Raw genomic sequence first — 57,295 nt, 5'->3', positions numbered from 1 at the left:
CCCCGTCGTTGTTCAGGTCCAGGGTGGCGAAGTCGGTGGCGCCGCCGGTGTACGGGTCGAGCGACATCAGCCAGGTGGTGACGCCGTCGGCGCAGGGATCTTCGTTGGGCGTCAGGGTGCTGGCGAGCAGCACGCCGGAGGTGGCATAGGGGTTGTTGACCACCATTTCGCCGGTGGCCGGAAGGTCCAGGTACCAGCCGTACTGCGAGACGTTGCCGCTGCTGTCGTACCAGGTGACGGCGTTGTCGCTGACGGTGCGGATGGTCTGGGTGACTGCCGTGCCGCTGTTGTCGAACGAGGTGGTGACTTCGCTCTGGGTGATGGTCTGCTGCTGCAGCTTGCTGCGGCTGAGCGTGGGCGTACTGCCGGCGGCCTCGCCTGCGGTCTGCCGGTCCCAGATGCCGTAGAGGCCCATCACCTGGGTGGTATTGGGGTCGGCGTCGTCGGACTCGATGTACTTGCCGGTGCCGAAGATCACCAGGTAGCCGGTGCCGGAGCTGTGCTTGACCAGGTAGGGGGCGCTGGTGATGGGCTGCACTTGCCCGGCGGTGGTGGTCGCGCTGTACAGCGGCGACCCGCCGAAGCCGACGCGGAAGCTGCTGGCGGTGGTACTGGCGGTGAGGCTGCCGGAGCTGGTCAGGTCGAAGCGCCAGAGGTTGCCGTGGAGATCGCCGGCGTAGACGTAGTCGGTGATCAGGTCTCCGTTGATGTCAGCGGCGCGCGGGGTGGCCAGGCCATTGGCGGTGGTCTTGCCGTCGCTGGCGGTCAGAGCCTTGATCAGGCTGCCGTCCTTGACGTCCATCAGGTAGAGCACGGCCTTGTCGTTGGTGCCGTTGTAGCCGTTGCCCAGGATCACCGCCCAGGTGCCGTTGTGCAGCAGGCTGATGGTCGGCCGCGAGTAGGTGAAGCCCAGCTCGCTGTAATCGCTGTCGCTGTAACTCTTTTCCCAGAGCAGCTTGATATTGGCCGGGTCGGTGATGTCCAGGGCGAACAGCGCGCGGCCGCCGCCGCGCAGGGTACCGACCAGTACGGTGTGCCAGGCGTTGTCGTAGTAGACGTCGGCGGTCACCGGCGAGCCGTCCACGTAGTACTGGTGGGTGGCGCTGGTGTAGTCGCTGTCGCTCAGCTTGTAGAGGTTGCTGATCACCGCACTGGGCACGTAGGCGAAGACTTCCTTGCCGTCGGCATTGAAGGCGTGAAGCATGCCGTCGTTGGCGCCGACATAGAGACGCGTGGGACGTGCGCTCCAGGTGCTCTTGAAGGTGGTGTAGGAGGTGTCGGTGCTGCTGACGGTGGCGTTCATCAGCGAGGCCAGGCGATTGGGCGGGCCGACCAGCACTGGCGAGGAGTCGATGATGTCGCCCAGCACGGTGCTGCGGGTGCGGAACAGTGTGCCTTCGTTGCTGCGGTCACCGCGCAGGTAGGCCACGCGCTTCTCGCCATTGCTGTCGGTGACGCTGGCGAGGGTCTTGTTGAGGGTGGTCTGCTGGGCGCTGCTGAGGTTGCTCCAGGTGAAATCCTTCAGCGTGCCGGCGGTGCTGCCGGCCATCTTCACCGTGCGCGTGGACCAGGCGCTGTTGCCGCTGCCGTAGGTGCTGTCCATCACGTCCTGGGCGCTCCACACCGAGGTCTGGCTGCCGTTGGCGGTGTTCTGCAGGTACTTGATGAGGTCACCGCTCCAGTCGGTGCTGGCGAACTTCGGGGTGTAGCTGTACAGCTCGCTGTCGGCGGTGCTGCTGTCGGCGTTGAGCAGCGGCGAACTCACCAGCGCCGGCGCGGCACCGGAGTCCTCGCGCTGGGAGATGCGGTTGACCACGTTCTGCAGGGCCGAAACCAGGTCGTCGGGCGAGTCGACGCTGAAGAATTCGCCACGGGAATCGATCGCCGCGTGCCACAGGTCGTAGACGTTGTTGGCGCTGCCCGACGAAGCCGCAGGCCAGCTCAGGGTGCCGGCGGCGAGCTTGCTGTAGTCGCCCGAATAGGTGTCGCCGCCCCAGGCCGGGTTGGTCAGGCTGGTGGTCAGGCCCAGGCCGACGAAGTAGCTGACCATGTGCTGCCAGGTGGCCGGGTCGTTCTTCGGGTTCCAGTACTGGGTGGTGGCGTTGCTGTTGCTCTCGGCGATGTAGGTGCTGACGTTGTTGGCGATGTTCGGCTGGGCGTCGGTCGCCCAGTACTTGAACGCCAGGTCGGCGAGGGTATTGGAGGCGCTGTCCTTGTAGGGCGCGCGTGCGCTGTAGGCCTGGCCGTCGGGCAGGGTGCGGCTGGTGCTGTCCCAGTCGCCATGACTGCCAGCGGTGTTCCAGATGCCGTCGGTCAGCGTGATGCTGTAGCTCGCCCGGCAGCTGTACAGCGGCGTTTCACTGCTGCCGATGGAGTAGGCGTAGGGGCTGTACTTGCCGGTGACGCTGAGCAGCGAACCAACGCGGTCGACGGCGTCCAGCAGCGGGGTGCCCTGGTTGAAGTAGATGTCCCCCAGCCATTCGAAGAACTTGGCCCGGTGCGCGCCGGAGAAGGTGCCGAGGCGGTTGTCGTAGTAGCTGGTGCTGGTGTTGCTCAGCCCACGACAGTTGTAGCTCGACAGGTACGAGCTGCTGGTGATGCAGGTATCGCTGGTGCCCAGGGCCTGCCAGCTCAGCCGGGTGTTCTCCGGCAGCGTGACGAAGGCGAGGTTGGCGCCCGATTGAGTCGCCAGCTCGCGGTTGCGATAGAAGCTGTACCAGTTGGCGAAGTTCTGTCGCTCGTCGCCGCCGTTGGCGCCGGAGGTGGAGGACACCGTCACCAGCTTGTAGCAGTTGTCGTCGTTGATGCTGCTGGTGCAACCGCTGAGTGCGGTGTTGTAGACGTAGTAGTACGCCGGCACTGCCGTCTTGGTGCGATCCGGGTAAGTGGTGGTGGTCGTCAGGGTGGTCGTCGCGGTCGACGTCACCGTGTAGGTGGTGGTCTTGCCACTGGTGGTGTAGGAGCAGCTGGCGGTGGAGTAGCTGACGGCGGTGGTGGTACTGGAGGTGCTGCCGTCACTGTTGGTGGTGGTCGAACCGGTGCTGGATTTCGGGTTGGTGATGGTCGCGGTGCAGCTGTTGCTCTTGGCGGTGACGGTATAGGTGCCGCCGCCGGTGAGCGAGGCCGATTTGCCGGTGGAGGTCGTCGAGCCGCTGACGCTGCTCGTGCTGCTGGTGCTGGACGAGGTGCTGCTCGAACTGAAGTCCGAGGAGGGGTTCGCCGCCAGGTAATAGACCTTGTCGGGACTGCTGTAGGAGCTGTAGCCGGTGTAGGTCCAGTAGGTGCTGTCGGTGGTCGCCCGCGCGGTGTCGTATTCCCAGGAAACCTTGTAAGCCGAGCTCAGGTCCAGGCTGCCCTTGGCGCTCTTGAAGCCGTTCACGTAGGCCGCGGTGAAGCTGGTGGTCAGCGGCGTGTAGGTGGTGACGGCATTGCTGTAGAGGACGTTGTAGGGCGCCTGGTAGGTGACGTTGGGGTTGTAGTACAGCGGGTTGAAGGTCGACGACTTGGCGCGCCGGCTGGTGCGGATCTGGTCCGCCGTATAGCCGTTGTAGGTGGCGTTGGTCGTGGGGTTGAGGCCGTCCGGCGCGAAGCTCCAGCGCATGCTGTTGGAGTTGTCGATGGTCACCATGATGTTCGGCGCCACGCCCTCGGTGAGGAACAGTGGTTGCTGGCTCAGGGTCAGTGTCGCGGCATCGGTGGGCAGCGCGGTGGCCAGCAGCAGGCCGCCGAACAGGAACAGCAGGAAGGGCTGGGCGGGACGTCGGCTCACGTCAGGCTCCTCAGTAGTAACGGCGGATGGTGACGGTCTGCAGCACGCTCATCAGGCGCTGCCCGTCGGCGCGGGCGGCGGCGCTCACCCGGTAGTAGTGCGGCCCGCGGCCCTGGGAGCGCTCGTCGGGGTCGGTGATCTGCACGTTGCCGTTGGAGTCAGCCGGGTCGAAGGCGATGTAGGCGGCGTTCCAGCGTGGCACCGGGTCGAAGGTGGAACTGCCGTCCATGCCCAGGTAGGCGATGGAGGTGGCGTCGCTGCTCCACCAGTCGGCACTGGCCTTGGCGTTGGAGGAATACTTGTCGCTGACCAGGATGCACAGGTTGGCGTGCTGCGCGACGCTGGAGGTGCAGTTCGCCGAACCCTGGTCCAGGCTGGTCTGCGCTGCCAGCCGGCGTTCGCCTTCGCGTAGCGCCGACTCGGCAGCGGCCCGCGAATGCTGCTGTTCACTGAGGTTGCCGATGATGCGAGTCTCGGTGGTGGTGCTGCGCATGCTGCTCAGGGCGATCAGGGTACCGAGCAGCAGCATTACCAGGGCGATGACCAGCGTGGCGCCGCGTTGGGTGCGCCGATTGTGATTGGGCTTCATGGCATCAGGTTCCGCAGCATCACGCTGCCTTGGGCGATCTGGTAGACGTAGGCGGTGTTCTCGCTGAGGGTCGCGCCGCTGAGGGTTTTCCAGCGGCTGGCGACGTCGCTGCTCATGCCGCCACGGGTCGACGCGCCCGTGGCAAGCAAGGCCGCGTAGCTGATCGCCTGGCTGTCATCGGTGCTGGTGGGCAAGGTGAACAGGGCAAAGCCCGCCACGCCCTTGATCAGGGCCTGCTCGCTGGCGCCCTGCGCGGTGCAGGTGAGGGTACCGTCGCCCGGCGTGCTGCCCGCGACATAGCTGATGCGCGTGAGCACGCGTGTGCCGCGCGGGACGAAGGCGCCCAGGCAGTCGTACTGGTTGCCATTGGAACCGGCGACTTCCGTGGTGCTGTCGCTGGCGCCCTGGTAGCGCAGGCAGACACCCTTTCCGTCGCTGCTGGCCTGGTAGGTCTGGCCAGCCTTGAATGACGGGCAACCGTTGCTGCTGGCGAGTGCCGGGAAGGCCACCTCCAGGCCGTCCTGGGGCAGGTAACGGTACCCGGTGCGAGCCAGTTGCTGGTCCAGCAGCAGGAGCGTGTAGCGAGCATTTTCCTGGTTGCCCAATTGCCCCTGCTGGAACTGGAAGTGCGCCTTGTTGTTGATGTACAGCTCGGTGGCGCCGAGGATCAGCAGGCTGCCGATGGCCAGGGCGACCATCAGCTCGACCAGGGACAGGCCCGCCTGGCGCGGGGGGAGTCCTTGTGCGGGGAACGTTCGTGCAGACATGCCGGACCTCAGAGTTCGCCGCGCAGGCGGTAGATGCACAGGTTGTTGTCGCATTGCCCGCTGGGGTCCTTCCAGGCCAGCTGGATCAGCACGGCGGAGCTGGCGTCGTTGCTGCACGCGCCGTCGGACTGGCTGGGGCAGATGGTGAAGTTGGCGCTGAGGATCGAACTGGTCACCGGCAGTGTTGCCTGCACCGCTTGCAGCCAGCAGGCAAGATCGGCCTTCGCCACGTCGGAGCCGCCATTGCCGCGCTCGCGGGTGGCGCAATCGCTGCGCGAGGAGGAGCCGAAGGCGCTACCGGCGACCTTGTAATAGGCCGAGCTGCTGCTGAATTTGTGGGTGCTGCTGAGGGCGTCCTTGGGGTTGCTGCGCATCTGCTCCAGCAGTTGCTGGGCGAGCATGATCGCTTCGTTGCGCTGCACCGCATCCTGGGTGTAGCGCAGGCTCTTGCCCTGCAAGGCCGCCATGCCCAGGGCGCCGACGCTGACCAGCAACAGGCTGATCAGCACTTCCAGGAGGCTGAACCCGCCTTGCTGGTGATTCATGAGGAGCACTCCGTGGTGGTGCTGGTGATCTGTCCGCTGCTGGAAATGCTCAACAGACGGCCGCTGCTGCTGCCGCTGCCAGGGCACAAGCGGATAGTCTGCGCGGCGCCACTGAGCGTGCCGGCGGCGCGGAAGGTCAGGCTGTTGGCGCTGCCAGTCGCGGTCACCGCGCTGCCGCCGTTGATGCCCTCGCTGCCATAGCTGCGCAGGGTTTCGCTGCTGGTCGCGACGCTCAGTGCGCCGACCCAGTTACCGTCGCTGGCGCTGACCGTCACGGCGCTGGCACGGGTGATGGCTTCGCTGCGGGCGTACTGCAGCAAGTGGGTCAGCTCCCCGCTGGCGGCATCGACCTTGTTGCGCTGGATCAGGTCGCCGAACATTGGCGCGGCCAGGGTCGAGAGGATGGCCAGGACGGCCAGGGTGACCATCAGTTCGACCAGAGTGAAGCCTGGGCTGGGGGCGTTTGCCGGCATGGCAGGTTCCGACGTTGAGCCGGAAATCCCCGGCGAATGCCGCGCAGGGATACGCGATGCGTGTATGGGGAATTTAGAGGTTGTGTATCAACGCTGAGATAAAGGAGCAGGCGGTCGAAATGCGTGTATGAATGGTCTGTCAGGTGACGACAGGTGCCCCCCCGCACTGGCGTCCGGCAACGGCCGTTTTTGTAGGATCGAGCTTGCTCGCGAGCACGGGTTTGCCTGATGCATGGGCATCAGGCGGTTCGCGAGCAAGCTTGCTCCTACAGAGGGGTATGGGCTCTAGCACTCCCTGGCAGAAAAAAGCCCCGCTGATGCGGGGCTTTTTCGTTCAGTGCGCCGGGACAGGCGCGCCAGCTTCGGCGGGCTTCTTGTCCGGCTTGGCCAGCAAGGTATACACGCAGGGCAGCACGAACAGGGTGAAGAGCGTGCCGACGCTCATGCCGGTAGCGATCACCACGCCGATGTCGAAACGGCTCACCGCGCCGGCGCCGGTGGCGAACAGTAGCGGAGTGACGCCCAGCACCATCGCCGCGGTGGTCATCAGCACCGGGCGCAGGCGGATCGCCGCGGCTTCCTCCACCGCCTCGCGCACCGACAACCCGCGCTCCTGACGCAACTGATTGGCGAACTCGACGATGAGGATGCCGTGCTTGCTGATCAGCCCGATCAGCGTCACCAGTCCCACCTGGGTATAGATGTTCAGGCTCGACAGGCCGAGGAACAGCGGGATCAGCGCCCCGCAGATCGACAGCGGCACGGTGACCATGATCACCAGCGGATCGCGGAAGCTCTCGAACTGCGCCGCCAATACCAGGAAGATCACCGCCAGTGCCAGGGCGAAGGTGATCATCAGCGCGCTGCCTTCCTGCACGAACTGCCGCGAGGCGCCGGCGTAGTCGAAGGAGAAGCCGCGCGGCGATTCTTCCGCGGCGATGCCGCGCACCGTTTCGATGGCCTCGCCCATGCTGACCATCGGCACGCCGGAGATGATTGCCGAGTTGAGCTGCTGGAACTGGTTGAGTTGGCGCGGGCGCGCTCGCTCGTGGAAGGTCACCAGGGTCGACAGCGAGATCAGCTGGCCACTCTGGCTCTTCACGTAGTAGTTGTTCAGCCAGCTAGGGTTGTCACGGTAGGCGCGCTCGACCTGCGCAATCACCTTGTAGCTGCGCCCGTCGATGGTGAAGCGGTTGATCTCGCCTTCACCCAGCAACGCGCCCAGGGACACACCCAGGTCCTGCATGCTGACGCCCATCTGCGCGGCCTTGGCGCGGTCGATATCGACCACCAGTTCGGGCTTGTCGAAGGCCAGGTCGAGGTCGAGGAAGGCGAACTTGCCCGACTCTTCCGCACGCTTCTTCACTCGCTCGGCCACCTGCAGCAGCGATTGGTAGTCGCTGGCGGTGTTGATCACGAACTGGAACGGCAGGCCCTCGCCGGTACCCGGCAGCGACGGCAGGTTGAAGCCGAAGATCTGCAGGCCGGGAATCTTGTCCAGCTCGCCCTGTACCGCGTGCAGCAGCTCCATCTGGCTGCGCTCGCGCTCATCCCAGGGCTTGAGCAGCATGCCGCCGATGCCGGTCTGCACGCCGTTGTAGCCGTTGATCTGGAACGCCGAATAATACTCGGGGAACTTGCGGAAGATGCCCTCGAACTCGGCGGTGTACTTCGACAGGTAGTCGAGGTTCGCCGTCTGCGGCGCGTTGGCCATGATGAAGACGATGCCCTGGTCTTCCTCCGGCGCCAGTTCCTTGTGGGTGAACATCATCAGCAACGGGATGATCGCCAGGACCAGCAGGGCAAAGACGATCACCACCGGCCGGCTGTTCAGCGTGCCGTGCAGGGCGCGCTGGTAGCGCCCTTTGAGGCCTTCGAAGATCAGGTCCAGGCGATGGGCCAGGCCGCTGGGATTCTCGTCGTGGCGCAGCAGGCGCGAGCACATCATCGGTGACAGGGTCAGCGCGACGATGCCGGAAATGATCACCGCGCCGGCCAGGGTGAAGGCGAACTCCTTGAACAGCGCGCCGGTGAGGCCGCTGAGGAAACCGATGGGCGCGTACACGGCGGCCAGGGTGATGGTCATGGTCACCACCGGCACGGCGATCTCCCGCGCGCCCTCGATGGCGCCCTGGAACGGCGACTTGCCCTCCTCGATGTGGCGGTGGATGTTCTCCACCACCACGATGGCGTCGTCCACCACCAGGCCGATGGCGAGCACCATGGCCAGCAGCGTCAGCAGGTTGATCGAGTAGCCCATCATCTGCATGAAGAACAGCACGCCGATCATCGACAGCGGGATGGTCACCACCGGGATGATCACTGAGCGGAACGCGCCGAGGAACAGGAACACCACCACGATGACGATCAGGATCGCCTCGCCCAGGGTCTTCACCACTTCGTCGATGGAGGCCTGGATGAAGCGCGTGGCGTCGTAGGCGATGGACACTTGCAGGCCGGGCGGCAGCTGCTCTTCCAGCTCCGGCATCTTGGCGCGGACTTCCTTGATCACGTCCAGCGGGTTGGAGCTGGGCGTGCCCTTGATGCCGATGTACACCGAGGGGATACCGTTGAACGAGCTGACCGCGTCGTAGCTCGCTGCGCCCAGTTCGATGCGCGCCACGTCACCCATCAGCACGCGTCGATCACCCGCCGTCTTTAGCGGGATGGCGGCGAAGGCTTCCGGGGATTTCAGGTCGGTGGTGGCGTTCACCGAGGTGACCACCAGCTCGCCCTTCACCTCGCCGGCGGCGGAGAGGAAGTTGTATTCGCGCACCGCGCTGGCCACGTCCCCGGCAGTGACACCGTAGGCCGCCATCTTCACCGGGTCCAGCCACAGGCGCATGGCGAACACCTGGTTGCCGAGGATCTCGGCCTCGGAGATGCCCGGCAGGGTGGCGAGCTTGGGCTGGATCACCCGCGACAGGTAGTCAGTGATCTGCGGGTTGTTCATCTGCTCGCTGAAGAAGCTGATGTACATCAGCGCCGAGGCGTCGGCGGCTTCCTTGTCGAGGACCGGGTCCTCGGCATCCGGCGGCAGTTGGGTCTTCACTTCGCCGATCTTCGACAGCAGCTCGGTCACCAGGCGATCGGTGTTGGCGCCGATGTGCGCGTAGATCGAGATCACCGAGTAATTCTGCCGGCTCACCGAGGTCATGTAGTCGATGCCTTCGGCGCTGGCGAGACTCTGTTGCAGCGGCTGGGTGATGTAGCCCTGGATGGTTTCGGCGTTGGCGCCGGCATAGAAGGTGGTGACGGTGATCAGCGCGTTTTCCATCTGCGGGTATTCGCGGATCACCAGCTTGCTGAAGGCCTGCATGCCGAGCAGGACGATCAGCAGACTGACCACGGTCGCCAGCACGGGGCGACGGATAAAGGGATCGGTGAAGCCCATAAGCTCAATCCTTTGTGTTCGGATTTGCTGCGCGTCGGCCATGCGGCGTTGGAGTGGTACGTCGAAATGCTCATTGGCTGAAGCATTCGCCGTCTCTTCGCCTTGCCTGGCTCCAGCTCGCTAAATCCGGGGTAGAGCAGTTGTATCTGGTTACCCTCGGCCAAAGGCGAGGGTACTGTTATGCGATTACTGCGGGTCCTTGACGATGGCGACGGCGGTGCCGTTGTCCAGCTTGAGCTGGCCGGAGGTCACGACCTCTTCGCCGGCCTTCAGGCCCTCAAGGATCACCACGCTGCCTTCGCGGCGCTCGCCGGTCTTCACGAAGCGGCGTTCGACTTCCAGCTTCCTCTGCGACGATTCCGTGACCTGGGTCTGGCTGGTGCTCGCCACGTCGGCGTCCTTGTCATCCGCTTTCTTCTTCTGCGGCACCACCACGTACACCGAGTTGCCGTACAGGGTGAAGGCCACCGCGGTCTCCGGGACGATCACGCGCGGCGCGCTGTCGGGTAGCTGCACTTCCAGGTTGGCGAACATGCCCGGCAGCAGCTTGCCGTCGGGGTTGGCCATGCTGGCGCGGACCAGCAGGTTGCGCGTCTGGTTGTCCACGCGCGGGCTGATGGCGTCGATCTGCGCGTCGAAGCTCTGGCCCGGATAGGCCGCCACGCGCACCACCACTTTTTGCCCGCGCTTGAGCAATGGGAAGTCCTGTTCGGGCAGGAAGAAGTCCACCTGCAGGGTCGAGAGGTCCTGCAGGGTGACGATCTCGGTGCCGGGGGACACGTAGTCGCCGACGTCCACCTGGCGGATGCCGATGGTGCCGGAGAAGGGCGCGAGGATGCGCTTCTTGTCCAGGCTCGCCTTGAGCTGGGCGACGGTGGCGGTGGAGCGGTTCAGCTGGGCGGCGAGGCGATCGTACTCGCTCTTGGAGATCGCCTGGCGTCCCACCAGGCTCTTGCCGCGTTCGTATTCGACCTGGGCCAGCCCGAGGTCGGCCTCGGCGGTGCGCAGGGTGGCCTGCTCGACGTCGGATTCGAGCTGCACCACCGGCTGGCCGATCTTGACCTTTTCGCCGGAGACGAACTGCACCGCGCTCACCGTGCCGGAGACTTCGGCGGTCAGGGTCACACCCTGGATGGCGCGCAAGGTGCCGATGGCTGCCAGGCGGCTCTGCCAGTCGCGTTGTTCGGCCAAGGTTGCGTTCACGCTCACCGGCGGGCGCGGTGCCGAGAACATGGCGATCTGTTTCTTGATGGAGAGGTATTTCGAGCCGGCGAGCACCGCGACGATGACGGCAACTACGCCCAGCATGATCAGCATGCGGCGCAACATCTTCCTGTTCCTTGGTACGTGCCTGGCAGCAATCGGGCGCGATCGCTCGCCCACAATTTACCGGGCGGCCTTCCGTTCGCGCAGATATCGATCAGGCTTTGAAGCCGATACGTGGGACGCCCCATTGCGGGGCGGAATTGCGCACCTTATTCCTAGTTCATGGGAGAGTCAAAGGGCTGCGTTTACAAGACGTTTCCCGCAAAAGTGAAGGGTTTACGAGCAATACGCGCTGAATCGGTGCAGCAAGGATCATGGAGGGAGTCGCCACATCCCTGTGGCGGAAGAGGATCAGGCGCTGAGCTTGCGGGTGACGTCGGCGATCTCGCCGGAAAGACCGTGCAGGTGGCGACTGGCGCCCTGGGTACGCACCACGTTTTCCTCGTTGGTGGCGCCGATAGTGGTGATCTCGGTGAGGTTGCGCGAGATGTCCTCGGCGACCGAGGTCTGTTCCTCGGCGGCGGTGGCGATCTGGCGGTTCATGTCGCGGATCGCTTCCACTGCCAGGGTGATGCTGCGCAGCACTTCGCCGGCCTGGGTGACGCGCTCCACGCCCTGTTCGCTGCGGGTCTGGCCGTTCTCGATGGCGCGCAGGGCGTTCACCGAGCCGGTCTGTACGGTGTCGATGATCTGATGGATCTCGGCGGTGGACTCGGCGGTACGCTGGGCCAGGGTGCGGACCTCATCGGCGACCACGGCGAAACCACGGCCTGCCTCACCGGCGCGGGCGGCCTCGATGGCGGCGTTCAGGGCCAGCAGGTTGGTCTGGTCGGCGATGCCACGGATCACTTCCAGGACCTTGCCGATGCGGCCGCTGTCGCTTTCCAGGCGTCGGATGACTTCGGCAGTGTTGGCGATCTCGTTGCTCATCTCGGTGATGGTGACGATGGTGGTCTTCATCACCTCGCCGCCTTCCTGGGCGTGCTGGTCGGCATCGTCGGCGGCACGCGCGGCGTCGGAAGCGTGGCGCGCGACTTCCTGGGCGGTGGCGGACATCTCGTGCATCGCCGTGGCCACCTGGTCGGTGCGCGAGAACTGCTCGCGGGTACCCTCGGCCATCAGGGTGGCGATGGCGTTCAGCTCGCCGCTCGCGGTGTCCAGTTCGGTGGTGCTGTGCTTGAGGCGGGTGAAGGTTTCGGCGAGGAAATCGCGCAGGGTGTTGGCGGCGCGGGCCAGGCGGCCCAGTTCATCGCGGCGGCTGGCGTCGACGCGCTCGCCGAAGTTGCCTTCGCTGAGCTGGGCGATGTGCTCGATCAGGCGGGCGATCGGACCGATCAGGTTGCGGTTGACCAGCCACAGGCTGAGCAGGCCCAGAACCAGGCCGGAGATCAGCAGGATCAGGCTGCCGCCGATGACGGTGCCGTGGGCGCTGGCAGAAATGTTCTTGGCTTCGTCCTGGGCGTCGCGGTGCAGGCTGTCCACCAGGGCGGCCATCTGGTCGCTGGCGGCACGGTCGATGCCTTTCACGGCGGCGTCACCGGCGCGCGGGTCGCTGCCGGCGGCGAGGTAGGCGTCGCGGCCCTTGCGGTAGGCCTGCCCGAGCTGGCGGTGCTCATCGCGCAGGCGCGTTACCTGGGCCTTGAGCTGCGGGTCGTCGCTGGCGTTCTGTTCCAGGCGGCCGAGCACGTCCTGCACGGCGCGCTCCTGGTCCTCGAACTGGCCCCAGTATTTGTTGAGGTCAGCTGGTTGCTGGCCGCGCAGGAGCACGTTCTTCCATTCCTGAACCTGGACTTTGAAGGCCAGGTTGGCCTGGTCGACCAGTTGCGAGGATTGCAGCGGGCCGTCCAGCAGGCGTTGGTAGGCACCCACGCTGCCGGACAGGAAGTGGAAGCAGGCGAGGGCGATCAGCAGCACAAGCAGCAGGCTGCCGCCCAGCAGCGAAAGGATCTGGGTACGCAAGGAAGTGTTGGGGGACATCGTGGGTACGCCTCTAAGACGCAAGGTGGGAATCGGTCAGTCTTTGCATCGGCCGCGCCCGCACCTTCCGTAGTGCCGGCAGACGAGTGGTAGGGTTGTGCGGCCGCTCTGGTACGGGCGTTCAGGCCAGGTGCAGGTGGTTGTCCCAGAAGGCCGGCGGCAGGTCCAGCGGTGTGCCGGCGATGCGTTCCTGGCGGCAGTCGTAGACACGGCAGCGGCCCTGGCCGGAGGTGACGACGAAGCCGTCCTTCACTGCGCCGACACCGGCGCAGTCGGGCAGGGGCGCGTCCAGGCGCACGGCACCGGAGTCCAGGTCCCAGATGAAGAAGCGGTTGCCGCGCGGAGCGGTCAAGGCGACCAGTCGCAGCTCGTTGTGCACGGCGACGCTGGCGGTGTACTGGGTCATTGCCAGGCGTTGCTCGTCGGCCAGCGGGAACGGCTGGAACGGCTGGCCGGGGCGCTTGATGGCGAGCAGGTCGGCGCGGTCGTGGGCATCGCCCATGTACTGCTGGCCGGCGACGATGGTGCCGTCCTCGGCGATGGCGAGGTGGCGCACGCTGTTCATCTGCTGCGGCAGGGTTTCCTTGGAGATCAGCGAGCCGTCGCGGCGCATCAGCACCAGGCTCGGTTCCATGGCGTCGAGGTTCATCTCCACGCGGCTTTCGGCTTCGGTACGAATGCCGCCGTTGGCCACCACCAGAGTCTCGCCGTCGGGCATCCAGGACACCTGGTGCGGGCCGAGACCGTGGGTGGAGACCTCGCTGGTGTGGCTCAGGCGCTCGCCGTCGAAGCGGTACACGCCGAGCAGGCCGCGCCCGGGATCGGTGGTGTCGTTCTCGGTGGCATAGAGCCACTCGCCGTCCTTGTGCCATACGCCATGGCCGTAGAAATGCCGGTCGGTTTGCGAGTCGAGGGTCTGCAGCAGACGGCCGTCGTTCAGGTCGATCAGGTAGCTCTGCCGGCCCGGCCGACGGGCGACGAACAACACCAGCGGCAGGCTGGGGTGCTGCACCACATCGTGGCAGCGCAGGCCGACTTCGGTGGCGAAAGCGCAGCTGCCGTCCAGCCGATAGCCCACGGCGTAGTGCTTGCCATCCGCGTCGTCACGGGCGGACAGCACCAGGGGCTCCTTGCCCTTGCGTGACAGCGTCCAGCCGCCGAAGGTCAGGGCGCCGAGCAGCAGGCTGCCCAGGCCGATCACGTGACGTCGCAACATGGCGTTCACCTCGTTGGTTCTCGATCAGTCGCCGTCGTTGGCGTTGAAGCCGAGTTGTACGCCCAACGCCTTCGCCAGGTCACCTTCGTGCAGGCGATGGACGACGTTGAGGCTGTCGTACAGGTCGTTCAGCTGCTTGATGCCGGCTTCGTTCTTGAGCAGTTCGCTCAGCGGCTGGTTGATGGCTTTCAGCTTGCCGTGAACGTCGGCGTAGGCGGCGTCGATCTTGCCGGCCAGTTCTTTCTGCTCGGCCGGCAGCAGGGCGCGCAGGCCCTTCTTGTCGGTGCCGTCCCACAGCGCCTGGGCGCCGGTCAGGCTGGAGTCCAGGCTCGCCAGCGACATGTCGCTGCGCCAGCCTTCGGCCTGGAACGGCTGGGGGATGCCCTTGCTCTGGCGACCCAGCGGGGTGCCGAGCTTCTTCTTCAGCATGTCCAGCGCGGTGACCTGCACGCGCAGCAGTTCGGCGATGGCCTCGTGGGCATCGGCGTAGCGGTCGTTGGGGAACTTGGAGAGCTGGGCGAGCATACCGCCGTCCTGCTTCCACTGCGCCAGGATGTTCTCCGCCAAGGCCTGCTGGTGGCTGCCGATGGCTTCCAGCAGCGGGCAGTAGCGCGCCTTGGTCTCGGCGTTGGCCAGGTCGATCTTGGCGTCGTAGAGGATGTATTCGTAGGCGGTCAGACCCTGGACCACGACGCTGGACTTATCCAGGGTCGCCGGGGAAATCGCGTTGCCGCTGCTCAGCAGTTGCTCGACCTGGCGTGCCACGAGGTTCTTCTTGTCCGGCCAGAACTGCACCTGCCAGGAGCGGTTGCCCTCGGCCAGCGGGCCGACCAGCAGCGGCTGCAGTTCGGCCCAGGCTTTCTGCGCGGCCATGAAGTCGGCGCGCGCCTTGCTCAGGTCTTCCTTGCCCTGGCAGTAGGCCAGGGCGCTGGCGGCCAGCGCGCGGTCGGCGTCGACCCAGCGGCTGTAGGTCGGCAGGATCACCTGCTGGGCCAGCGTGGCGCTGGTGGTGGCCTGCGGATCGGTGGGCGAGCAGGCGCCCAGGGCGATGGCGAGGCTGGTGATCAGAAGTCGGGGGCGGAACATGGTGGGCTCGGCTCCTTAGAGTGAGTTCAGGAACGCCAGCAGGGCATCGCGCTGCCCGGCGTCGAAATTCAGTACGCGTTGTTTGGCCGCTTCGGCTTCGCCGCCGTGCCAGAGCACGGCTTCGAGCAGGTTGCGGGCGCGGCCGTCATGCAGGAACTGGGTATGGCCGTTGACCGTTTCGGTCAGGCCGATGCCCCACAGCGGCGCCGTGCGCCAGTCGCGGCCGCTGGCCAGAAATTCCGGGCGATTGTCCGCTAGTCCCTCGCCCATGTCATGCAGCAGCAGGTCGCTGTAGGGGCGGATGAGCTGGTTGGCCAGTTCCGGCTCGGCGGCGTTCGGCCCGGTGGTGAATTTGGGGGTATGGCAGCTGGCGCAACCGGTATCAAAGAACAGGCCCTTGCCGGTGAGCACCTGTGGGTCGTCCACCTTGCGCCGCGCCGGCACCGCGAGGTTGCGGGCGTAGAAGGCGACCTGGTTGAAGATGTGCTGGCTGACTTCCGGCTTGCCGCCGTCGATGGCGTTCAGGCAGTCGGTCTGCGCCTTCGTGCAGTCGTCGCTGGGCAGCAGATCGCTGGTCAGGCCCATGTCACCGGAGAAAGCGTGGGCGTTCTGCTGGGCGACGTTGGGTTGCCCGGCCTTCCAGCCGAAGCGGCCGAGGACGGTCTGCTGCGTGGCATCGTCCCAGACGCGGTTCGGTCGGCCATGCACGCCGTCGCCACCTTTGGCCTGGAGTTCGGCGTTGGCGAGGATGTCCGCCTCGCTGATGGATTCCAGCAGCCCCAGGCCGATCATCGGCGGGGCGATGCGGGCGGAGAACATCGTGTCCTTGTGCATCGGGCCGTAGCCCAGGTCGCTGATGCGCAGTTTCGGCTTGCGCAACTCGACCACAGTGCCGTCCTTGAAGGTCACCGGCACTGCGTCGTACTCGAAGCGCACCTTGCCTTCGGGCGCCACGCCGGGGATCGCCGAGTCCTGGAACTGGCCGCCGTAGACCGGCTCGGGCACCACGCCTAGGCGCTTGATGGTCTCGACGTCGGCGGAACCGGCGGGAATCGACAGGCGCACCAGCATCGACACGGCGTTGACGTCGTTGATCTCTGGTGGATGGCCGCGGCCGTCCTTGATGTGGCAGTTCTGGCAGGCGTTGGTGTTGAACAGCGGGCCGAGGCCGTCGCGCGCGGTGGTGGTGGTCGGCGCGATGACCCAGGGGTTGCGGAAGAAACTGTTGCCCACGGCGAAGTCCAGGCGGCGGCTCGGCGTGAGGTTGGCCGAGGGCATGGAATAGGCGTTGCGGTCGCTCTGTTTCACCGTGGTGGCGCCGCCGGACAGTGCTTCGCCGGGCTCGGCCACGGCGTGCTGGGAGGTCTCCGGCTTGCACGCGGCAAGGGCGAGGGCAGACAGCAGCGGCACGAGGTGCAGGGCGGTACGGCGGTGGAGCATTGGCGGGGTTCCGAAAGCGGCGATATGGCAGCGGGCCATGGTATCAGGGGTGTCAAATGCAAATATGAAAAATTTGTATTTGAGAACGACATCGTTTGCCGTCCGGAAACGACAAAGCCCCGCAGAGCGGGGCTTTGTCTGGGTTTCAAGGTCGCTGCGGCGTGGAGCCGCAGCGCCTTCAACCTATCAGGACAGGTCGATCAGAACTGGTGATCGGCGTTGTCCGGCTTCAGGTCCTGTACGCCGACCGCGGTGGCGGCCTTCTCGATGGCGCCGGTCTGCTTGACCAGCGAAGCGATGGCGTCACGGATCTTCTGCTGATCGTCCTTGTCGTCCGGAGCGATCATCTGGTCGAAGTGCACACCGTCCTTCTCGGCACGGTCGACGATGACCTGCATCTTGGCTTCGGTGTTGGCCAGGTCATTCTTCAGGTCGGTGTCGGCGGCGGCGTCAGCCTTGGCGACCAGGTCGGACAGGCTCGGGCCCTTCACGACGCTGCCGTCGGTGCGCTTGTACTCGCCCAGGTAGATGTTGCGGATCGACTTGGCGTTGAAGAACAGGGTGTTGTGGGTGTTGTCGCTGAAGCAGTCGTGCTCGTCTTCGGTGGAGTTGGCTTCCAGCGCGACCTTCATGCGCTCGCCGGCCAGCTCGCCCAGGGACAGGGAGCCCATGCCGAAGAACATCTTGCGCAGGTTGTTCTCGGCAGTGTCGGCCTCGACCTTGGCGCGGTAGTTGTCGGCGACGCCGGACTTGAAGTTGCCGACCATTTCTTCCAGGTCAGCCACCAGCAGGTCGGTGGCGGCCTTCAGGTAGGCGGCACGGCGGTCGCAATGACCGTTGGTGCAATCCTTGCCCTGGGCGTAGTCGGTGTATTTGCGGTCGCCAGCGCCCGGCTTGGTGCCGTTCAGGTCCTGGCCCCACAGCAGGAACTCGATGGCGTGGTAGCCGGTGGCGACGTTGGCTTCGGAACCGCCCAGTTCGTTCAGGCCCTTGAGCTTCTCGCCGGTGATTTCCTTGACGTCGATCTTGTCTTCGCCGACCTGGATCTCGGTGTTGGCGATGATGTTGGCGGTGGCGCCGGCGTTGCCTTCGGCGTGCTGGTAGTCCTTGGCGACGTAGTCGATCAGGCCTTCGTCCAGCGGCCAGGCGTTAACCGCGCCTTCCCAGTCGTCGATGATCGAGTTGCCGAAGCGGAAGGCTTCGCTCTGCGAGTAGGACGGGCGGGAAGCGATCCAGGCTTCGCGAGCGGCCTTGAGGGTGGCTTCGCTGGGCTTGGCGATCAGTGCGTCGACGGCGGTCTGCAGCGCCTTGGCGGTGGTCAGGGCGTCGCCGTAGGTGGCTTCGGCGATGTCCAGGTAGTTCTTCACCACGGCCTTGACCGCGGCCTCGTCGACCTTGGCGGTCGCTGCCGGGGCGGTGCTCTGGGTGCTGGCGGCCGGAGCAGCAGCGGCGGGGGCTTCGGCTTTCTTGTCATCGCCGCAGCCGGCGAGGGAGATGGCAATGGCGAGCAGGCTGGCAGTGGCCCAGGGCATACGAGTCATGACGGGTTCCTTTGCATGGAAAAGAGGCGCACGAAAAAGGACTGCGCAAGAAAATCCGCAACATAATGCGAAAGATTTTCATTTTTGAAAAGAGAGATCGGTGGCGCTGTTCTGTCGCGGGGCCAGCAGGTTGCTATCAGGGAGGCTTTGGTAGGAGCGAGCTTGCTCGCGAACAGCCCCAGCATCGGCGCCAAGCGGTTCGCGAGCAAGCTCGCTCCTACAAGGTGGGCAACGCGTGGAATCAATGGCGCTCGACGGACCCGCCGGGATTGCCGCCGGCCGCTTCGGCCAGGCGCCGCGCCTGCTTGAGGTAGAGGGTCAACTCGCGCGCCGGCAGCGGCTTGCTGTAGAGGTAGCCCTGACCTTCGTGGCAGCCCTGGGCGATGATGTAGGCCTCCTGCTCGACCGTCTCCACGCCCTCGGCGATCACCTGCATCCCCAAGCTCTTGCCCAACTGGATGATGGCGCGAACGATGGTGGCGTCGTCGTCGTCCAGCAGCAGGTCCTGGACGAAGCTCTTGTCGATCTTGATCTTGTCCAGCGGCAGGCTCTTCAGGTAGCTCAGCGAGGAGTAGCCGGTGCCGAAGTCGTCGATGGCGATCAGCGCACCGGCGCGACGCAGGCTCAGCAGGTGCTGGGCGGCAGTGGAGATATCCTCCATCAGGCCGGTCTCGGTGACTTCCAGTTCCAGCGAGCGCGGCGGCAGGCGGTGCATCTGCAACAGGTTGCTGACCACCCGCGGCAGGGCGTTGTGGCGCAGTTGTACGGTGGACAGGTTGACCGCCAGGCGCAGGTCGTCGAAACCCTGGTCGTGCCATTCGCGCAACTGACGGCAGGACTGGTCCAGTACCCATTCGCCGATGCTGAAGATGCTGCCGTTCTGTTCCGCCAGCGGGATGAACAGGTCCGGCGCGACCCAGCCCTGGGTCGGGTGCTGCCAGCGCAGCAGCGCCTCGACGCCGACCACGCGGTGATCGCGGTAGTCCACTTGCGGTTGATAGACCAGGTGCAGTTCGTTGCGCGCCAGGGCTTCGCGCAGGTCCTTCTCCAGTTCGCGGCGGCGGCGCATCTCGCTGTCGACGCTGGCGATGTAGAACTGGTAGCGGTTGCGCGAGCGGCTCTTGGCCAGGGTCATGGTCTGCTCGGCTTTCTGCAGCAGCTTCTCGGTGGTCTCGCCGTCCTCGGGGAACAGGGTGATGCCGATGGTGGCGCGCAGGTGCACCAGGTGCTGGTCGAGCTCGAAGGGCGCTTCCAGGTCGTCGAGAATCTGCTGGGCCAGCTCCGCTGCTTCGTAGGGCTGCTCGATGTCGGCCTGGACCAGGGCGAACTGATCACCGCCCAGCCGCGCCAGGGCGCCCAGGTGCGCACTGCGGGTGCGCAGACGGTCGGCGAGGGCGATCAGCAACTGGTCGCCGAACTGGTAGCTGTACTGCTCGTTGATGCCCTTGAAGTCATCCAGGCCCAGGCAAAGCACGGCGACGCGGCGTTGCAAGCGCGAGGCGCCCTCGAGGATCTGGTCCAGACGCTGTTGCAGCAGCTTGCGGTTGGGCAGGCCGGTGAGAAAGTCGTACTGGGAGATGCGCAGCAGGCTGTCTTCGGCTTCCCGGCGCAAATGGCCGTTGCGCTCGATGGAGGCCAGCAGCTGGTTGGCGGTATTCACCCACAGGCCCAGTTCGTCTTTCTCGTGGCCGTCGGGCATCGGCAGCTTGTGCTGGCTGGGGCGGTCCGGGTTGATCGAGGCAAGGTGCTCGATGATCTTCGACAGCGGCTTGGTCAGCAGCCAGTGGTAGACCATGAACAGCACCAGGCTCAGGGCCATGGCGCGCAGGATGCCGGAAATGAAGATGATCACCGAGGTGGCGACGAAATCGTCACCGTAGGGCGCGGTGTCGAGGGTGATCTTCAGGTCGCCGTAGTACTCGTTGGAGCCGCCACGGCCGGCGAGGCGAATGGAGTAGTTCTGCTCGGCGCCGAGGATCGGGTCGGTCAGCCAGCGGGTATTGGAGTCCAGCAGCGGGCGGGATTTCTCCGCCAGCATGGGTTCGTCGGGATGGCCGATGGCGGCATAGCGCACGGCTTCATGCTGGAACAGCCCTTCGAGGACCTGCATCGCCATGTCGCGGTCGAGGCTGTAGACGGCCTGGGTAGAGGGATCGCGGACCATCGCCAGGATGCGCTGGGCATCGTTGTGCACGTTCTGGCGCGCCTTGTGGGCGTCATAGACGATCTGGGCACAGCTGAGTACCACCCCGACCACGAGGGCCGCGAGCAATACCATTCGCAGCAGCTTGAGGGAGAGGCTGTGCCGGGGATCCAGTTTCAAGGGCGTTCCTTGTTTCTCGCCAGGGGCGAACGACTGGGGCTGAGTATTGGCAATTGGCGCAATGACGTCAAAGGGCCATCGTTGTGTTTCGTGACTGTACCGGCCTTTCAGGTTAGCTGACACGAAGGTGTTACGCGCCCATTACGAAAAAACCCGGCGCGGGGCCGGGTTTTTCGTATCAAGCTGGGTACATTCAGGCAGCGAACTGCTCAGCCACGAAGTCCCAGTTGACCAGGTTCCAGAACGCCTCGACATACTTCGGACGCAGGTTGCGGTAGTCGATGTAGTAGGCGTGTTCCCAGACGTCGCAGGTCAGCAGCGGGGTGTCACCGCTGGTCAGCGGGCAGCCGGCGCCGATGGTGCTGGCCAGGGCCAGGGAGCCGTCGGCCTTCTTCACCAGCCAGCCCCAGCCGGAGCCGAAGGTGCCGATGGAGGTCTTGCTGAACTCTTCCTTGAACTTGTCGAAGGAACCGAAGGCAGCGTTGATGGCGTCCGCCAGGGCGCCGGTGGGCTGGCCACCGCCGTTGGGGCTCAGGCAGTTCCAGTAGAAGGTGTGGTTCCACACCTGGGCGGCGTTGTTGAAGATGCCGCCGGAAGAGGTCTTGACGATGTCTTCCAGGCTCTTGCCTTCGAACTCGGTACCCGGAACCAGGTTGTTCAGGTTCACGACGTAGGTGTTGTGGTGCTTGTCGTGGTGGAATTCCAGGGTTTCCGCGGAAATGTGCGGCTCAAGGGCGTTCTTCGCGTAAGGCAGCGGCGGCAATTCGAAAGCCATGGTCTCTCTCCTATCTCACTCAGTCTGGGCTAGCGCGACGTGCGCGCGACCGGTACACGGGGCCGGTTCGATGTTTGTCGCGGCATCCGGGCGTAGCTGCAATGCGCCCCATCAAGGGACAGGCAGCGCGCCAGTTGCGTCCGGAAGGCTCAGAGCCCGCCGGCGCCGCGAAGGTCCGATCATAGCACCCGACCTGCGGCATATCCACGCAGCAACTGTAGGGGCAAAGGCCCTGCACAGCCGTCTGCGCCGGAGCACGACGCTTCACTATGCACAGACCGGGATGACGCAATGTCGTTCGGATTTGTTCCGCAGCGGGTCGGCGATCAGCCGGCGAACACCAGCTGTGCGGCCATGCCCAGCATCATGACCGCGACCATCAGGTCCACCAGGCGCCAGGTCGTCGGCCGTGCCAGCCAGGGCGCAAGCCACGCGGCGCCCAGGGCCAGGGTGAAGAACCACAGCAGCGAGGCACTGGCGGCCCCCATGGCGTAGGCGCCGGGCGCGGCCTGCTGGGCGCCGAGGGAGCCGATCAGCAGCACGGTGTCGAGGTACACGTGGGGGTTGAGCAGGGTCACCGCCAGCGCTGCCATCAGCACGGTGCGGCGCGAACGCGGCCCGGTTTCCCGGGCGTCGGCCATGGCTTGGGGTGCGACTGCACGACGCAGCGCCTTGAGGCCGTACCAGACCAGGAAGGTCACGCCGCCCCAGCGGGCGATGGCCAGCAGCGTCGGGTTCTCGGCGAGGATCTTCGCCAGGCCGAACACCCCCGCGCTGACCAGGATGGCGTCGCACAGCACGCACAGCGCAGCGACCGACAGGTGATGCTCGCGGCGCAGGCTCTGGGCGAGGACGAAGGCGTTCTGCGCGCCGATGGCGATGATCAGGCCGGCGGCGACCAGCACCCCATTGAGGTAGCTCTGCCACATGGTTCAGGCCTCCGGATTCAGGGAAAGAGGGTCCGCGGCGAGGGCGCGCAGCGCGTCGAGTGCGCGCGGGCCGTCGGCGTGGGCGACGAACAGGTGGTCGTGGTACCAGGCGGCGATCACGTTGCAGCTGATCCCGGCCTTGGCCAGGGCCGTCGCCACGGCGGCGGTGAGGCCGACTGCCTGCAGTGCCGAGTGCACTTCCAGGGTCAGCCAGGCGGCGACGTAGTCGAATGCCAGCCCGGCCTGCTCCGCCTCGGATCGCGAAAGGATCAGCGTCAGCCCCTCGCTTTCACGGAAGCTGCCCAGCGGCTGCAGGCCGGCCGGGAGCTGGCCGTCGGGGAGGGTGCAGAACACGTACTCGCCGTCGTTGAGTACTGGGGTCATGTCGCGCAGCAGCGCGGCCAGGGACGTTTCGCCAGCCATGGTGGGCAATCCGTAAAGAGTGGGGATGCTGGCGATTGTCCGGCTTTGGCCTGTATAAGAAAAACCAATACTGCTGATATCTCATTAGGGAAATTGATCATGTTCGACTACAAGCTGCTTGCCGCCCTGGCCGCCGTGGTGGAGCAGGGCGGTTTCGAGCGCGGCGCCCAGGTGCTGGGCTTGTCGCAATCGGCGATTTCCCAGCGCATCAAGCTGCTCGAAGCGCGGGTTGGCCAGCCGGTACTGGTGCGCGCGGCACGGCCGCAGCCGACCGATCTCGGCCAGCGCCTGCTCAACCATGTGCAGCAGGTGCGCCTGCTGGAGGGCGATCTGCAGCAATGGGTGCCCGCGCTGGATGACGGCGCGGCGCCCGAGCGTTTGCGCCTGGCGCTGAACGCCGACAGCCTGGCGACCTGGTGGGCCCACGCGGTCGGTGATTTCTGCGGCGAGCGCCACGTGCTGCTGGACCTGGTCGTGGAGGACCAGGAAGTCGGCCTCAAACGGATGCGTGCCGGCGAGGTGGCCGGCTGTGTCTGCGCCAGTCCGCGCCCGGTGGCCGGCGGCCGCTGCGAGCCGCTGGGCGCCATGCGCTATCGCGGGCTGGCCAGCCCGGCGTTCATCGCCCGGCACTTTCCCAGGGGCGTGACGCCCGCGGGTCTCGTCCGGGCACCGGCCATCGTCTACGGCCCGGATGATCAACTGCAGCACCGCTATCTGAAGGACCTGGGTGTCGACGGTCACTTCAGCTACCACCTGTGCCCGTCCTCCGAAGGCTTCGTGCGCATGACCAGCGGCGGGCTCGGGTGGGGCCTGGTGCCTGAGCAGCAGGTGCGCGGCGAACTGGAGCGTGGTGAGTTGGTGGACATGCTGCCGGGGCGGGCGATCGACGTGCCGCTGTATTGGCACCATTGGCGCAACGGCGGCGAATTGCTCGCCGCGCTGACCCGGCACCTGCTGGCGAAGGCGCCGGACCAGTTGGTGCCGATCAGCCGCGAATGACGATGCTGCCGCTGCCCGGTAACTGCTCGATGCAGCGCGCGCCGAAGAGTTTCGACGGGGTGAAGTAGCCGACCGTGTTCGGATTGGCCAGCAGATGGCGCACCGCGAAGAGCACGCCATGGATAGTCACGTCATAGCCGTTGGCAGTTTCCAGCCTTGCGGTGCGGCGTTCGCCACGGGCGTTGCGCACTTCGCCCCAGACCCAGGTGCGCAGCTTGCTGCGGGCCAGTTCGTCGGGGCCGTGGACGCGCTTGTCCACCTGCTCCTTGAGCCAGTCCTGTACGCGGTCGCGGCCCAGCAGCGGGCGAAAGCTGTCCATCACCCGCATGCCGATGGCGGCGGCCGGTGGCACCGGCAGGTAGACCTCGATATCGCCGATGCCGGTGGAGTAATAGGCCGTCGCCACGTCGCCCCAGGGGATGGTCACAGCGTGCTTGAGACCACGGCCGAAGTCGATGTCGCGGCGCTTGTAACCCAGCGGCACATCGCGCAGACGCCCGGCTTCACGGACCTTGCCGCCCAGTTTGAGGCCTTCCACGGTGGTCTTGGCGGTACCGGGTGAGAGGCCGCTGCCGCTATCGAAACCCAAGGCCAGCTGGGTTGCTTCCGGCATTGCCTCCTTCAGGCAGGCCGCGACGCAGTCGGTCGGGATCACGTCGAAGCCGACGCCGGGGCAGATCACTACGCCCGCCGTGCGCGCCACTTCGTCGAGACCGTGGGCGTATTCGAAGACGGAAATCTCTCCGGTGATGTCTACGTAGTGCGCACCGCTGGCGATGCACGCTTCGATCATCGGCGCGGCAGTGGCGGAGAAGGGCCCGGCGCAGTTGGCGACCACGCCGACATCCTCCAGCGCGGCCAGGGCGGCGGCGCTGTCGTTCAGGCCGAAGACCCGGCATTCCAGCCCCAGCGAACTGCCCAGCGCATGCAGGCTGGCCGGGTTGCGGCCGGCGAGAATCGGTTTCAGGCCCTCGCGCTGCGCCTGCTCGGCGATCAGCCGGCCGGTGTAGCCGTTGGCGCCGTAGATCATCCAGTGCGTCTTGCTCATCATGCGGCCTCGAGAGAAAGCGAAGAGTGCTTCAAGGGTAGTCGCAACCACCCCGGACATGTCGCCGATCGCAAGTCGTGCAACCCTGGTGTGGCGCTGCGGTCTGCAAGGATTCGTTTCTGGCGTGCAATGCCAGGGTAGTGCGGTGCGGCGGCTGGTAGAGTCGCCGCATTACAAGAACAGGAGTGGCGTGCATGAAGATTCTGGTCACCGGGGCCAGTGGGTTCATTGGCGGGCGTTTCGCCCGTTTTGCCCTGGAGCAGGGGCTGGCGGTGCGGGTGAACGGACGTCGCGAGGAGGCGCTGCAACCGTTGGTGGCGCGCGGGGCCGAGTTCATGGCCGGCGACCTGTCGGACCCGGCGCTGGTGCGCGCGCTGTGCAGCGATGTCGATGCGGTGGTGCACTGCGCCGGAGCGGTGGGCGTATGGGGCAGCCACGAGTACTTCCACCAGGCCAACGTGGTGATGACCGAGTCCATCGTCGAGGCGTGCCTGAAGCAGAAGGTACGGCGGTTGGTGCACCTGTCGTCGCCGTCGATCTACTTCGATGGCCAGTCCCACGTCGGCATCACCGAGCAGCAGGTGCCCAAGCGTTTCGCCAATCACTACGGCTCGACCAAGTACCAGTCCGAACTGGTCGCCCTCGGCGCCCAGGAGTTCGGCCTGGAAGTGCTGGCGCTACGCCCGCGTTTCGTCACCGGCGCCGGCGACACCAGTATCTTCCCGCGGATGATCGCCGCGCACCGCAAGGGCCGCCTGCGCATCATCGGCCAGGGTCTGAACAAGGTCGATTTCACCAGTATCCAGAACCTCAACGACGCCCTGTTCACCAGCCTGATGGCAGGCGAGGAGGCGCTCGGCCAGGCCTACAACATCAGCAACGGCCAGCCGCTGCCGCTGTGGGACGTGGTGAACTATGTATTGCGCCGGCTGGACATGCAGCCGGTGGAGCAGCACATGCCGTACGGGCTGGCCTACAACGTGGCGTTGCTCAACGAGGGTGTGTGCAAGATCCTGCCCGGCCGCCCGGAACCCACCCTGCATCGCCTGGGGATGGCGGTGATGGCCAAGGACTTCTCCCTGGACATTTCCCGCGCCCGCCAGTACCTCGATTACGACCCGCAGGCGAGCCTGTGGGATGCGCTGGACGAGTTCTGCGACTGGTGGCGGGTGCGCGGCGCGTAAAGGCTCTTCGTAGGATCGAGGGGGACGCCTAGTCCTTGCTCGCGAACAGCCCGAGCTCCGCTGCCATGCGGTTCGCGAGCAAGCTCGCTCCTACAAGGGAAAATGTCTAGCGCGGTGCGCGAGCACCGCCACGCAGCGGGCCGGAGTACTGCTGATCGCCGCCGCCCTGCATTGGCAGGAAGCTCGGCTCCTGCACCACGCGGGGCAGCTTCACACCGCTGAGCTCGCTCAGCCGTTCGCCCAGCTGACGGGTCTCGTCCCGCGCGGAATCGGCGCAGGCGCGCAACATCCGCTCGATGGCGTCGCTTTGCTGGTACTGGATATCCAGCGCCTGTTCTTCACGCAGCCGACGGCGCAGTTCGCGCATGCAATCCAGGATGGCCTTGTTGAGTTCGATCACCCGACTTCCTCCCCCGCGAAGGGCGCCAGAGCGGCGCCAAGTACTGGGAGCCGGAGCAAGGGGCGTGCCACGATGTCGCAAAGCCACTATTGGCGGGTCGCCTGGGGAACTGCGACCTCCGTCACGGGTCTTCTGTGCGCCGACGAGGTGCGTGACGCCCTGTGATGGCACGCTGCTCCCAGGCTGCTCTCAGAGTCATGCGAACGGATATACTGCGCCCTGCGCAGGCAACACGCCGCTTTATCCCCACAGGTTCATTCCATGCGTAACGACACGTTCGACGAATTCGATGATGTGCCCCACCTGTCCACCGACGCTGCCGACCGCGACGAGTTCGGTCATCACCCGCGCCGCGTGGTCGAGCCCAACGGCCGCCCGCAGCCCCAGCCGGTGAAGCGTGGTGGCGGTACCGGAGCGCTGTGGGCGCTGGTCGCGGCCATGGCCATCGCCCTGGCCGGCGTGGGCTGGTGGAGCCACCAGCAACTGCTGCTGATGGAGCAGCAACTGATCGCCACCCAGGAAAGCTTCGCCAAGATCAGCGAGGAAGCCGCCGGTCGCCTGGATGACATTCGCGGCAAGTTCGTCGCCAACGAATCCAACGGCATGACCGATCGCGAGGCGCTGAAGTTGCAGGTCAAGCAACTGCAAGGGCGTCTCGCCGAACAGGCCAAGGCGCAGCAGACCTCCCTGTCGGAGTTCGACGGCGCCCAGGGCAAGCGCCTGGCGCAGGTCAGCGCCGACCTCAAGGCCCAGCAGGAAAGCGCCGCGCTGCTGATGTCGCAACTCGACGTCAAGCTCAAGTCCATCACCGACGAGCAGGCCAAGTACAAGAACCTGCAGGCCGACCTGGCCGCCGCCAACCAGCAGATCCAGGCCCTCAACACGGAAATCGCCAACCTGAAGAAGGACGGCAGCCAGGCCAAGGCGATCAAGAGCATCCAGGACGATCTGTTCGTGCTGCGCTCCGAGGTCGACGGCCGCCAGGGCCAGGCCAGCAGCGACACCAAGGAGTTCGATGTCTTCCGCATCCAGGTGATGCGCAACATCAACACCCTGCAGCAGCAGATGCAGAACCTCCAGCAGCAGATCAGCACCCGCTGATTGCCCTGCCGATGAAAAGCCCCCGCGCCGAAAGGTCCGGGGGCTTTTTTCTGGCCATCCCTCTTTGGGGGTAGTGAGGGCAATTCTTGTCTTGAATCAGTTTCAGGTACGGCTTCGAGGCGAATAATCGCTAACAAATGAGAGTCATTCTGATTCTCCTCTTGTTCGATCATTCGCCCGGAGGCTTCCCATGCACGATCTTCAAGCGCAACGCCGGTACCGCATTGCCGGTTACCGGCCCGGGATCGGCGCCGCCTTCCGCCAGCGGCTGTTCTCCATGGGGCTACTGCCTGGCGCCGAGTTGAAGGTGCGCCGCGTGGCGCCGCTGGGCGATCCGGTGCAGGTCGATACGCGCCAGTGCAGCCTGGTGCTGCGCCGCCGCGACCTGGCTTTCCTCCAGCTCGAAGCGCAGGACTGATCCACCATGGACGAACTGCGCATCGGCCTGATCGGCAACCCCAACGCGGGCAAGACCACCCTGTTCAACCAGCTCACCGGCTCGCGCCAGCGCGTCGGCAACTGGGCTGGCGTCACCGTGGAGCGCAAGGAAGGCAGCTTCCGCACTGCGCGGCACAACGTGCGCCTGGTAGACCTGCCCGGCACCTATTCGCTGACCACGCTGTCGACCCAAGCCTCGCTGGACGAGCAGATCGCCCGGCGCTGCATCGTCGATGGTGAGGTGGACGTGCTGGTCAACGTGGTGGATGCCACCAACCTGGAGCGCAACCTCTACCTTACCGTGCAGTTGCGCGAGATGGGGCTGCCCTGCGTAGTGGCGCTGAACATGCTCGACATCGCCCGTACCCAGGGCCTTAACATCGACCGCGAGGCGCTGGCGCGGGAGCTGGGTTGCCCGGTGGTGCCGCTGGTCTCGACCCGTGGCGAAGGCATCGACACGCTGAAGGAAGCCATCGATGGCGTGACGGCACAGCCGCCGCTGCAAGTGCCGTATCCCGCCGCGCTGCGTAATGCCGTCACCCAACTGCTGCCTGTTGACGCGCCGCCGACCCAGGCCTGGATGGCCTTGCTGGCGCTGGAAGGCGACCTGCACAGTGCCCGCCAGCTCAAGCTCGACCCGGCGAGCCTGCTGGCCGCACGTGACGCGATCCGCTGCGCCTGCGGCGAAGACCCGGAACTGCTGCTGGTGGACGCGCGCTACCGGCTGATCGGCGAGCTCTGCGAGCGCGCCAGCAACCACCGCGAGGCCGCACCCCATCGCCTGACCCAGATGCTCGACAGCATTGCGCTGAACCGCTGGCTGGGTATTCCGGTGTTCCTCTTCGTGATGTACCTGATGTTCTTCTTCGCCATCACCCTGGGCGGGGCGCTGCAGCCGATCTTCGACCAGGGCTCCTCGGCACTCTTCATCGATGGCATCCAGTGGCTGGGTGCCCGTACCGGCTCGCCGGACTGGCTGACTGCGCTGCTGGCCCAGGGCCTGGGCGGTGGCATCAATGCGGTGCTGCCGCTGATTCCGCAGATCGGCCTGATGTACCTGTTCCTCGCCCTGCTGGAAGACTCCGGCTACATGGCCCGCGCGGCCTTCGTCATGGACCGCCTGATGCAGGCCCTCGGCCTGCCGGGCAAATCCTTCGTGCCGCTGATCGTCGGCTTCGGCTGCAACGTGCCGTCGATCATGGGTACCCGCACCCTGGACAATCCGCGCGAGCGGCTGATGACGTCGATGATGGCGCCGTTCATGTCCTGCGGTGCGCGGCTGGCGATCTTCGCGGTATTCGCCGCGGCCTTCTTCGGCCAGAACGGCGCGCTGGCGATCTTCTCGCTGTACCTGCTGGGCATTGTCGTTGCGGTGCTGACCGGGCTGCTGCTCAAGCACACGCTGATGCGCGGCGAGGCTTCGCCCTTCGTCATGGAACTGCCGCTGTACCACGTGCCGCACCTGCGCAGCCTGCTGCTGCAGACCTGGATGCGCCTGCGCGCCTTCATCGTCCGCGCCGGCACCGTGATCATCCTGGTCAGCCTGGTGATCGGTGGCCTCAACAGCGTCACCCTCGACGGCCGTCCGGTGCAGGGCGACATCGCCGACTCGGCGCTTTCCAGCCTCAGTCACAAGGTCACGCCGCTGCTCAAACCCATGGGCGTGCACGAGGACAACTGGCAGGCCACGGTCGGCCTGGTCACCGGTGCACTGGCCAAGGAAGTGGTGGTCGGCACCCTGAACACCCTGTACACCGCCGAGCATATCCAGGGAGAGGCCTTCGATGCCGACGCCTATGACCTCTGGGGGCAACTGAAACAGGCTGGTGCGGATACGCTGGATGGCCTGCGCGATGCGTTCAGCCTCAGCGTGCTGGCCAACCCGGTCGCCGCGAGCATGGCCGATGGCGAGATGGAGGAGGGCTCCATGGGCACCTTCGCCGCCAAGTTCGGCAGCCCGTTGGCCGCCTACAGCTACCTGGTGTTCGTGCTGCTCTACGTGCCCTGCGTGGCAACCCTCGGCGCGCTGACCCGCGAGAGCGGTCGCGGCTGGATGACCTTCGCGGTGCTCTGGGGTCTCAACGTGGCGTATTCGTTGGCGACCCTCTGCTACCAGGTCTTCAGCTTCGCCGAGCATCCGCAGTACAGCACGGTGGCCATCGGCCTGGTGCTGGCGTTCAACCTGGTGCTGTTCCTGATTCTGCGCTGGGTCGGCCGGCGCGGCCTGGAGCTGGATGGCGAGCGCGAGTTGCGCGCTGCACCGGCGGGGAGCTGCCACTGATGGCCACGGCAATCGCGGTGCGCAACCTGCTGGGGGAGATGGGCGAGGCGGATGTGCCCACCCTGGCCCAACGCCTCGGCGCTTCGAAGGCCCTGCTCGAAGCGCTGCTGGAGAGGCTGCTGGCGATGGGCGTGGTGGAAAAGGTCGCCGCGGAGCCCGCAGCCTGTGGGTGCTGCAAGGGCTGTGCGGAGGCGACGCGGTGCGCGACGACGGGGTATCGCCTTTCCCGTCATGATAGAGCCACCCCTTTGCGCTGGATCAGCTCTTCGTAGGAGCGAGCTTGCTCGCGAACCGCCGCTCCGGGTGGACCAATGTAGGAGCGGACTCTGCCCGCGATGGGCTTCCGGTCAACTCGGAGCGGTCAGCAATCGATCGCGGACGGAGTCCGCTCCTACGCAGGGTTGCTGACCTGTGCAGAAATGAAAAGGGCGCCTTCAAATGAAGGCGCCCTTTTCGTTGGCGCTGGACCCGGCCCTTACAGGCGCGGGTAATCCAGGTAGCCGACCGGGCCCTTGGCGTAGAAGGTCTCCGGGTGCGGCTCGTTCCAGGCGGCGCCTTTCTGCAGGCGGGTCACCAGGTCCGGGTTGGCGATGAACGGAATGCCGAAGGCAACCGCGTCGGCCTTGCCGCTTTCCAGCCACTCGGTCGCGGATTCCTTGGTGAAGCGCTCGTTGGCGATGTACACGCCACCGAAGATTTCCTTCAGTTTCGGGCCGATGCTGTCGTCAGCGGCTTTCTCGCGGGTGCAGATGAACGCCACGCCACGCTTGCCCAGCTCGCGAGCCACGTAGCCGAAGGTGGCCAGCGGATCGGCGTCGCCCATGTCGTGGGAGTCCATGCGCGGAGCCAGGTGCACGCCGACACGGCCGGCGCCCCAGACGCCGATCACGGCATCGGTGACTTCCAGCAGCAGGCGCGCGCGGTTCTCCACCGAACCGCCGTACTGGTCGGTGCGCTGGTTGGTGCTGCTCTGCAGGAACTGGTCGAGCAGGTAGCCGTTGGCACCGTGTACTTCCACGCCGTCGAAGCCGGCGGCCTTGGCGTTCTCGGCACCGATGCGGTAGGCCTCGACGATGTCGGCGATCTCTTCGGTCTCCAGGGCGCGCGGGGTGACGAATTCCTTGATCGGGCGCACCAGGCTGACGTGGCCGGCCGGCTTGAGGGCGCTCGGCGCCACCGGGGTTTCACCGTTCAGGTACAGCGGATCGGAGATGCGGCCCACGTGCCACAGCTGCAGCATGATGCGACCGCCATTGGCGTGCACGGCCTTGGTGATGTTGGTCCAGCCGCGCACCTGATCGTCCGACCAGATGCCGGGAGTGTCCGGGTAACCGACGCCCATCGGGGTGACCGAGGTGGCTTCGCTGAGGATCAGGCCGGCGTCGGCGCGCTGGGTGTAGTACTCGGCCATCAGCGCATTGGGCACGCGGCCTTCGTCGGCGCGGCAGCGGGTCAGCGGGGCCATGACGATGCGGTTGGGCAGTTCCAGGTCACCGATGACGATGGGATCGAAAAGCGTGGTCATTGCGTTACTCCAATACGGGGTGAGGGTGGAGGATCAGTCGAGGACGGGTTGCGTCTGGTTGGGCTTGCCGCTGAAGGCGATCATCACCGCGATCAGCGCGAGTACGGAGAGCACGGCGCCGGCCAGGGGCACGCGGGTCAGGCCAAGGCCGTGGTTGATGACACTGCCACCGACCCAGGCGCCGATGGCGTTGCCGACGTTGAAGGCGCCGATGTTCAGGGTTGCGACGAGGTTCGGTGCGGCACCGCCGACACGCACCACGTTGACCTGCAGGGCCGGCACCGCGGCGAAGGCGGCGGCGGCCCAGATAAAGAGGGTGATCTCGGCCGGGATCAGCGAGGCGCTGGTCCAGCTCAGCACGGTGGAGACCACCGCCATGGTGGCGAACACGCCGGCCAGGGTGGTGCCCAGGCGCCAGTCGGCGAGGCGGCCGCCGAGGATGTTGCCCAGGGTCAGGCCGAGGCCGATCAGCACCAGGCTCCAGGTGATGCCGCGCGGCGAGACCTGGGTGACTTCGCCCAGCAGCGGTGCGACATAGGTGAACAGCGCGAAGACGGCGGCGGAGAACAGCACGGTGGTAGCCAGCGCCAGCCACAGTGGGCCGTTGCGCAGCGCGGCGACTTCCTTGCGCATGTCCACGGCTTCTTCGTCGTGCTTCCTGGGCAGCACGCTCCACAGGCCGATGAGTGCTAACACGCCGATCAAGGTCACTGCCCAGAAGGGCGAGCGCCAGCCGGCGATCTGGCCCAGCGCAGTGCCGGCTGGTACGCCGAGCACGTTGGCCAGGGTCAGGCCGGTGAACATCAGGGCCACGGCGGAGGCCTTGCGGTTGGCCGGCACCAGGCTGGCGGCGACCACCGAGCCGATGCCGAAGAAGGCGCCGTGGCACAGGGCGGTGATGATCCGCGCCAGCATCAGCAGGCCGTAATTGGCAGCCACCGCGCAGAGCAGGTTGCCGAGGATGAAGATGCCCATGAGCATCAGCAGCGCAGTCTTGCGCGGCAGGCGGGCGGTGAGCAGGGCCATGATCGGCGCGCCGATGGCGACGCTGAAGGCATAGCCGCTGACCAGCCAGCCGGCGGCGGGAATGGTCACCGAGAGGTCGCCCGCGACCTCGGGCAACAGGCCCATGATCACGAATTCCGTGGTGCCGATGGCAAACGCGGACAAAGCGAGGACGAGAAGCGAAGTGGGCATGTGCCTGCTCCTGGAGAGTGGGATTGTCTTGGCTGGCAGTAGCCGGTTACAGCGCTTCGCTCAGGTGGCGAACAAAGGCCTGGATGGTGTCTTCATTGCGTTTGAAGAAATTCCACTGGCCGACTTTTCGACTGGTCACCAGACCCGCGCGCTGGAGGGTGGCCAGATGCGCGGAAACGGTGGATTGCGACAGACCGGTGCGCTGGTCGAACTTGCCGGCGCAGACGCCGATCTCGAAGGATTGGTGCTCCTGCTCGACGAAGAACTGCTCCGGGTCCTTGAGCCAGTGCAGCATGTCGCGCCGCACCGGGTGGGCCAGGGCCTTGAAGATTTCGTCGAGGTCGATGCCAGGATCGAGAGGGGTTTGTTCAGTCATGGGGCACATCGGTATATCGCGTTGAGACGAACTATATATCGGTCAAAAACGATATGAATTCGTTTGGGGCGATAGTAATGATCGACACCCGTGATAGTAGCCGTTGACCACCCGCGCTACTCTCTGCCCATGAACTACCTCGCGCACCTTCACCTGGGCGGCGACCAGCCCGCCCAATTGCTCGGCAGCCTCTATGGCGACTTCGTCAAGGGGCCGCTGGCCGGCCAGTGGCCCGCCGAGATCGAGGCGGGCATCCGCCTGCACCGGCGCATCGACGCCTTCACCGACAGTCACGCCCTGATACACAGTGCCAAGACGCGTTTCCCCAGCGAGCGCCGGCGCATGGCTGGCGTGCTGCTGGACGTGTTCTTCGACCATTGCCTGGCCCGCGATTGGGGGCGTTTCTCCGGCGAACCGCTGGAGCACTTCACGCAACGGGTCTACGGTGTACTGGGCCGTACGCCCGGCTTGCCGGAGCGTCTGGCGCGTATTGCACCGCGCATGGCGGCGCAGGACTGGCTTGGCAGCTACAGAGATTTCGAGGTACTGCAGGACGTGGTCGCCGGAATGTCCCGGCGCCTGTCCAGGCCGTCCCTGCTGGACGGCGCCTGGGAGGAGCTGGAGCGGTTGTACGAGCCCTTGAGCGACGACTTCCGTGAGTTCTATCCCGAGTTGCAGGACTTCGCCAGAAATCCGCCGAAATCGATGGACGGTCCGGCCTGACTTGATATGCGTCAACCGTCCGGCGGCCCATAGCGTGTGCAATAGACACATCTGAAGGACGACGAGAGGAGCAGCATGATGAAGTCGCTAATGATCGCAACGGATCTGTCCGGCCGTTCCGAAAAGGCTCTGCACCGTGCGGCAGCGCTCGCCAAGCGCTACGCCTGCCCCTGGACCGTGCTCTACGTGGTCGATGAGGACCAACCGGCGGCGCTGGTCGAACAGGAAGTTACCCAGGTGCGCATGATGCTCGAAGCGCGTCTGGTCGAACTCACCGAAATGGGCGGTACCTGCCCGAAACTGCTGGTGGAGCGCGGTGACCCGAATCAGCAGATTCTCGCTGCGGCGAAGAAGCTGGATTGCGAGATGCTGGTGATGGGCGCGCACCGCAAGAGCGTGCTGCGCGACATTTTTGTTGGCACCACCGTGGAACGAGTGCTACGTGCCGGACAGCTGCCGGTACTGGTGGTCAACCAGCCAGCGGGTGGCCAGTACCGCGATCTGCTGATCGCCCTGGATACGTCGCCAGCGTCGGCCCACGCAGTGGAAGTGGCCAACAACCTGGGCATGCTCGAGGGTGCCGTGCGCCGCGGCGTCTACGCCTTCAGCCCGCTGGCGAAGGGCATGATGCAGTACTCCGGGGTGAGCGAGGAGCGAATCGACGAATTCGTCAGCAGCGAATCGCGCCAGGCAGTGGATGAACTGAAGAAGTTCCTCCACGACGAGCACCTGGAAGATCGCATCGATGAACAACTGGTGGCCGTCGGGCTGCCGGGCAACGTGTTGCAGCGGATGGTCGACAAGCATCGGCCGGATCTGCTGGTCATGGGTACTCGGGGTATGGGTGGAGTCAAGCGTGCCCTGATCGGCAGTGTTGCCGACTACGCTCTGCGCGAACTGGATTGTGACATCCTGGTCGTGCCGCCGGAGGCTTGAGCCTGCGACGTCAGGAGACTGTTTTCAGGCTTCACCGGGCGGCTCGAGGGTGCCGCCCGGCGCAGTTTGAAAGCCGTTTCGTCAGAGTGGGAACCCGCCGGCCGTAGGTTACGGCGGGCTCCAATCCTTTCTTTTCGTCAGGCCGCAATGGCCGGCGCTTCCTGAACTTCACACACCACTGCGTGGATTGCCGCGTGCGCTTGCCTGGCCAACAGATTGCGGTCCTGGTGGGCACTGGACAGCACCGGCAGCAGGTGGATTTCCACGATTCCCCGATCATGGGCGAACAGACGCTTGAGGTGGCTGACCAGATCATCGTCACCGATGAAGGGTGCCAGTTCGCACGCTTGGCCGTTGCGGCGGTAGCGCAGCGCCACCGGCTGCACCGGCACACCGGCCTCGATGGCGCTGGCCATCAGGCGCCCATGGAAAGTGCGCAGTCCCTGGCCATCAGTGGTGGTGCCTTCGGGAAACACCAGCAACGAGCGGCCGCGCGACAGGTGCGTGGCGAGCTGTGCATTGATCATCCGGGAGTCGCCAGAACCCCGGCGGATGAACAGCGTGCCGGCCTTTTCCGCCAGCCAGCCGGCGACGGGCCATTGGCGTACCTCGGCCTTGGACAGGAAGGTCAGCGGCAGCAAGCCGCCCAGTAGCGGGATATCGACCCAGGACACGTGATTCGACACCCACAGCATCGGCTGGCCGGGTAGCTCGCCGTGCACCCGCAATTCGAAAGGCAGGGCACCGGACAGGCGCGCCAGGTACCAGCGCGTCAGGCGCTGGCGCAGTGGCATCCGGTCGCCAGGCAGACGTTCCAGCAGGCTGACGAAGCTGGCCAGCGCAAGGCCCACCAGCAGCAGTGCCAGCAGGCGGGCGACGCGCAGCCAGGCGCGCAGGCTGCGCATCAGACCGCGGCCTTGAAGTGGCGGGCGTAGCGCGGGCAGAGTTCGTCGCGCTTGAGCAGGATGAACACGTCGGCGACGCCGAAATCCGGGTCCCAGCAGGGCTCGCCGCAGATCTTCGCGCCCAGGCGCATGTAGGCCTTGAGCAGCGGCGGCAGCTCGGCGGTGAGATTGTCCGGCACTTCCATCGGCGGCAGCGGGGTCTTGGGCTCGGCGCGCAGGTTTTCCTGGCACAGATAGCGGTCACGCAGACGCTGCATCACGGCGCGGGCCTGGATGCCGCCATCGCGCATGGGGATGCTGGCGCAGCCCATGAGGTAGCGGTAGCCGCCTTCGTTGAGCACTTCGGCCAGCTCGCTCCAGAGCACGGCGATGGTGCCGCCGTTGCGGTAGTCCGGGTCGACGCAGGTGCGGCCGATTTCCAGCACCGGGCCCTGCAGGTTGTCCAGGCCGTCGAGGGCGAATTCCTCTTCGCTGTAGAAGCGGCCCAGGCGCTGGGCGGCGCGGTGGTCCAGCAGGCGAGTGGTGGCCACCAGCGCGCCGGTGTTGAGATCGCGCACGCCGATGTGGGCGCAGTGGCGGTCGTAGTCATCCATGTCCAGGCCTTGGTCCGCGCCGTTGAGCTGGGCGTCGAACTCGCTGCTGAATACTCGGTAACGCAGGGCCTGGGCTTCGCGCAGGGCGCGGGCGCCGCGCAGACGCACGGCCTTGAGGCGGCGTTCTGCCGGGGTGTCACAGGAGAGGGCGATCTGACTCATGCGAGTGCCTCCGTGAACCGGCCATGCGGGTTGCGGCCGGTCGGCTTTGTTGTGCAAGCTCAGGCTAGAAATGACCGGTGTCACGCCCATGACGGTGCGGTGATGCTTGTATGACAAGAACAACGACCTCGAAGGAAGGAGCGCCGCGATGCCCTGGAAATGCCTGCTCGGCCCGCAGGACCGGCTGACACCCGGACTGCCACTGGACGACTGGTACGCCGAACTGCTCACTCGCGCAGGCTGCGCCGGGAGCTTCGAGCTGGCGGCGCTCGGCGGGCGCCTGGCGACCTCACCGGGGCTGGCCTTTCTCGCCGGCTACCAGGCGGCGTTGCGCGCGCTCTGGCCGGCTGCCCCGCTCAGCCTCGGCGCGCTCTGTGTGACCGAGAAGAAAAGCGTGCGCCCTGCCGACCTGCAGACCCGTCTCGAAGGCCTGGTGCTGCATGGACGCAAGGACTTCGCCACGGCCGCCGACAGCGCCGCCTGGTGGCTGGTCGCTGCGCGTGACGAGGAGGAGGGCGAGCCCCCGCGCATCGCCATGACCGTGGTGCAGGCCGGCGCACCCGGCGCGAAGCTGGAGGCGCTGCCAGCCCTGCCGCTGATGCCTGACATTCCTCACGCGCGCCTGCTGCTCGACGGAGCCCACTGTGAACGCCTGCCCGGCGATGGCTGGGAGGCCTACAGCAAACCCTTCCGCACCCTGGAAGACACCCATGTGCTGGCGGCGGTGTGCGCCTGGCTGTATGGCCTGGCTGTGGAGCATCAGTGGCCGGCGGAGCTGAGCCTGCGCCTCACCGGTGTGCTCGCCGGTTGTGCGGAGGTCAGTCGGCAACCCGCTTCGCTGGCGGAAACGCACCTGCTGCTGGCCGGCGTGTTCAGCCTGTTCGAAGGCCTTGCCGCTGCACTGGACGCCGCTTTTGCGTCTGGTGATCCGGAGCTGGCAGCGGTGTGGAAACGGGACAAGGGCGTGCTCGCCATCGCCGGTGCCGCACGGGCCAGGCGACTGGAGAAAGCGAGGGTGGCAATAGGCCTTGACCCACGTCAGTGAGGGCTCGGGGAGGGGACGTTAGCCTTACAGAAGTTTCTGAGATACCAAGAAATTTCCGCAGGGCTACCCACTGTTTTCCCTCCCACTGCTTTAGGAAATCCCCTCATGCGACGCGAACCCATCGTGCTGTTCGACGACGGTAAACACCAATGCCTGTGTTTCGACGATCTGGTCAGCGGCGATGGTGTGCAATCCAACCAGTTCCTCATCGTCGACCACGACAAGCGTCTGCTGCTCGATCCGGGCGGCGACCTGACCTACACCCCGCTGTCCCTGGAGCTCTCCAAGCTGTTCCCGCTGCAGGACCTGGACTACATCTTCGCCTCGCACCAGGACCCGGACATCATCGCCGCGCTGGACAAATGGCTGCTGCACACCCGCGCCAAGGTCATCTGCTCCAAGCTCTGGGCGCGCTTCCTGCCGCACCTCACGGCGAGCTACCTGGCAGTCAGCCACGGCATCTCCACCTATGACCGCGTGATCCCGTTGCCGGACCGTGGCGAGTCGGTGCAATTGGGCCGCTGCCAGCTGAAGATGATCCCCGCGCACTTCCTCCACTCGGTGGGCAACTTCCAGGTCTACGACCCGATCAGCAAGATCCTCTTCTCCGGTGACATGGGCGCCTCGCTGGTGGACGACGCCAGCCCGGTGCAGGACTTCGCCGCCCACGTGCCGCACATGGAAGGCTTCCACCGCCGCTACATGGCCTCGAACAAGGTCGGCCGCCTGTGGGCCAACATGGTTCGTCGCCTGGACATCGAGATGATCGTCCCGCAGCACGGTCGGCCTTTCGTGGGCAAGCCCATGATCGGTGCCTTCCTCGACTGGATCTCCGACCTGCAATGCGGCATGGACCTGATGGGGCCGGACGACTATCAGGTGCCACGCTGACAGGCTCCGTGCTGACCGATTGCGCCAATCGTCCTTGATTACGGCACGATCGGCGCTTAATCCGTTATCTTCACCGTGCTAGGGTGCGGGCCGACCTGATAACAAGAGGCCCGCCGATGCCCTTTGCCCCCTTCCGCCCAGCGCTGCGCGCGCTGGCGCTGGCCACCTGCCTGCTCAGCAGCCACGCCCACGGTACTGAAACCTGGCCCGAAGCCGATTGGCCCCACGGCGCCACGCCCAGCGGCGCCGCCGTGCAGGCGTTCGAGAACTACACCTTCCCTACCCGCGATGACGGCACCCGCAAGGGAGTGCGCACCGACGCCGTGGTGGTCATCCGTGACGGCCAGCTGATCTACGAGCGCTACGCCGGCCCGACCCGTGCCGAAACTCCGCACCTGGCCTGGTCGATGAGCAAGAGCGTGATGGCCAGCGTGCTTGGCGTGGCCTTCGGCGAGGGCAAGTTCCAGCTCGACGACCCAGTCGCCCAGCATTACCCGGCCTTCGCCGACCACCCTGACATCAAGATGCGCGACCTGCTGCACTGGGCGTCGGGCCTGGCCTGGCAGGAAGAGTACGAGTACGCACCGGTGCGTTCCTCGGTGGTGGCGATGCTCTACACCCGTGGCCGCGATGACATGGCCAAGTTCACCGCCGGCTTTCCCGCCGACGCTGAGCCGGGCAAGCGCTTCCGCTACTCCAGCGGCGACAGCAACGTGCTCTCCGCCACGCTCAAGCAAATGGTCGGCAAGGACTACGCGAACTACCCCTGGACCGCGCTGTTCGAGCCGCTGGGCATCCAGTCCGCGGTCTGGGAACGTGACGCCAGCGGCACCTTCGTCGGCTCCTCCTACGCTTACATGACCGCTCGCGACCTGGCTCGCATCGGCCTGCTGATGGAACGCGGCGGACGCTGGAAGGACCGCCAGCTACTGCCACAGGACTGGCTGAAGTTCGTCCTCGCGCCGTTCCCGGAGTACCAGCCTGATCCGAAGAAGCCCAACGAAGCGGTGCCCGGCGGGCAGTGGTGGCTCAACCGCCCGGTGGCCGGCGCACCCGCGCCCTGGCCGGATGCGCCCGAGGACACCTTCGCCGCCCTCGGCCACTGGGGCCAGGCGCTGTATGTGATTCCCGAACAGAAGCTGGTGATCGTCCGCTACGCCGACGACCGCGACGGCAGCTACCAGCACGACGCCTTCCTCAAGCTTGCCCAGGCGGCCTTCGCCCACGGGGAGGTGCAGCCATGATCCGCCGTCATCCGATCCTCACCGCCCTGGTCCTGCTGTTGCTTGCCCTGGTGACCACGGCCTGGCAGAACCGCCTCCACCTCGCGGCCTTCCCCGGCATCATCGGCGCCTACACCGCCAAGGAGTACTGCTCCTGCCGCTACGTTATGGGGAACTCGGCGGACTATTGCCGGGCCTATACCAAGCAGTACGTGCCGACCAGCGCCTTCCTCGACGACGAAGCGCGCAAGCGGGTGACCGCCCGCGGCCTCGGCAGTACCCAGACAGCCGCCTGGCTCGGTGCGCGCGAGGGATGCCAACTGATGCCCCAGGCGGACGATTTGCCCGAATCGGGCAGCCACTGACGGGCGCGTTCCACGGAGCGGGGCGACCCGCTTCGGAGGAACGATGCATTCTTTTGTAACAGGAGCTGTGTGCGCGTTGCTGGTGCTGGCCAGCCCCCTGGCGCTGGCCGAATGGCAGCTGGACGGAGACACCTCGCGGATCAGCTTCGTCTCGGTCAAGCGCGGCAAGATGGCGGAGGTGCAGCGCTTCGACCGCCTCTCCGGGCAGATCGACGACCAGGGCGCGGTGCGCGTGGTGGTTCCGCTGGAGTCCATCGACAGCGGCCTGGCGCTGCGCGACGAGCGCATGCGCAATTCCTTCTTCGAGATCGAACGTTTTCCCGAGGCCATCATCAGCAGCCAGCTGGACCTGAGTCGTTACGAGGACCTGCAGGCCGGCCAGTCGCGCCAGGAAACCGTGGACTTCAACCTCGACCTGCACGGCCAGCAGCGCCGACTCAAATCCGAGGTACTGGTCAGCCGCCCCAGCGAGACCCGCATCGAAGTGACGACCCTGGAGCCGCTGGTGCTCAAGCTGATCGACTTCGATCTGGAAGAGAAGCTGGAGCCGCTCAAGGCAGTCGCCAACGTCCCCTCCATCACCCCCGAAGTGCCGGTGTTCGCGGTGCTGGGGTTCAGCCAGGTGATCAAGCAGGCGCCGTGATACCTGGCGGCGCAGCCCGCGATTCGCCGGGGCGCCAGCTCTGGGCAGGTTCGCGAGCAAGCTCGCTCCTACAGGGCGGATGCTCTTCGTAGGAGCGAGCTTGCTCGCGAATCGCACGGCACGAAATCAACCACGAGAGATGCCCGCTCTAGGCTCGCGCTGCGTTGGCCGGGAGATCGGAGTGGAAGCGAAAGCCGGAGCCCACGCTGCAACTGGAAGCGCCGATGACCACGAAGGTGAGCAGCAGGATGGTTTTCATGGGGACTCTCCTGTCATTCAGGATTGGACAGCCTCCAGTCTAGGCCGCACCGGCCGATGCGCACCGAAGGTGAGGAAGCTGCCCGCCGCGAACAGCCAGGCGCTGATCCCGCCGTAGCCGAGCACCCAGCCGAAGCCCTGAACCAGCGCCGCGCGGGCACCGTCCGGATCGTCCGTGCCCAATCGGCCGCTGGCAATGCTCGCCGCCAGTTGCAGCTTCTCACCACCCTCCGTGCCGTGGAGTGCGGCGGCGACGCCCCAGAGCAGGATCAGCCCCATCACCGCAATGTTGATCGCCAGGGAAATCATCCGTGCGCTCATGTCGATGCCCGAGGCCATGCCGGCGCGAGTGGCGGGAACCGCGGCGGTGGAGGTGTTGGTCACCGTGGTATTGGTCAGCCCCAGCCCGATGCCGGCCAGCATGCAGCCGGGCAGCAGGGTCAGCCAACTGGCGTGGTCCACGGCGCTGCCCCAGAGCATCAGGAAGAAGCCGGCGCCGATCACGAACATCCCGCCCGGGATCACCCAGCCGGGCTGGAAGCGATGCGCCAGGCGCTCGGCGATCGGCGGCACCACCAGTGTCGGCAGGGTATAGGCGAGCAGCGACCAGCCGGCCTTCACATCGTCGTAGCCGAGCACCCCGTGGTAGTACACCGGCAGGTAGATCATCAGCGGCCAGAAGCTCACGTTCATGCCCGCCGAGGCAAACATCGCGCCGGAGAAGGCGCGGATGCGCAGTACCGAGAAGTCGAACATCGGGTGGGCGACACGGCGCTCGATGAGGACGAAGGCGATCAGGCTGGCGAAGCTGAGCAGCAGGATCGCCAGCGCGGCAGGGCTGACGAAGCCCAGGTCGGCGCCCTGGGTGATGTAGAACACCGTGCCGAGTACGGCCAGCGACAGCGTCAGCATGCCGCCGATGTCCAATCGCTCGGCTTGCGGATCACGCGATTCCACCGCGCCGTACTGCGCCAGCGCCAGCGCCAGGGTCAGCAGGGCAAGTGGGCCGTGGACCAGGAACACCCACTGCCAGCTGGCCAGGGCGACGATGGCGCTGCCGACGATTGGCCCGAAGCCCAGGCCGATGCCAAACACCACGCCCCAGGCGGCGAAGGCTCGCACGCGCTCGGCCGGGTCGCTGAACTGGCTGGTGAGCACGGCCACCTGGCAGATCAGCATGACCCCGCCGGCCGCGCCTTGCAGGAAGCGCCCGGTGATCATGGTCGGCATGTCGCTGGCCAATCCGCAGAGCAGTGAGGTGACGCCAAACAGCGCCAGGCTGATGACGAACAGACGCTTGCGGCCGAAGCGATCGGCCAGCGTACCGGCGGCCATCAGCACGCTGGTGACGGCGATGGTGTAGGCGTTCATCACCCATTGCAGGTCCTGGAAGTCGCCGTGCAGCATGCGCTCCAGCGCCGGCAGGCTGGCCGGCACGCTGGAGATTTCCAGGCCGAACATCATCGAGGACAGACACACCGCCGCCAGGGCGATGAGGTTTCGGGGATTGCTGTTTCGGGGATTGCGCAGGGCAGTCATGGGGTGGGCTCCATAGAACGAACCACCATTGTCGAAAAGAACAGGGTTCCCCATTGGCTCCATTTCGTCCCATCATTGAGTCTTCTCAGGATTCAAAGAGCAGGCCGATGGATGACCGACTCGATGGCATCGCCACCTTCGTCCAGGTGGTCGATGCCGGCAGCTTTGCCCTCGCGGCGGAGCGCCTGAACCTCACGCGCTCGGCAGTAGGCAAGGCCATCGCCCGGCTGGAGGCGCGCCTTGGCGTACGTCTGCTGCAACGCACCACGCGCAGCCAGAACCTCACCGATGACGGCCAGGTGTTCTACGACAGTTGCGTACGCGCGCTGGCCGAGTTGGACGCTGCGCACACCGCGCTGGAAGGCGGGCGGATGGAGCCGCGTGGGCGCTTGCGGGTCAGCGTGCCGATCTCCTTTGGCCACCTTTGCGTGGTGCCGCTGATGCTGGCGCTGGCGCGGCAGCACCCGTCGCTGAAGATCGACCTGTCGTTCACCGACCGCCGTGTCGACCTGGTGGAAGAGGGCTTCGACCTCGCCGTGCGCATCGGCCCGCTGGGGGACAGCGCCACGCTCGCGGCGCGCAAATTGGGCGTGCAGTACACCAGCATCGGCGCGGCACCTTCCTATATCGCCGAACATGGCATGCCCGAGGCGCTGGACGATCTCGCCGGTCACTCGGCCATCAGCTATTCGGTCGCTGGCGTCACCTCGCCCTGGGACCTGCGCGACGACGACGGCCAGGCGAAGCGCATCGACATCGACCCGCAACTGAGCATGGACGACCTCCAGGCCATCACCGCCGCCGCTGTGGCCGGTTTCGGCCTGGCGCGCCTGCCGTCCTGGCTGCTGGCGCGGCACGTGAAGCTGGGCGAGCTGATGGTGGTGAAGGGCCGCTGCAATCTGCCGCCGCTGGAGATCCACGCGGTGTGGCCGAAGACCCGCTACATGCCGTCGAAGATTCGTTGCGCCATCGATGCGCTGGTCGCCGGGATACCCGCGCTGCTGGCCGACTGAACCATTGGCGCCGCTACCTGCCCAATGGGCTCGCTGGTCGGCCGGTTTGCAAGCCGACGGCGGGCCGCTATCGTTGGCCGTTGATCCATCCGTTTCTCATGTAAGGGATTTCATGCGCTCGCTGTTTGCCTTCCTCTTCGCGGCCTGCTTCGCCGCTTCCGCCCAGGCTGCCTGGTACCTCGATTACGAGTCCTCGCGGCTGACCTTCGTCACCACCAAGAACGCCGATATCGCCGAGGTGAACCGCTTCCTGGTGATGCACGGCAAGGTGGAGGAGCAGGGGCAGGTGGAGCTGCGCATCGAGATGGATTCGGTCAGCACCGGTATCCCTCTGCGCGATGAGCGTCTGCGCGACAAGCTGTTCGACACCGAGAAATTCCCCGAGGCGCGCATCACCTCGCGCATCGACCTGCGCCCCATCACCGATCTCGCCAGCGGCGTGCAACTGGAGACGCGCCTGCCGCTGCGTCTGGAGCTCAATGGCCAGGCGAAGGACTACCGCACCGACGTGCTGATCACCCGCCTGGACGAGCACCGCTTCCAGGTGGTGACCCTCTCGCCGCTGGTGATCAACGCCGCCGACTTCGGCCTCGCGCCGGGTGTGGCACAGCTGCGCAAACTGGCCGGGCTGAAGAGCATCGGCCTGTCGGTGCCGGTGGGCGCCGTGCTGATCTTCGCCTCGCGGTGAGCGGCCCGATCTTCCCCTGGCGGACGGGCAACCGTTTCGCCCTGCTCTGCGATGGCGAGCGCTTCTTCCCGCGCATGTTCGCCGCCATCGACAGCGCCGAGCGGCAGATCGAACTGGAGCTTTACCTGGTGGAAAGCGGCAGCTGCGCCGAGGCGTTGCTCGACAGGCTGCTGGCTGCCCTGGGGCGCGGCGTGAAGGTGCGCTGCCTGTTCGACGCCTTCGGCAGCCTGAAACTCTCCAGCGCCTGGACGCGCCAGTTGCTGGAGGCAGGCGGCGAGCTGCGCCACTACAACCCGCTGAACTGGAAGGCCGGCATCCGCAACCTGTACCGCGACCACCGCAAGCTGCTGCTGGTGGACGAGCGCATCGCCTATGTCGGCGGCACTGGCGCCACCGACGAGTTCTGGTCCGCGCGGGAGAACCGCAGCGACTGGCACGAAGTGATGGTGGAGTTGACCGGCAATATCGTCGCCGACTGGCAGCGCCTGTTCGAGCGCCAGTGGAATGCCTGCCTCGGCGTGCGCGCCTGGAAGCCCCGTGAGGAAGTCCTGCTGACCCGCCTGCCGCCGATCCCCAACTACGGTGAAGGCCTGGCGCGGGTCGCTTATGCGGACGCCGGCCAGCACCGCGACATTCTTCAGGCGCTGGTGCGCTCGCTGCGTGGCGCGCACCAGCGCGTGTGGCTGGCAACGCCGTATTTCCTGCCCACCTGGAAGGTCCGCCGCGCGCTGCGCAAGGCGGCCCAGCGCGGCGTCGATGTGCGCCTGCTGCTCACCGGCCGCCTCACCGACCATGCGCCGGTGCGCTACGCTGGTCAGCGCTATTACCCAGGGCTGCTGCGCGCCGGCGTGAAGATCTTCGAGTACCAGCCGCGTTTCCTTCATCTGAAGATGGTACTGGTCGATGACTGGGTCAGCGTCGGCTCCTGCAACTTCGATCATTGGAACCTTCGGTTCAATCTGGAGGCCAATGTAGAAGCGTTCGATCCGCAATTTACCGCGGCGGTGGCCGACTGCCTGGCCGCCGACTTCGCGCAGAGCCGCGAGATCGACCTGGGTTTCTGGCGCGCTCGCCCCTGGTGGAAACGCCTGCGCGAACGGCTGTGGGGCTCGCTGGACCGACTGGTGGTGAACTTCCTCGACCGCCGCCGATGATGTCGCAGGGTTGTCTGTCGAGTAGGAGAGCGGTGTGGAGAAGATTCAGAAGGAACGTTTCATCGGGCTGGAATGGCTGCGCTTCCTGATGGGCCTTTATGTGGTGATCTACCACACGCTGCACAGTTACCCGGCGGAGCAGAAATTCGCCGGCCTCGATGACCTCACCGCCCTCGGCTTTTTCGCCACCAGTACCTTCTTCGTGCTCTCCGGTTTCCTGCTCTGCCACGTCTACGTCACCGACGGGCACCTGCGCGAGAGCCCGCGCAGCTTCTTCACCAAGCGCCTGTCCAACCTCTACCCGCTGCACATCTTCTCGATCCTGCTGACTATCGCCGTGCTGCTGGTGGTGAGCGGGCAGGGCATCGGCCCGGACCTGGACCAGGCGACGCCGCGCTTTGTCATCTACGACACCAACGAGGCCATCGGCCGTCTGCAACCGGAGCTGTTCCACCACTGGATGAGCGACCGCGAGCTGCTGTTCAACAGCATCCTCCAGCTGACCATGCTGCAGGCCTGGAACCCCTATTACCTGACCTTCAACGCGCCGCTCTGGTCGCTGTCGACGCTGTTCTTCTTCTACCTCTGCTTCCCCTTCGTCGCGCCACGCCTGGCGCGGGCGAAGAACAAGTGGCGCTGGTTGCTGGCGCTGTGGGTGTTCTACCTGATCCCGCCGATCCTGGTGGTCGCCAGCGAGCAGTACGGCATGCCCTGGACCGGCCTGCTGCACCGCAACCCGCTGCTGCGCTTGCCGGAGTTCCTCAGCGGCATCCTCGCCTACGGGCTGTTCCGCGAGTACAAGGACGCCGGCCGCCTGCCGGGACGAGGGACGCTGGTGGCGATGGGCGCCTTCGTGCTGGGCAACTTCCTGGTCGCCGATTACCTCTACACCCACGGCGCCAAGTTCTGGTACTTCCTGCTGCACAACGGTCTGCTGCTGCCGGCACAGCTGATGCTGGTATACATGAGTGCGTTGCCGCACGATCCACGGAGCAGTCTGATCCGCCACTGGTCGCCGCGATTGGGGGCCGCCTCGTTGTCACTGTTCGCCCTGCACGTACCACTGTTTACCCTGTTCTCGCGCACCGAGAAGCTGATCCGCGCCCCGGGCGATTGCCTGGCCGACTGGGCGTTCTGCGTCGAGTCGGCGACCCATCAGCAGTTGTCGATCTGGCTGTACCCGCTGTTCCTGCTGTTCATGGTCACCAGCTGCGTGCTGGTGCAGGAGCGCTGCGTGGTGCCGGTACGCAAATGGCTGGTACGCCACCTGCTGCCGGCGCCGCCCGCACCGCCAGCCGCGCGGCGACGGGCGGTGACGGAGTCCTGAGGCGTGTCCGGCGGCCTCGCCCGTGAGCTGCCTTGAAACCTGGCGCGTAGGGATATGCTTCTGTCGCCGCTGGAGCTTCGGCTGGCTTCGCGACCCATGCTAGGTTTCAGCATCGCTGCCACCTTGCCGGTGGCGGCACCTGCGGACTGCCACCATGCCTCTGGATATCCGTCTGCTCAGTGGCGAAGCCCTTCGCCCGTTCATCGATGACCTGGCGCGACTGCGCATCACCGTGTTCCGCGAGTATCCGTACCTCTACGACGGCAGCCCGGACTACGAAGCCGGGTACCTCGACAGCCATGTGCGCTCAGCCTGGAGCCTGTGCGTGCTGGTGATCGACGAGGGCCGGGTCGTAGGGGCTTCGACCGGACTGCCGCTGCTGGACGAGGCGGAGGCTTTCCAGCAACCGTTCCTGGCGCAAGGCTGGAACCCGGAGCGAATCTTCTACTTTGGCGAGTCGGTGGTTCTGCCGGAGTACCGCAACACCGATCTCGACCGGCGCTTCTTCGAGGAACGCGAGCGCTTTGTGCGTGGGCTGGATCGCTTCGACTGGTGTGCCTTCTGCGCCCTTCGGCGGCCGCCGGAGCATTCCGCGCGACCTGCCGGCTACCGCTCGCCGGACGCCTTCTGGCTGCAGCGCGGTTTCACTCCGCAGCCCTCCCTGCAGACGGAGTACCACTGGCGCGATATCGGCGAGCAACGGGAGACTGCCAAGTCGATGATGTTCTGGCTCAAGGAACTGACCTGATGGATATCGCTGTTCAGAACAGTGGATCAGCGATCGGTATGCGCCGGTGACTCGGCCTGGCCGAGAAGTGATCGACCCGGACTTTCGACGGGTGGCAAGGCGTGAAGCGCTGGTTATGCTCCGGGGATAACCATAAGAGGGACTTTCCATGCTCCGAATGGCCCTGTGCGCCTTTCTCCTGATGCTCGCTGGTTGCAGCTCGCCCGGTGCGTTCTTCGGCGCGGTGGACGGGCCACCGTTCGGCGCGCTGCCTGCCGATGCGCAGCAGGCCACGGTGTACCTCTACCGGCCACAGAACCAGTGGTCTGACGAAGAGCTGGAAGCGCCCGGACTGTTCATCAACAACGAGCTGATCGGCAGCTTGCCGAGCAACGGCTACTTCGCCCTGAGCTTCGCCCCCGGCAGTTATCCACTGCAGATGCGTCGCCCGCTGCTGGGCAGCTTCTGGACCTTCTTTGCCGGTGGCAGCCTGGACTTTACCCTGATCGCCGGCTTCACCCTGGAAGCCCGCGCCGGTGAGGTCTACTACCTGCGCTACGACGAGACCCATACGCCGCCCAAGTACGAGCACACCGCTGGTCAGGGCGCCGGCCCGCTGCAACTGGTGGGCAAGGAGCTGGGCTCGCGGGAAATCCCCGCCACGCGGCAGGTGCAGGAGCCGGTGAGCATCGCCGCCAGCGGCAAGGAAGTCGAAGGGCCGGGCTTCTTCGAGCGCATCGGGCTCTGAGGTCAAGCGGTTGTCGGGACGCCCGCGGTAGCCGGATTCTACTCTTGCCTGGCTAAGGAATATTCGGCCTCCGCTTTGGGAATCCGTGCGATTTCGGGGTTCTGTCGACGGCAGAAGAATCGTGACTCCACTTTCAGGGAGTCACGCGATGGAACAAGCCGACAGCAACAAGATCGGGGTGGTGGCAGCCACCCTGATGGTGGCGGGAAACATGATGGGCTCGGGCGTGTTCATGCTCCCGGCCAACCTTGCTACCACCGGAGGTATCGTCCTCTATGGCTGGTTCATCACCATTGTCGGCGCCGTGTCGCTGGCGCTCGTGTTCGCCAAGCTATCGGCCATCGACCCCGCCGCCGGAGGGCCGTACGCCTACACCAAGAAGTCCTTCGGCAACTACATGGGCTACCAGACCAACCTGATCTACTGGTTGGCCAACGTGGTGGGCAACGTCGGCCTGGCTGTCGCCGGGCTGGGCTACCTGTCTCACTTCTTCCCCAGCCTGAAGGACCCGCTGGTGTCGGCGATGGCCCAGATCGCGGTGATCTGGTTCTTCACCTACGCCAACATCCTCGGCCCTTCGGTGGTGGGCAAGCTCCAGTCTTTCACCACGGTCTTTGCCCTGTTCCCCATCATCGGCATGGCCTTGCTGGGATGGTTCTGGTTCAGCGGTGACATCTACGAAGCGGGCTGGAACGTCTCCGGCAAGAGCGGCTTCGAGGCGGTGGGTTCGACGCTCAACTACACGTTATGGGCGTTTATCGGCGTTGAAAGCGCCTCGGTGTCTGCGGGCGTAGTGCGGGATCCGGCGCGCAACGTGCCTATCGCGACGGTTGGCGGCGTGCTGATCGCGGCTGTCTGCTACGTGCTCAGCTCCACGGCGATCATGGGCATGATCCCGAACAAGGATCTGCTCGCTTCCAGCGCGCCATTCGCCGATGCCGCGCGCTTGGCGCTGGGGGATACCGCCGCCAACGTCGTGGCGCTCTGCGCGGCGATCGGCTGCCTCGGGTCGCTGGCCGGCTGGACGCTGCTGGTCGGACAGACGGCCAAGGCAGCGGCGGATGACGGCCTGTTCGGCAAGGTCTTCGCCAAGGTCAACGCCAAGGGGGTGCCGTCGGCGGGTTTGGCCATCGTTGCGGCGATCATGAGCATCCAGGTGCTGGCGACCATGTCGCCCACCGCCAGTGAACAGTTCGGCAAGATCGCTTCCATCGCGGTGATCATGACCTTGCTGCCGTACATCTACTCGGCCATCGCCATCAAGGTGATGGGCTACAAGAAGATGCCCGCCAGGCAGTACGGCTTCTACACCTTCGTCGGCATCATCGCGGCCATCTACAGCCTGTGGGCGATGGTCGGCTCCGATGGCGAGCAGACGCGCTGGTCGCTGATCTTCGTGGTCTCCACGATCATCTTCTACGAGCTGTCGATCAACAGCATGCGCGCCGTCGAGGAGACCGGCATCCATCCGGGTGGCGTCTCGCCGGGCTGGATCCGCTTCGGCACCCTGGCATTGACCATCATCGCGCTGGTGGCGATGTTCTGGGTCTCGGTCGGCCGCCACGACAACCTCAACCTGCGCCCGCGGGTGCCGCAACCGGTGGCTGGCGTTCCTGCCGTCGCTGCCGCACCGGCCGCCACTGTACTCCCCTCCCATTGATCCCTTCGCCTGCACGCGCCTTCTCCGATGGCGCTGAAGGCGGGGCAGGCGCCTGCCTGGCTGGCGGCGCGGGAGCCGCCAGCCGATTCTAGGAGTTCCCATGTCTGAGTCCGTTACCAAGAACACGCTGGATATCGTGGTCCTGATGGCCCATGAGTCGCTGGAACAGGCCACTTCAGCAGGGCGAGCCGTGCGCGCGCTGGTCCAGGACCTCGAGCGGCGCGGAGTGGTTGTTCTGATTGCCGCGAGTGCCGACGATGCTCGTGCCGTCATCGATTCGAATCCCGCGCTGCAATGTGTGCTGCTGAACTGGGAGCTGCCTGGTGGTGCGCTGCCGGTGCTGGATACGCTGCGCCAGCGGCATGCCCAGTTGCCGGTCTTCCTCATGGCGTCGCGCGGTGACGCCGCTTCCATCGACCTCAAGGCGCTGCGCCAGTCGGACGACTTCATCTGGCTGCTGGAAGACACCACTGACTTCATTGGCGGTCGCATTACCGCCGCCGTCGAACGCTATCGCGAGGCGGTGCTGCCACCGATGTTCAAGGCGCTGATGAAGTTCTCCCGTGTCTACGAATACTCCTGGCACACGCCGGGCCATACCGGCGGCACGGGGTTCCTCAAGGCACCGGCTGGGCGCGCCTTCTTCGACTTCTTCGGCGAGGAGCTGCTGCGCTCGGACCTGTCGATCTCTGTCGGCGACCTGGGCTCGCTGCTCGACCACAGCGGTCCCATCGGTGAGAGCGAGCGCTATGCCGCACGGGTGTTCGGCGCCCACCGCAGCTACCACGTTACCAATGGTTCCTCGACCTCCAATCGGGTCATCCTCATGGCCAGCGTCACCCGCGACCAGATCGCCCTGTGCGATCGCAATTGCCACAAGTCGGCGGAGCATGCGATGACCATGTCGGGGGCGATCCCGACTTACCTGGTGCCGTCGCGCAATCACCTCGGCCTGATCGGCCCGATCCTGCCGGAACGCCTGACCGCGGTGGCGGTAAAGCGCCAGGTTGCCGATAACGCATTGGCACATCCGGGCATCGATCCCACGCCGCGCCACGCGATCATCACCAACTCCACCTACGACGGTCTCTGCTACAACGTGGCGCGGGTAGAGGAACTGCTCGGGCAGAGTGTCGACCGCCTGCACTTCGACGAAGCCTGGTACGGCTATGCGCGCTTCAACCCGATCTACCACAAGCGGCATGCCATGCACGGTGATCCCGCCGAGCACACGGCAGACCGTCCCACGGTGTTCGCCACCCAGTCCACCCACAAGCTGCTGGCGGCCTTGTCCCAGGCCTCGTTCATTCATGTGCGCGACGGGCGCAATCCGGTGGAGCACGCGCGGTTCAACGAGTCGTTCATGATGCATGCTTCCACCTCGCCGCAGTACGCGATCATCGCCTCCAACGATGTGTCGGCGGCGATGATGGACGGGCAGGGTGGGGTGGCGCTGACCACTGATGCTATCCGCGAGGCGGTAGCGTTTCGCCGCTTGCTGGCGCGCCTGAGCAATGACTTTGCCGAGCAGGGCGACTGGTTCTTCGACGCCTGGCAGCCCGATGAGGTACGCGATCCGAAAACGGGCCGCAAGGTGCCGTTCTTCGAGGCGGACGAGGAGCTGCTGGTCCGCGATCCGCAGTGCTGGACCCTGGCGCCGGGAGCGCAATGGCATGGTTTCGGCGAGATCGAGGACGGCTACTGCATGCTTGATCCGATCAAGGTCTCGGTGGTGGCGCCCGGTGTTGCACCGGGCGGTGGGCTGATGCCCGTAGGCATACCTGCCGCAGTCCTCACGGCTTACCTGGCGCAGCAAGGTATCGTGGTCGAGAAGACCACCGATTTCACCCTGCTGTTCCTCTTCTCCATCGGCGTCACCAAGGGCAAGTGGGGCACGCTGGTGAATGCGCTGCTGGGATTCAAGCGTGACTACGACGCGAATCTTCCGTTGTCGCGCGCGCTGCCGCAGCTGGTCGCGAGTTGGCCGGGACGCTACGGCGACATGGGGCTCAAGGACCTCTGTGACCGGATGTTCGAATCCATGGCGGAGCTGCAGACCACCACGCTGATGGGCCAGGCTTTCTCATTGCTACCCGAGCCACGGCTGACGCCAACCGCCGCCTACGAGCAACTGGTGAGGAACAACATCGAACGGCTGACCCTGGAGGAAATGAGCGGTCGCACCGTCGCAACGGGTGTGGTGCCCTATCCGCCGGGTATTCCGCTGTTGATGCCGGGAGAGAATGCCGGCCCAGGCAGCGGCCCGGTACTGGGTTACCTGAAGGCGCTGGAAGCCTTCGACCGGCGCTTCCCGGGCTTCGCCCACGATACCCATGGCGTCGAGGTCGAGGACGGTCTGTACCGTATCGCTTGCCTCAAGGACTGACGGGCAAAGGTAGCCAGCCGACGGCGGAATGTGCTCCCTCGTCGGCTTTTTCCTGTCTGGGTGTCCATTAACTGGGGTATGAGATGAACTCATAGCTCCTTGAGTTTTTATGGTTACCGGGCCGATTTGGCCTGGTGCTAAAAATCATCGCACCAGCTCATCGACAACAACAAAGAGCGATGCGACATGATCACTTTCCTGCTTTCCCCGTCCTCGATCCGTCCTCCGTATTCCGGCCTGTCCGGTGCCTTCGTGCATCCCTCCGACTTGCCCGTCGATTCCTGATTCCCCAGCGACTTTCTCCCGGCACTCTCCGCCGGTTTTGCCATGGGCCGCGCATGCAGGCCCAGGCTTTCTTACACCCCCACGGTTCCATGAGGTACCCCATGAAAAAGCTCGACCTGTACATCGGTGAAGGTTTCGAAGGCCCCGGCGTCAACGCCGCGCACATCAACATCCTGCTCGGCCCGCGCAACGGCCCGGCCGGCCAGGCCTTCGCCGGCAGCCTCGCTTCGCCCAGCCAGGGGCACTGCCCGTTCATGGTGATCGCCCAGCCGAATATCCCGGTCAAACCCATGACCCTTTACGTGAACAAGGCCGAGATCAACGGTGACCTGCACGCCAACGCCACCTGGGGCGCGTCCCAGGCCGGCATCGCCAAGGCTGTCACCGAGGCCCTGCTGGACGGCACCCTGCCGCCGGAAGCCGAGGACGAGTGGGCCATCGTCACCGCCAACTGGGTCAACCCGAGCTGCGACGACCTCGATGCCGTCTACCTGAACAACTACAACGCCTGTCGCACCGCGATCCGCGCGGCGCTGAGCTGCAGGCCCGAGCGCGCGCAGTTGGCCGACGTGGTCAATGCCATTGCCAATCCCTTCTACACCCCCAAGGCCTGAGGTCCGCATCATGGAATACATCCGTCTCGGCCACTCCGGCCTGCAGGTTTCCAAGCTGTGCCTGGGTACCATGAACATGGGCACCCCCGACTGGAAGCCGTGGATCTTCGACGAGCAGAAAAGCGAGCCAATCGTGAAGCACGCGCTGGATGCCGGGGTGAACTTCATCGACCTCGCCGACTTCTACTCGGCCGGCGTCGGCGAGGAAGTGGTCTGCCGCATCCTCAAGCGCCTGGTGCGCCGCGAGGACGTGGTGATCACCACCAAGGTCGGCTACGGAACTCGTCCCGGCATCAACGCCAGTGGCCACTCGCGCAAGCACATCATGGATGGCATCGACGCCTCCCTGAAGCGCATGGGCATGGATTACGTCGATATCTACATGCTGCACTTCTACGACGTGAACACCCCGGTGGAAGAAGTGATGGGCGCGCTGAACGATATCGTTCGCGCCGGCAAGGCCCGCTACATCGGCGTCTCCACCATGCTCACCGGCCAGCTGGCGAAGATCCTCATGGCCTGCGAGCGCAACGGCTGGGTCAAGCCGATCAACATGCAGCTGCAGCTCAACTGCGCCTACCGCGAGGAAGAGCGCGAGATGATCCCGTTCTGCCGCGATCAGGGCCTCGGCGTCTCGGTGTTCAGCCCGCTGGCGCGGGGCCTGCTGACCGGCGACGCGAACTCCACGCGCAACCAGACCGACTTCTTCACCCAGCAGATGTATGCCGACGAGGCCTCCTTCGAGATCGCCCGCTCCGTGCAGCGGGTGGCCCAGCGCCGCGGGGTGTCCAACGCGCAGATCGCCCAGGCCTGGGTCCTGCAGCATTCGGGCGTGGATTGCATGCTGGTCGGCGCCGACACCACCGCGCAATTCGACAGTGCCCTGGCTGCGCTGGAGACCCGCCTGGACGACGAGGAGATCTACGAACTGGAACGCAACTACACGCCCTGCGACGTGATCAACGACTACACCGCCGGTAAACGCATCCTGCGTGTTGCTCGCCCCATGCATGAAGCTTTCTCGCTGACGGAGGCGGTGGCATGAGCGCGCTGCTGAAAACCGGCCACTACATCGACGGTCAATGGGTGAATGGCGGTACGACCTACCCGGTACGCAACCCGGCCACAGGCGCGCTGATTGTCGACGTGGCCCGTGGTGGTGCCGAGGAAACCAATGCCGCCATCGCCGCCGCCGAACGCGCGTTGCCGGCCTGGCGCGTGTTGACTGCCAAGGAACGCAGCGCGCGCATCCGCCGCTGGGGCGAACTGATGCTGCAGCGCCAGGACGATCTGGCGCGCCTGCTCAGCACCGAGCAGGGCAAGCCACTGGCCGAGGCCAAGGGCGAAGTCGTCTACGCGGCAAGCTTCCTCGAGTGGTTCGCCGAGGAGGCCAAGCGCGTGTATGGCGACGTGATCCCCTCGCACAAGAGCGATGCGCGCATCGTGGTGATCAAGCAGGCGATCGGTGTGGTCGCTGCGATCACACCGTGGAACTTCCCGCTGGCGATGGTCACCCGCAAGGTCGGACCGGCGCTGGCGGCCGGTTGCACGATGATTCTCAAACCGTCGGAAGAAACGCCACTGTCGGCCTTCGCCCTCGCGGTGCTGGCGGAAGAGGCGGGTATTCCGGCGGGTGTATTCAACATCGTTTCCGGCGATGCGCCGGCCATCGGTGGCGCGATCCAGGCGTCCGGTGCGGTGCGCAAGCTGTCCTTCACCGGCTCGACCCGCACCGGCAAGCTGCTGATGCGCCAGGCAGCGGAGACACTGAAAAAGGTCTCGCTGGAGCTGGGCGGCAACGCCCCCTTCATCGTTTTCGACGACGCCGATATCGATGCCGCCGTGCGCGGCGCCATGGCCTCGAAGTTTCGCAACACCGGGCAAACCTGTGTTTGCGTGAACCGCTTCTATATCCAGGACGGGGTGTACGACGCGTTCGTTTCTCGCCTCACCGATGCTGTACGCGCCATGCGCGTGGGCAATGCGCTGGAAGGCGAGACCGAGCAGGGCCCGCTGATCAACGAAGCGGCGCTGGCCAAGGTTGAGCAGCACGTCGGCGATGCCCTGGAGAAGGGCGCGAAGCTGCTGTGCGGCGGCCGTCGTCATTCGTTGGGCGGCACGTTCTACGAGCCAACGGTACTGGCCGAGGCGAGTCCGAGAATGCTGATTGCCAGCGAGGAAACCTTTGGCCCTGTCGCTGCCTGTTTCCGATTCCGCGACGAGCCTGAAGTCCTGGGTCTGGCGAACGATACGCCCTACGGTCTTTCCGCCTATTTCTACAGCCGTGACATTGGCCGCGTCTGGCGCATGGCCGAAGGCCTGGAAGCCGGCATGGTCGGCATCAACGAAGGAATCATCTCCACCGAGGTGGCGCCCTTTGGCGGCATCAAGGAATCGGGCCTGGGCCGTGAGGGTTCCAGGTACGGCATTGAGGACTACGTGGAGATCAAGTACCTGCTCATGGGCGGCCTGTCCGCCTGACGCCCCACCCAAGGAGTTCTGCCTCATCCGCCGCGCCGTTCAGGGCGCGGCGGCTCAACCTCGCTGTGTTTCCAATAACAAAAAATCGGAGACGATCATGTCGGGTCAACCAGTCAAAATCGATGACCTGCCCATCGGCAGGTTCCACATCAAGATCGCCGGCCTCACCTTCGGCGCCCACTTCACCGATGGCTACATCCTTGGCCTCATCGGTATTGCCTTCACCCTGATCAACCCGCAGATGGCGCTGACGCCTTTCTGGCAGGGCCTGATCGGCAGCTCCGCGCTGCTCGGGCTGTTCTTCGGCAGCCTGTTCTTCGGCTGGATCTCCGACCACCTCGGCCGGCAGAAAATCTTCCTCATCAGCTTCGTGCTGATCACCATCGCCTCGGTGATGCAGTTCTACGTTGAGTCCGCGATGCAGCTGTTCCTCTGCCGGGTGCTGATCGGTATCGGCCTGGGCGGTGACTTCAGCGTCGGCCACGCCATGCTCGCCGAGTTCTCCCCGCGCAAGCACCGAGGCGTGTTGCTGGGCTCGTTCAGCGTGATCTGGACCTTCGGCTATGTTGCCGCCACCTTTGTCGGTACCGCGCTGCTGCCGCTGGGCGATGATGCGTGGCGCTGGATGCTGGCCTCCTCGGCGATCCCCGCCGCGATGATCCTGATCGCCCGCATCGGCACGCCCGAGTCGCCGCGCTGGTTGATCCACAAGGGCCGCGTCGAGGAAGCCCGTGCCATCGTGCACAAGCACCTGGGCGCCAACGTGGAAATCGACGAGGAGGTCGTCACCCGCAAGCACGCCGGCTACAGCGCGCTGTTCAGTCGCGAGTACCGCAAGCGCACCGCATTCAACTGTCTGTTCTTCATCTGCATCGTCATGCCGTACTTCGCCATCTACACCTTCCTGCCGTCGATCCTGCAGAAGATGGGGCTGGCCGAAGGCTTCGGCACCGAGATGATGCTCAACGCGCTGCTGGTGGTCGGGGCCCTGCTGGGCATCTGGTGCACCATCAAGTTCACGCGCCGCGGTTTCCTCATCAACTCTTTCCTGATCCTAGCCGCTTCGCTGTTCCTGCTGGTGTTGCTACCGGGCAGCATGGCTTGGCTGATGGTGGCGTGCTTCGGCCTGTTCACCCTGGTGCTGTCGGCGGTGAGCAACCTGGTCGGCGTCTACCCGGCGGAAAGCTTCCCCACCGAAGTGCGAGCCGGCGGCATCGGCCTGGCCACGGCGGCCAGCCGTCTGGGTTCGGCGCTGAGCACTTTCCTGCTGCCGGTCAGTGTGGCGGGTATCGGCCTCAACCCGACCATGGCGATTCTCGCCGGCATCCTGCTGCTGGGCGCGATCATCTCCATCGCCTGGGCACCGGAGACCAAGTACCTCACCCTCACCGATGCCTGTCGTAGCGACGCCGGTGAAGTGGTGAGCAAAGAATCGGCCAAGGGCACAAGCCTGGCCTGACCCGCGAGCAGGGAAGCTCCGAAGGGCGTACCGGAAAACCGGTACGCCCTTTTTTGTTGCCAGCAGGCTTTGGGCGGCCGGCTGTTCCTCAGTCTTTGGGCTTGTTCCCGTAGGAAATTGGCGCAACTGACTGAAGGTCTGTCCGTATCGTTTTTTCCGCGATTTCAGCGTGCCGGATGCCGATTAAGGTAACCACTCCTGCCTCGAATGGCTTGTCGCGCAAGGCTTCAAAAGCCAAGCGCCCCAGGCGATCTGTCCTCAATAAGGAGTTGTTATGCACTTTCGTCCAGCAGTTGCTGCCCTGGCATTCGGTTGCCTGCCGTTTTTCGCATTCGCCGACGAAGTCAGTGAGAAGACCCGCGATGAAATGAAACGGCATCAGGAGGAGATCAAGACCCAGCTCTCTGA

Annotated in this window: 50 protein-coding genes (2 of these 50 running past the window's edge); 26 read left to right on the top strand and 24 right to left on the bottom strand. The window is 65.5% G+C overall.

The window, feature by feature from the left end:
• From FAS41_RS11700 to FAS41_RS11625, 16 genes are all read right to left on the bottom strand, one after another.
• Positions 1–3,769: the 5' portion of a pilus assembly protein gene (locus tag FAS41_RS11700; protein ID WP_138522340.1), read on the bottom strand. It extends 203 nt beyond the left edge of the window; only the first 3,769 of its 3,972 coding nucleotides appear in the window; the start codon lies at positions 3,767–3,769; the stop codon falls past the left edge of the window.
• Between the two features lie 10 nt (positions 3,770–3,779).
• Positions 3,780–4,358: a pilus assembly PilX family protein gene (locus FAS41_RS11695; RefSeq protein WP_138522338.1), complete on the bottom strand. Its 579-nt coding sequence runs from the start codon at positions 4,356–4,358 to the stop codon at positions 3,780–3,782.
• The gene (locus tag FAS41_RS11690) at positions 4,355–5,125 is read right to left on the bottom strand and encodes a PilW family protein (RefSeq protein WP_171049475.1); all 771 of its coding nucleotides are present in this window, start codon (positions 5,123–5,125) and stop codon (positions 4,355–4,357) included. The genes FAS41_RS11695 and FAS41_RS11690 overlap by 4 nt, the downstream gene beginning before the upstream one ends.
• 8 nt (positions 5,126–5,133) lie before the next feature.
• On the bottom strand, positions 5,134–5,670 hold the full coding sequence (gene pilV / locus FAS41_RS11685; RefSeq protein ID WP_138522334.1) for a type IV pilus modification protein PilV: 537 nt from the start codon (positions 5,668–5,670) through the stop codon (positions 5,134–5,136).
• Entirely contained in the window at positions 5,667–6,143 is a 477-nt protein-coding gene (locus FAS41_RS11680; protein WP_138522399.1) for a GspH/FimT family pseudopilin, read from the bottom strand. Before FAS41_RS11680 ends, pilV begins: the two co-directional genes overlap by 4 nt.
• Before the next feature lie 334 nt (positions 6,144–6,477).
• Complete coding sequence (locus tag FAS41_RS11675) at positions 6,478–9,537, bottom strand: multidrug efflux RND transporter permease subunit (protein ID WP_138522332.1); 3,060 nt, start codon at positions 9,535–9,537, stop codon at positions 6,478–6,480.
• 186 nt (positions 9,538–9,723) lie between these two features.
• Positions 9,724–10,866, bottom strand: a complete 1,143-nt coding sequence (locus FAS41_RS11670; protein ID WP_138522330.1) for an efflux RND transporter periplasmic adaptor subunit — start codon at positions 10,864–10,866, stop codon at positions 9,724–9,726.
• A gap of 288 nt (positions 10,867–11,154) precedes the next feature.
• Entirely contained in the window at positions 11,155–12,780 is a 1,626-nt protein-coding gene (locus FAS41_RS11665) for a methyl-accepting chemotaxis protein (RefSeq protein WP_138522328.1), read from the bottom strand.
• Positions 12,781–12,901: 121 nt separating this feature from the next.
• Positions 12,902–13,996, bottom strand: a complete 1,095-nt coding sequence (locus FAS41_RS11660; protein ID WP_138522326.1) for a DUF1513 domain-containing protein — start codon at positions 13,994–13,996, stop codon at positions 12,902–12,904.
• A gap of 24 nt (positions 13,997–14,020) precedes the next feature.
• Entirely contained in the window at positions 14,021–15,082 is a 1,062-nt protein-coding gene (locus FAS41_RS11655) for an imelysin family protein (RefSeq protein ID WP_138522324.1), read from the bottom strand.
• Positions 15,083–15,097: 15 nt separating this feature from the next.
• Positions 15,098–16,522 (bottom strand): di-heme oxidoreductase family protein, encoded by a 1,425-nt coding sequence (locus FAS41_RS11650; protein WP_138522322.1) that lies wholly within the window; start codon positions 16,520–16,522, stop codon positions 15,098–15,100.
• 200 nt (positions 16,523–16,722) lie between these two features.
• Complete coding sequence (locus tag FAS41_RS11645) at positions 16,723–18,063, bottom strand: imelysin family protein (protein ID WP_138522320.1); 1,341 nt, start codon at positions 18,061–18,063, stop codon at positions 16,723–16,725.
• A gap of 241 nt (positions 18,064–18,304) precedes the next feature.
• Complete coding sequence (locus FAS41_RS11640) at positions 18,305–20,386, bottom strand: putative bifunctional diguanylate cyclase/phosphodiesterase (RefSeq protein ID WP_045211149.1); 2,082 nt, start codon at positions 20,384–20,386, stop codon at positions 18,305–18,307.
• Between the two features lie 193 nt (positions 20,387–20,579).
• Positions 20,580–21,161, bottom strand: a complete 582-nt coding sequence (locus tag FAS41_RS11635) for a superoxide dismutase (RefSeq protein WP_045211147.1) — start codon at positions 21,159–21,161, stop codon at positions 20,580–20,582.
• Positions 21,162–21,487: 326 nt separating this feature from the next.
• A complete protein-coding gene (locus FAS41_RS11630) occupies positions 21,488–22,090 on the bottom strand; it encodes a LysE/ArgO family amino acid transporter (RefSeq protein WP_138522318.1) in 603 nt (200 codons plus the stop codon).
• A 3-nt stretch (positions 22,091–22,093) separates the two neighbouring features.
• Positions 22,094–22,513, bottom strand: coding sequence for an ACT domain-containing protein (locus FAS41_RS11625; RefSeq protein ID WP_138522316.1), 420 nt, complete (start codon positions 22,511–22,513; stop codon positions 22,094–22,096).
• A gap of 93 nt (positions 22,514–22,606) precedes the next feature.
• Between FAS41_RS11625 and FAS41_RS11620 the strand changes: the two genes are divergently transcribed.
• Positions 22,607–23,512, top strand: coding sequence for a LysR family transcriptional regulator ArgP (locus FAS41_RS11620; protein ID WP_138522314.1), 906 nt, complete (start codon positions 22,607–22,609; stop codon positions 23,510–23,512).
• Here the strand turns inward: FAS41_RS11620 and FAS41_RS11615 are convergent.
• Complete coding sequence (locus tag FAS41_RS11615) at positions 23,499–24,560, bottom strand: saccharopine dehydrogenase family protein (RefSeq protein WP_138522312.1); 1,062 nt, start codon at positions 24,558–24,560, stop codon at positions 23,499–23,501. The two genes, FAS41_RS11620 and FAS41_RS11615, sit on opposite strands and share 14 nt — an antisense overlap.
• Before the next feature lie 194 nt (positions 24,561–24,754).
• Between FAS41_RS11615 and FAS41_RS11610 the strand changes: the two genes are divergently transcribed.
• Complete coding sequence (locus FAS41_RS11610; RefSeq protein ID WP_138522310.1) at positions 24,755–25,744, top strand: NAD-dependent epimerase/dehydratase family protein; 990 nt, start codon at positions 24,755–24,757, stop codon at positions 25,742–25,744.
• 106 nt (positions 25,745–25,850) lie between these two features.
• On the opposite strand, the gene FAS41_RS11605 is transcribed toward FAS41_RS11610, so the two are convergent.
• Positions 25,851–26,141: a hypothetical protein gene (locus tag FAS41_RS11605; protein ID WP_246084866.1), complete on the bottom strand. Its 291-nt coding sequence runs from the start codon at positions 26,139–26,141 to the stop codon at positions 25,851–25,853.
• Positions 26,142–26,405: 264 nt separating this feature from the next.
• On the opposite strand from FAS41_RS11605, the gene FAS41_RS11600 reads away from it, so the two are divergent.
• The 4 genes from FAS41_RS11600 (at position 26,406) to FAS41_RS11585 (ending at position 30,236) form a co-directional block, all read left to right on the top strand.
• Positions 26,406–27,245 (top strand): kinetochore Spc7 family protein, encoded by an 840-nt coding sequence (locus FAS41_RS11600; RefSeq protein ID WP_138522306.1) that lies wholly within the window; start codon positions 26,406–26,408, stop codon positions 27,243–27,245.
• Between the two features lie 190 nt (positions 27,246–27,435).
• Positions 27,436–27,663: a ferrous iron transporter A gene (feoA, locus tag FAS41_RS11595; protein WP_024762599.1), complete on the top strand. Its 228-nt coding sequence runs from the start codon at positions 27,436–27,438 to the stop codon at positions 27,661–27,663.
• Between the two features lie 6 nt (positions 27,664–27,669).
• Entirely contained in the window at positions 27,670–29,964 is a 2,295-nt protein-coding gene (feoB, locus tag FAS41_RS11590; RefSeq protein WP_138522304.1) for a Fe(2+) transporter permease subunit FeoB, read from the top strand.
• Positions 29,964–30,236 carry a FeoC-like transcriptional regulator gene (locus tag FAS41_RS11585; protein ID WP_138522302.1) on the top strand — a complete coding sequence of 91 codons (273 nt, stop codon included), beginning with the start codon at positions 29,964–29,966 and terminating at the stop codon, positions 30,234–30,236. Before feoB ends, FAS41_RS11585 begins: the two co-directional genes overlap by 1 nt.
• A 203-nt stretch (positions 30,237–30,439) precedes the next feature.
• Here FAS41_RS11585 and FAS41_RS11580 read toward each other — a convergent pair whose 3' ends face one another.
• From FAS41_RS11580 to FAS41_RS11570, 3 genes are read right to left on the bottom strand one after another with little or no spacing between them, the layout of a single operon-like run.
• Entirely contained in the window at positions 30,440–31,489 is a 1,050-nt protein-coding gene (locus tag FAS41_RS11580; RefSeq protein WP_138522300.1) for an alkene reductase, read from the bottom strand.
• A gap of 33 nt (positions 31,490–31,522) precedes the next feature.
• Positions 31,523–32,686, bottom strand: coding sequence for an MFS transporter (locus tag FAS41_RS11575; protein WP_138522298.1), 1,164 nt, complete (start codon positions 32,684–32,686; stop codon positions 31,523–31,525).
• 46 nt (positions 32,687–32,732) lie between these two features.
• Positions 32,733–33,062: an ArsR/SmtB family transcription factor gene (locus FAS41_RS11570; protein ID WP_138522296.1), complete on the bottom strand. Its 330-nt coding sequence runs from the start codon at positions 33,060–33,062 to the stop codon at positions 32,733–32,735.
• Between the two features lie 129 nt (positions 33,063–33,191).
• Between FAS41_RS11570 and FAS41_RS11565 the strand changes: the two genes are divergently transcribed.
• A complete protein-coding gene (locus FAS41_RS11565; RefSeq protein ID WP_138522397.1) occupies positions 33,192–33,785 on the top strand; it encodes an acyl carrier protein phosphodiesterase in 594 nt (197 codons plus the stop codon).
• Positions 33,786–33,860: 75 nt separating this feature from the next.
• Complete coding sequence (locus tag FAS41_RS11560) at positions 33,861–34,721, top strand: universal stress protein (protein WP_246084863.1); 861 nt, start codon at positions 33,861–33,863, stop codon at positions 34,719–34,721.
• Between the two features lie 137 nt (positions 34,722–34,858).
• Here the strand turns inward: FAS41_RS11560 and FAS41_RS11555 are convergent, their stop codons facing one another.
• Both FAS41_RS11555 and olsB read right to left on the bottom strand, forming a co-directional pair.
• Entirely contained in the window at positions 34,859–35,626 is a 768-nt protein-coding gene (locus tag FAS41_RS11555; protein ID WP_138522294.1) for a lysophospholipid acyltransferase family protein, read from the bottom strand.
• Complete coding sequence (gene olsB / locus FAS41_RS11550) at positions 35,626–36,381, bottom strand: L-ornithine N(alpha)-acyltransferase (protein WP_138522292.1); 756 nt, start codon at positions 36,379–36,381, stop codon at positions 35,626–35,628. Before olsB ends, FAS41_RS11555 begins: the two co-directional genes overlap by 1 nt.
• A gap of 148 nt (positions 36,382–36,529) precedes the next feature.
• On the opposite strand from olsB, the gene FAS41_RS11545 reads away from it, so the two are divergent.
• The 5 genes from FAS41_RS11545 to FAS41_RS11525 all read left to right on the top strand — a co-directional run bounded on the left by FAS41_RS11545 (position 36,530) and on the right by FAS41_RS11525 (position 40,548).
• A complete protein-coding gene (locus tag FAS41_RS11545) occupies positions 36,530–37,426 on the top strand; it encodes an acyl-CoA dehydrogenase middle domain-containing protein (RefSeq protein WP_138522290.1) in 897 nt (298 codons plus the stop codon).
• A 105-nt stretch (positions 37,427–37,531) separates the two neighbouring features.
• Positions 37,532–38,317, top strand: a complete 786-nt coding sequence (locus FAS41_RS11540; RefSeq protein ID WP_138522288.1) for an oxygen-binding di-iron domain-containing protein — start codon at positions 37,532–37,534, stop codon at positions 38,315–38,317.
• A gap of 116 nt (positions 38,318–38,433) precedes the next feature.
• On the top strand, positions 38,434–39,561 hold the full coding sequence (locus FAS41_RS11535; RefSeq protein WP_138522286.1) for a serine hydrolase domain-containing protein: 1,128 nt from the start codon (positions 38,434–38,436) through the stop codon (positions 39,559–39,561).
• Entirely contained in the window at positions 39,558–39,905 is a 348-nt protein-coding gene (locus tag FAS41_RS11530) for an amidase (RefSeq protein WP_138522284.1), read from the top strand. The genes FAS41_RS11535 and FAS41_RS11530 overlap by 4 nt, the downstream gene beginning before the upstream one ends.
• Before the next feature lie 43 nt (positions 39,906–39,948).
• The gene (locus FAS41_RS11525; RefSeq protein ID WP_138522282.1) at positions 39,949–40,548 is read left to right on the top strand and encodes a YceI family protein; all 600 of its coding nucleotides are present in this window, start codon (positions 39,949–39,951) and stop codon (positions 40,546–40,548) included.
• A gap of 276 nt (positions 40,549–40,824) precedes the next feature.
• Here the strand turns inward: FAS41_RS11525 and FAS41_RS11520 are convergent, their stop codons facing one another.
• Positions 40,825–42,345, bottom strand: coding sequence for an MFS transporter (locus FAS41_RS11520; protein ID WP_138522280.1), 1,521 nt, complete (start codon positions 42,343–42,345; stop codon positions 40,825–40,827).
• A 107-nt stretch (positions 42,346–42,452) separates the two neighbouring features.
• Here FAS41_RS11520 and FAS41_RS11515 point away from each other — a divergent pair, with 107 nt between their 5' ends.
• The 13 genes from FAS41_RS11515 to FAS41_RS11455 form a co-directional block, all read left to right on the top strand.
• Positions 42,453–43,358, top strand: a complete 906-nt coding sequence (locus tag FAS41_RS11515; protein ID WP_138522278.1) for a LysR family transcriptional regulator — start codon at positions 42,453–42,455, stop codon at positions 43,356–43,358.
• Positions 43,359–43,470: 112 nt separating this feature from the next.
• Positions 43,471–44,046 (top strand): YceI family protein, encoded by a 576-nt coding sequence (locus FAS41_RS11510; protein ID WP_138522276.1) that lies wholly within the window; start codon positions 43,471–43,473, stop codon positions 44,044–44,046.
• Positions 44,043–45,200, top strand: coding sequence for a phospholipase D-like domain-containing protein (locus FAS41_RS11505; RefSeq protein ID WP_138522274.1), 1,158 nt, complete (start codon positions 44,043–44,045; stop codon positions 45,198–45,200). The genes FAS41_RS11510 and FAS41_RS11505 overlap by 4 nt, the downstream gene beginning before the upstream one ends.
• 34 nt (positions 45,201–45,234) lie before the next feature.
• Positions 45,235–46,527 (top strand): acyltransferase family protein, encoded by a 1,293-nt coding sequence (locus FAS41_RS11500; protein WP_138522272.1) that lies wholly within the window; start codon positions 45,235–45,237, stop codon positions 46,525–46,527.
• A 160-nt stretch (positions 46,528–46,687) separates the two neighbouring features.
• Positions 46,688–47,275 carry a GNAT family acetyltransferase gene (locus FAS41_RS11495; protein ID WP_138522393.1) on the top strand — a complete coding sequence of 196 codons (588 nt, stop codon included), beginning with the start codon at positions 46,688–46,690 and terminating at the stop codon, positions 47,273–47,275.
• A 148-nt stretch (positions 47,276–47,423) separates the two neighbouring features.
• Positions 47,424–48,002 (top strand): DUF2846 domain-containing protein, encoded by a 579-nt coding sequence (locus FAS41_RS11490; RefSeq protein ID WP_138522270.1) that lies wholly within the window; start codon positions 47,424–47,426, stop codon positions 48,000–48,002.
• Positions 48,003–48,150: 148 nt separating this feature from the next.
• A complete protein-coding gene (adiC, locus tag FAS41_RS11485; RefSeq protein ID WP_138522268.1) occupies positions 48,151–49,662 on the top strand; it encodes an arginine/agmatine antiporter in 1,512 nt (503 codons plus the stop codon).
• A 100-nt stretch (positions 49,663–49,762) separates the two neighbouring features.
• Positions 49,763–52,048 (top strand): Orn/Lys/Arg family decarboxylase, encoded by a 2,286-nt coding sequence (locus tag FAS41_RS11480; RefSeq protein ID WP_138522266.1) that lies wholly within the window; start codon positions 49,763–49,765, stop codon positions 52,046–52,048.
• 386 nt (positions 52,049–52,434) lie between these two features.
• Positions 52,435–52,947 carry a formaldehyde-activating enzyme gene (fae, locus tag FAS41_RS11475; RefSeq protein WP_138522264.1) on the top strand — a complete coding sequence of 171 codons (513 nt, stop codon included), beginning with the start codon at positions 52,435–52,437 and terminating at the stop codon, positions 52,945–52,947.
• Positions 52,948–52,957: 10 nt separating this feature from the next.
• Positions 52,958–53,992: an aldo/keto reductase gene (locus tag FAS41_RS11470; RefSeq protein WP_138522262.1), complete on the top strand. Its 1,035-nt coding sequence runs from the start codon at positions 52,958–52,960 to the stop codon at positions 53,990–53,992.
• On the top strand, positions 53,989–55,428 hold the full coding sequence (locus FAS41_RS11465; RefSeq protein ID WP_138522260.1) for an NAD-dependent succinate-semialdehyde dehydrogenase: 1,440 nt from the start codon (positions 53,989–53,991) through the stop codon (positions 55,426–55,428). Before FAS41_RS11470 ends, FAS41_RS11465 begins: the two co-directional genes overlap by 4 nt.
• Positions 55,429–55,525: 97 nt before the next feature.
• Positions 55,526–56,887, top strand: a complete 1,362-nt coding sequence (locus FAS41_RS11460) for an MFS transporter (RefSeq protein ID WP_138522258.1) — start codon at positions 55,526–55,528, stop codon at positions 56,885–56,887.
• Between the two features lie 274 nt (positions 56,888–57,161).
• Positions 57,162–57,295, top strand: the 5' portion of a protein-coding gene (locus FAS41_RS11455; protein WP_138522256.1) for a transcriptional regulator. 370 nt of this gene lie beyond the right edge of the window; 134 of the gene's 504 nt are visible here — the first part of the coding sequence; it begins with the start codon at positions 57,162–57,164; its stop codon lies off the right edge, out of view.

It is taken from the genome of Pseudomonas nicosulfuronedens, assembly GCF_005877905.1.
Taxonomy (GTDB): Bacteria; Pseudomonadota; Gammaproteobacteria; order Pseudomonadales; family Pseudomonadaceae; genus Pseudomonas; species Pseudomonas nicosulfuronedens.
This window is presented reverse-complemented; position numbering and strand designations above follow the sequence as displayed.

Excerpts from the sequence above, each read along its gene's own strand:
- FAS41_RS11695 (WP_138522338.1), bottom strand. The coding sequence starts at position 4,358 with ATGAAGCCCAATCACAATCGGCGCACCCAACGCGGCGCCACGCTGGTC.
- FAS41_RS11690 (WP_171049475.1), bottom strand. The coding sequence starts at position 5,125 with ATGTCTGCACGAACGTTCCCCGCACAAGGACTCCCCCCGCGCCAGGCG.
- pilV (WP_138522334.1), bottom strand. The coding sequence starts at position 5,670 with ATGAATCACCAGCAAGGCGGGTTCAGCCTCCTGGAAGTGCTGATCAGC.
- FAS41_RS11680 (WP_138522399.1), bottom strand. The coding sequence starts at position 6,143 with ATGCCGGCAAACGCCCCCAGCCCAGGCTTCACTCTGGTCGAACTGATG.
- FAS41_RS11675 (WP_138522332.1), bottom strand. The coding sequence starts at position 9,537 with ATGGGCTTCACCGATCCCTTTATCCGTCGCCCCGTGCTGGCGACCGTG.
- FAS41_RS11670 (WP_138522330.1), bottom strand. The coding sequence starts at position 10,866 with ATGTTGCGCCGCATGCTGATCATGCTGGGCGTAGTTGCCGTCATCGTC.
- FAS41_RS11665 (WP_138522328.1), bottom strand. The coding sequence starts at position 12,780 with ATGTCCCCCAACACTTCCTTGCGTACCCAGATCCTTTCGCTGCTGGGC.
- FAS41_RS11660 (WP_138522326.1), bottom strand. The coding sequence starts at position 13,996 with ATGTTGCGACGTCACGTGATCGGCCTGGGCAGCCTGCTGCTCGGCGCC.
- FAS41_RS11655 (WP_138522324.1), bottom strand. The coding sequence starts at position 15,082 with ATGTTCCGCCCCCGACTTCTGATCACCAGCCTCGCCATCGCCCTGGGC.
- FAS41_RS11650 (WP_138522322.1), bottom strand. The coding sequence starts at position 16,522 with ATGCTCCACCGCCGTACCGCCCTGCACCTCGTGCCGCTGCTGTCTGCC.
- FAS41_RS11645 (WP_138522320.1), bottom strand. The coding sequence starts at position 18,063 with ATGACTCGTATGCCCTGGGCCACTGCCAGCCTGCTCGCCATTGCCATC.
- FAS41_RS11635 (WP_045211147.1), bottom strand. The coding sequence starts at position 21,161 with ATGGCTTTCGAATTGCCGCCGCTGCCTTACGCGAAGAACGCCCTTGAG.
- FAS41_RS11630 (WP_138522318.1), bottom strand. The coding sequence starts at position 22,090 with ATGTGGCAGAGCTACCTCAATGGGGTGCTGGTCGCCGCCGGCCTGATC.
- FAS41_RS11625 (WP_138522316.1), bottom strand. The coding sequence starts at position 22,513 with ATGGCTGGCGAAACGTCCCTGGCCGCGCTGCTGCGCGACATGACCCCA.
- FAS41_RS11615 (WP_138522312.1), bottom strand. The coding sequence starts at position 24,560 with ATGAGCAAGACGCACTGGATGATCTACGGCGCCAACGGCTACACCGGC.
- FAS41_RS11610 (WP_138522310.1), top strand. The coding sequence starts at position 24,755 with ATGAAGATTCTGGTCACCGGGGCCAGTGGGTTCATTGGCGGGCGTTTC.
- FAS41_RS11600 (WP_138522306.1), top strand. The coding sequence starts at position 26,406 with ATGCGTAACGACACGTTCGACGAATTCGATGATGTGCCCCACCTGTCC.
- feoA (WP_024762599.1), top strand. The coding sequence starts at position 27,436 with ATGCACGATCTTCAAGCGCAACGCCGGTACCGCATTGCCGGTTACCGG.
- feoB (WP_138522304.1), top strand. The coding sequence starts at position 27,670 with ATGGACGAACTGCGCATCGGCCTGATCGGCAACCCCAACGCGGGCAAG.
- FAS41_RS11585 (WP_138522302.1), top strand. The coding sequence starts at position 29,964 with ATGGCCACGGCAATCGCGGTGCGCAACCTGCTGGGGGAGATGGGCGAG.
- FAS41_RS11580 (WP_138522300.1), bottom strand. The coding sequence starts at position 31,489 with ATGACCACGCTTTTCGATCCCATCGTCATCGGTGACCTGGAACTGCCC.
- FAS41_RS11575 (WP_138522298.1), bottom strand. The coding sequence starts at position 32,686 with ATGCCCACTTCGCTTCTCGTCCTCGCTTTGTCCGCGTTTGCCATCGGC.
- FAS41_RS11570 (WP_138522296.1), bottom strand. The coding sequence starts at position 33,062 with ATGACTGAACAAACCCCTCTCGATCCTGGCATCGACCTCGACGAAATC.
- FAS41_RS11565 (WP_138522397.1), top strand. The coding sequence starts at position 33,192 with ATGAACTACCTCGCGCACCTTCACCTGGGCGGCGACCAGCCCGCCCAA.
- FAS41_RS11560 (WP_246084863.1), top strand. The coding sequence starts at position 33,861 with ATGATGAAGTCGCTAATGATCGCAACGGATCTGTCCGGCCGTTCCGAA.
- FAS41_RS11555 (WP_138522294.1), bottom strand. The coding sequence starts at position 35,626 with ATGCGCAGCCTGCGCGCCTGGCTGCGCGTCGCCCGCCTGCTGGCACTG.
- olsB (WP_138522292.1), bottom strand. The coding sequence starts at position 36,381 with ATGAGTCAGATCGCCCTCTCCTGTGACACCCCGGCAGAACGCCGCCTC.
- FAS41_RS11545 (WP_138522290.1), top strand. The coding sequence starts at position 36,530 with ATGCCCTGGAAATGCCTGCTCGGCCCGCAGGACCGGCTGACACCCGGA.
- FAS41_RS11540 (WP_138522288.1), top strand. The coding sequence starts at position 37,532 with ATGCGACGCGAACCCATCGTGCTGTTCGACGACGGTAAACACCAATGC.
- FAS41_RS11535 (WP_138522286.1), top strand. The coding sequence starts at position 38,434 with ATGCCCTTTGCCCCCTTCCGCCCAGCGCTGCGCGCGCTGGCGCTGGCC.
- FAS41_RS11530 (WP_138522284.1), top strand. The coding sequence starts at position 39,558 with ATGATCCGCCGTCATCCGATCCTCACCGCCCTGGTCCTGCTGTTGCTT.
- FAS41_RS11525 (WP_138522282.1), top strand. The coding sequence starts at position 39,949 with ATGCATTCTTTTGTAACAGGAGCTGTGTGCGCGTTGCTGGTGCTGGCC.
- FAS41_RS11520 (WP_138522280.1), bottom strand. The coding sequence starts at position 42,345 with ATGACTGCCCTGCGCAATCCCCGAAACAGCAATCCCCGAAACCTCATC.
- FAS41_RS11515 (WP_138522278.1), top strand. The coding sequence starts at position 42,453 with ATGGATGACCGACTCGATGGCATCGCCACCTTCGTCCAGGTGGTCGAT.
- FAS41_RS11510 (WP_138522276.1), top strand. The coding sequence starts at position 43,471 with ATGCGCTCGCTGTTTGCCTTCCTCTTCGCGGCCTGCTTCGCCGCTTCC.
- FAS41_RS11490 (WP_138522270.1), top strand. The coding sequence starts at position 47,424 with ATGCTCCGAATGGCCCTGTGCGCCTTTCTCCTGATGCTCGCTGGTTGC.
- adiC (WP_138522268.1), top strand. The coding sequence starts at position 48,151 with ATGGAACAAGCCGACAGCAACAAGATCGGGGTGGTGGCAGCCACCCTG.
- FAS41_RS11480 (WP_138522266.1), top strand. The coding sequence starts at position 49,763 with ATGTCTGAGTCCGTTACCAAGAACACGCTGGATATCGTGGTCCTGATG.
- fae (WP_138522264.1), top strand. The coding sequence starts at position 52,435 with ATGAAAAAGCTCGACCTGTACATCGGTGAAGGTTTCGAAGGCCCCGGC.
- FAS41_RS11470 (WP_138522262.1), top strand. The coding sequence starts at position 52,958 with ATGGAATACATCCGTCTCGGCCACTCCGGCCTGCAGGTTTCCAAGCTG.
- FAS41_RS11465 (WP_138522260.1), top strand. The coding sequence starts at position 53,989 with ATGAGCGCGCTGCTGAAAACCGGCCACTACATCGACGGTCAATGGGTG.
- FAS41_RS11460 (WP_138522258.1), top strand. The coding sequence starts at position 55,526 with ATGTCGGGTCAACCAGTCAAAATCGATGACCTGCCCATCGGCAGGTTC.